Source organism: Streptomyces scabichelini (assembly GCF_011045015.1).
Classification (GTDB): domain Bacteria; phylum Actinomycetota; class Actinomycetes; order Streptomycetales; family Streptomycetaceae; genus Streptomyces; species Streptomyces scabichelini.
Map to the genome: position 1 here is coordinate 1 of NZ_JAAKZY010000015.1, position 56,077 is coordinate 56,077.

Consider the following 56,077-nt stretch of genomic DNA (forward strand, 5'->3'; position numbering starts at 1 on the left):
CATCTCCCCCCTGCTCCACCCTCGTCCCGGCACCCACGTATGTCCCCGGAGGGATCCCGTTGCCGAGCAAGTCTTCCGCGCGCATAGCCGCGCTCACTGTCGCCGCCGTCTGTTCCACCGTCTCCGCCGTTGTACTCACCGGCTCCGCCCATGCGGATGCCGTGGCCGTCCACGACATCCAGGGCAGCACCCGGACATCCCCGCTCGCGGGCCAGCAGGTCACGGACGTGACCGGTGTCGTGACCGGGGTGCGGACCTACGGTTCGTCCCGGGGCTTCTGGATCCAGGACCCGGCCGCGGACGACAACCCGGCCACCAGCGAAGGAATCTTCGTCTTCACCAGTTCCACGCCGAAGGTCGCCGTCGGGGACTCGGTGAAGGTCTCGGGCACGGTCACGGAGTTCGTGCCGGGCGGTGCCTCCTCGGGCAACCAGTCGGTCACGGAGATCACCAGGCCGACGGTGACGGTGGTGTCGAGCGGCAACGCGCTCCCGGCGGCCGCGGTCGTCAGCAGCCGTTCCGTGCCGGACGCGTACACGCCCGCGGGCGATGCGGCCGCGAACGGCTCGCTCAACGGGCTGGCCCTGCAGCCGAAGAAGTACGCCCTCGACTTCTACGAGTCCCTGGAGGGCATGAACGTCAAGATCGGCTCGTCCCGTGTGGTCACCGCGACCGACCCGTTCTCCGAGCTGTGGGTGACGGTGAAGCCGTACGAGAACCCGAACCGCCGCGGCGGCACCGTCTACGGCTCGTACTCCTCGCAGAACACCGGCCGGCTCCAGGTCCAGTCGCTGATCCCGACCGCCACCGAGCCGTTCCCGACCGCGAACGTCGGCGACACCCTGGCGGGCACCACGGAGGGCCCGCTCGACTACACCCAGTTCGGCGGCTACACGCTGACCGCCCGCACCCTCGGCACGGTCACCGACGGCGGCCTGAAGCGCGAGACGACCCGCAAGCAGGATCGCGGTGAGCTGGCGGTGGCGACGTACAACGTCGAGAACCTCGATCCGACGGACGACTCCTTCGCCGATCACGCGGCCGCGATCGTGGACAACCTGCGGTCGCCCGACATCGTGTCCCTGGAGGAGATCCAGGACAACAACGGGGCGACGAAGGACGGTACGGTCGCCGCCGACCAGACGATGCAGAAGCTGGTCGACGCGATCGGGGCGGCGGGCGGTCCGGCGTACGAGTGGCGGTCCATCGACCCCGTCGACCTCGCGGACGGCGGTGAGCCGGGCGGCAACATACGCCAGGTGTTCCTCTTCAACCCGGAGCGCGTCTCCTTCACCGACCGCGCGGGCGGCGACGCGACGACCGCCGTGGGCGTCACGAAGGCGAACGGCAAAGCGCGCCTCACGGCGTCCCCGGGCCGTATCGACCCGGCGGACGAGGCGTGGAAGAACAGCCGCAAGCCACTCGCGGGTGAGTTCGCCTTCCGCGGCAAGACGGTCTTCGTGATCGCGAACCATTTCGCGTCGAAGGGCGGTGACCAGGCGCTGCACTCCCAGTACCAGCCGCCGGTCCGCTCCTCGGAGACCCAGCGCCACCTTCAGGCGAAGTCGGTGAACGCCTTCGTCAAGGACATCCTCGCGGCACAGAGGAACGCGTCCGTCGTCACGCTCGGCGACATCAACGACTTCGAGTTCTCCGAGACCACGAAGCTCCTGGAGGACGACGGCGTCCTCTGGTCGGCCATCAAGTCCCTGCCGAAGAGCGAGCGTTACAGCTACGACTTCCAGGGCAACAGCCAGGTTCTCGACCAGATCCTGATCAGCCCGTCGATCCGCAAGGACTGCGACTTCACCTACGACAGCGTGCACATCAACGCGGAGTTCGCCGACCAGATCAGCGACCACGACCCGCAGGTGCTGCGCTTCAGGCCGTAAGTGCCGCAGCTCCCGCGCACGGACGAGCCCGGCCCCGTCGTCCGGGGGGCCGGGCTCGTCTCGTACGCCGACGTGTCCGGGCTCAGGCGAAGACGCCGTTCAGCCAGCCCTGCCAGGCGATCTCGTTGCTCTTGGCGTCGGCGCCGGCCGCGAAGTCGTGGACGCTGATGCCGACCGGGGCGCCCCAGTGGTTGCGTCCGAAGAAGCGGTAAAGGGCGTTGTCCGTGCGCAGCCCGATGAAGTACGGGTTACGGAAGTCGACCACCGCGTCCAGGCTCCGGCCGTCCGGTCCCTGGGCCCGCACCCGCGCTCCCTCCGCGGCGTCGTCCGGCAGACCGAGGGCGCGTCCTGCGGTGGTGAGGGCGTCGGGCGCCTTGGACGCCTCAGGGCCTTCGAGCGTGGTGAACGTGACGGCGCGGCCCGCGAAGTGCGTCACGTACTCACGCAGAGTGTGCAGGTAGAAGTCGGTGTGCTTGTTGGCGCCGTCGTACTGGTTGTCCCAGTCGTCGGTGAAGATGCCGCTGTGCACATAGCGCATCCAGGCGCGGCGGCCTCCGTCGCGCGGCTCGATGGTGTGGTCGAGCTGGTTGAGCGCCTGGGTCGGGACGATCTCCTGCAGGTTCTCCGCACGGACGGTGAAGTGGTGCGGCGGATCCCAGACGGTGACGGTGTGGCCCATGCCGGCGTCACCGCCCTCGCGCGGCTCGTATTCCGCGGGCCACAGCCAGCCGCCCGTGCCGCTGGTGATGGCGTCCCACACCTGCTGGGGCGTGGCATCGATCTCGAACTCGCGGGCGATCTCGAATTCCTTGGACATGGTGGGCTCCTGAGCACTACTGGTTCAGTTCCGGGGCCGGCTGGTCGTCGACCGTGGGCTTGGCTGTGGGCTTGGCTGTGGGCTTGACCGTGGGGTGGACGGCGACGACGATCCGGTGATCGCGCCCGCCCTCCGCGTCCCCGTCGTGGTACTTGCGGATGAGCGCGCCCACGCCCTGCGTGAGTTCCTCTATGAACGCGGCCCGGTCCGCCGCCGAGGCGAAGCGCACCTCGCCGTCGAGCGCGTACGTCGCCAGCCGCTTGCGGGCCTTCGCCGCACCCGTGATGAGCGAGCCGACGTCCCGGACGAGCCGGGCGCCGAGCGCGAGCAGCCAGCGGGCCGAGAGCTGGTCACGGAAGCGGTCCGGGTCGGGCTGCAGGGAGGCCAGCGCGAGCGGCGAGATGACGTACGACGCGGCGGTCGCCCGCATCAGCCGCTCGGTGACGTTGCCCTTGCGGCGCTCCCCCGCCAGCTCTACCAGGCCGTGCCGCTCCAGCGCCTTGAGGTGGTAGTTCACCTTCTGGCGCGGCAGCCCGACCTTGCCGGCCAGCATGGTGGCCGACGCGGGGCCTGCCGCCAGCTCGGCGAGCAGCTGGGCCCTCTTGGGGTCCAGGGATGCGGCGGCTGCCGCCGGGTCCTCGATCACGGTGACGTCCAACATGACTTCACCGTCTCACCGAAAACTTTTTTTGTCCAGACGGTTCGAGTTTTCGGTGAGAGGGTCCGAGAAAGGAGTCAGGTGAGGGTGAGGAGATCCGAGAAAGGCGTCACTGGGGCACGAGGCCGAGTGCGTATGAGTAGCGGCTGCCGGTGAACTTCACCCCGGGAGCCGTCCGCACGGCCTCCCACTCCGGCGCGGGCTCCGAAACCGCCAGGGCCTCGTCGTACGACTGCTCGCTCTCCCACTCGGCGTAGTTCAGGACGTGGGTGCCGTCGGTGCTCAGATGGAAGTGCGCGGCGACGAGGCCGCGGTCGTCCTCAGGAGCCGCGGACATGGCAGTGAAGACGGAGTCGACCCAGTCGCGCCGCCGCTCGGCGGCCTCTCCCTCGAAGCCCTCGAAGCCCTCGAAGCCCTCGGAGCCCTCGAAGTCGATCCGCACGGTCACGATGAGCCCGGGCGTGCGAGTGTCACCGGCCGCACGCTCGCGGCTGCGGTAGCGCCGGTACCGTCCGAGGCTCAGCCGCTCGATCCCCGGCACGGCGGTGTCGATCTCGTCGACGCGCTCCTGCCGATGGGTCTTCGCGAATGCCTCGTACGACTGCTCGTCCGCCCACTGAGAGTGATGCAGGAGCGTCGTTCCGTCGTGCCCGGTGTAGACGTAGTAACCGAGCAGGCCCTCGGTCGGCCAGGGCCTGCTCTCCCAGGTGGAGGCGATCGCCTCCACGGTCACCTTCTGCCGCTCGGGCGTCCCCACCCGCCAGGTGCTGAAGAACGGGGCTTCCACCTCGGGGCGGGTCATGTCGGGGTGCGCGTCGGTACGGCGGGTCATCACAGCCTCCAGGGATTCGGCGCTCGGTGTGAGCAGCACCCACCCTCCGACCTCAACCAAAGTTCAGGTCAAGTACGGAGGCTGGCGGAGGCTGTGATCTCCGTTCATCAGCGGAGACCGCTGAAACCGCTGAGACCGCGGAACCCGCGGTGGCTGGGCTGCTGGGTGTGGTGCCGCCGCCGCAGGATCCCCGCCGCGACCACGGCACCGGCTCCGGCGATCAGTACCGGCCGGGGATGCCGCAAGCCGGCCTGTATGACCGTGCTCGCCGCGGTGCGGACGGGCTGCGGGACGTTCTCCTGCACGACGTGCCCGGCATGAGTCGCCTTGCCCTGCACGGCGTGCCCGGCGTGTGCGGCCTTCTCCTGCGCCACGTGCCGGACCTGCGCCGCCTTCTCCTGCGCCACATGACCGGCCTGCGCCGCCTTGCCCTGCACGGTGTGCCCGGCCTCGGACGCCTTGCCCTTGAGCTCGGCGCGCCGCGCACGCGCGCGGGCCCGTACATCGGCCTTGGCCGCCAACTCCTCGACGGTGTCGCCGAGTTGTCCCCTGGTCTCCGCGATCTGCTGTCGCAACTCCTCCGGGCCCTTGGCGCCCTGGGCCGCCTTCGCGGTCCCCTCGGCTTCCGCGCCCTTCCGCTCGTTCATCGATGCGCCCTTTCCTTGATTTCGTCGACGTCGGCCCGGACGCTGTCGAGGGTCTCCTCGGGCAGGGGTGGCGCCGCGCGGCGCAGTTGCGCACGGCCGGTCAGGCCGAGGACGCCCGCGATCACGAAGAGCACGCCCGTGACGATGAGCGCCGACGCCCACACGGACAGCACCAGGGACAGCGCGGCGGCGCCCGTGCCGGCCAGCGCCATCAGGCCCACGTACGCGACGGCGCCCGCCGCGCCGAGCAGGCCGCCGCCACGTCCGGCGCGCCGCCCTTTCTGCGCCAACTCCTCCTTCGCGAGCCGCACTTCCTGCCGTACGAGTTCGGAGAGCTGTTCGGTGGCCTGTCCGACGAGATCACCCACCGAGTGGTGTTCCTCCGGCCGTCGCTGCATGGTCTCGGTCACGGCGCCCCGCCTCCTCTCGTCTCGGGACGCCCGAGTACCCCGCCGTGCCGCAGCCAAAGCGCTCCGCTGGAAATGTGGTCAGGAGCTGCGGGTCCGTCGTGGCTGGTCGCTCCCCCACTCTCGACTTCGCTCGAGCGGGGGGACCCCCATCGCGGCGGAGCCGCACATCGACACAGCCCCGCGCCCCTTACGGGGCGCTGGCGCTCAGCCCTGCCCAGTCCCGCGCTCCCCTGGTCGTCCCAGTCGGGCCAGCTGGCTCTGGAACCAGTCGAGGCGGGCCTGCAGGAGCGCGGCCTCGGCGACGAGCTCGGACACACCGAGCCCCGCGGGCAGGTCACCACCGGCAGGTCCGGCACCTCCGCCGGCCCGTACCCGCAGCCCCTCTCCGCCCAGCCGCGCGAAGGTCGCCAGGGACACGGACGGACGGCCGCGTACGCATCCGGCACAGGCAGCCGCCAGGGCCCGCCAGCCGGGCTTGCCCCACCCGGCGTCGGCCAGCGCCACGGCCCCGGATCCGCAGGTGCAGGGCCCGACCGTGGCGGTGCGGACCCGCTGCCGCGCGTACCGGAACCCGCGCTCGAAGCGGAGGTACGCGCCGAGGACCGACACTTCGAGGAGTACGGCCGCCCGGTGCTCGGCGGTGCACAGCATCGCCTCCGCATCCGTACGGTCATGCACGCAGTGGAAGCCGCAGTCGCAGAGGCGATGCGGTGCCCGGTGCCGCAGCCCGTACACACACCGGGCTTCGTCCAGCACCCCGTAGGGCAGCGCGCCGCCCAGCGACACACCGGTGAACCCGGCCCGGCTGCCGTCCTGCGACAGCATCGGGTGGGCGATCTTGAATCCGGTGGGCGGCTCCGCCGGACGTTCCTCGGGGAGCCGCCACCTCATCGCGCGACCGGAACCTCTTCGACGGCGGGCTCCAACTCCTCGATCTCCTCAGCGAGTTGAAGCTCGTCCTCTTCCACGCGCGGCTGCTCCTCCGCGACTCCGGTGGCGAGCGCCTTACCCAGCCTCATAACGCCTCCCGTGACCGATCACCAACTACCGTCCTCGCCATGGTGACTCAAACGGCGCCGAGTTCCTAGAGCGCCCGTTCGGGCATTCCGCAGCATTCCTTACGTATACCTTGTAGAAGAATTAAGTGGAGCTTCATGGTCGGGGTGCCGAGACTACGGACATGAGCACACCACTCACCCCGCCCTTCGGCCGCGCCCTCTGCGCGATGATCACGCCTTTCACCGAGGACGGACGGCTCGATCCGGACGGTGCGCAGGCGCTGGCCGAGCGGCTGGTCGCGGACGGGTGCGAGGGGCTGGTGCTGTCCGGGACGACCGGGGAGTCGCCGACCACTACGGATGCCGAGAAGGCCGCGCTCGTACGGGCCGTGGTCGAGGCGGTCGGCGGGCGGGCCGCGGTGGTGGCGGGCGTCGGGACCTCCGACACACGGCACACGATCGAGCTGGCCCAGGAGGCCGAAAAGGCGGGCGCGGACGGCCTGTTGGTGGTCTCGCCCTACTACAGCAAGCCGCCGCAGGAAGCCCTTGAGGCCCACTTCCGGGACGTCGCGGACGCGTCCGGGCTGCCGATCGCGCTGTACGACATCCCGGGCCGCACCGGCACGCGGATCGAGCCGGAGACGATGCTGCGGCTCGCCGGGCATCCGCGGATCGTGGCGGTCAAGGACTGTGCGTACGACCTGCTCGGCACCCAGAAGGTGCTGGCCCGCACGGATCTCGCGTACTACACGGGCTGCGAGGAGTTCACGCTCCCGCTGTACGCGGTGGGCGGCGCCGGATACATCAGCACCGTCGCCAATGCCGCTCCCCGCCAACTCCGGGGAATCCTGGACGCGTTCGACGCCGGAGACACCGCCGAGGCCGCCCGGCGGCAGCGACGGGCCATCCCTCTCACCGAGCTGATGATGGCGTCCGGCCTGCCCGGCACGGTCACGGCGAAGGCCCTGCTCGGTGCGCTCGGCCTGCCCGCGGGCCCGGTCCGCGCACCGCTGCGGCCCGCCGGCCGCGAGACGGCCGACGGGCTGCTGGCCGCGTACGAGCGGCTCGTGGCCGCCTGATCAGTGTTCGACGAGGATCAGCGTTCGGTGAAGATCGGCGTCCATTGTCCGGGCGCGCCGTCGCTCCCCTTGAGAGCTCCACTCAGGCGTACGAGTTTGTCGCTGCCGATCGTGGCGAGGACGAGCCGGTTGTGGTGCTCGTTCTCGCCCGGTTCGCTGTACCAGAGGATGAGCCGCTTGTTGTCGACCCAGGCGAGCGGCTGGTATCCCGGCACTTTGGCGATCCGCTCGCCGGTGTAGGCGTCAAGGACGGCGCCGCCGTCGTTCGCGACGAGTTTGCCGTTCGGGGACACTCCCGCGTCGATGTACCACTGCGTGTACCGCTCGTTCGCGGGCCGGTCGACCTTGTTGCCCTCGAAGTCGTAGTACTGCATGTCGGGTTCCCTGGTGAGCCCGGAGTAGACCCGCTTGCCGTCGTGGCTGAAGGCGAAGTCCTGACGGGCGTTGCTGTCGTCCACCTCCGGGACCTCGCTCCACGATCCCTTGCCGGAGGCCACGTCGATGACGTAGAAGCCGGTTCGCGGCTGGTCCTGCGACTGGTCGTAGTCGTTGTTCTTGCCGTCGCCGTCGCTGTCGTAGTCCACCTTGTACCGCAGGTCGGGATTCGCCTTGTACGTCGTCGCGACGAGCTTGTCTCCGTCAGGAGAGAACTCGACGCCCGCGACGCCGCGGTCCACCGGGATCCAGCGCTCGACCTCGCCGGTGCGCAGGTTGAGCAGGCCGATCCGCTTGGTGGGCAGGTCGTTCTCCAGGACGGCGGCGGTCCGCATGCCGGGGGCGATGTCGATGAAGGACCACTTGGACGCCTTCTCGTACTTGCCTGTCTTCTGGTCGAGCAGCCGGTACTCGCGGACGGCGACGGCACGGTCGTCCGTCTGCTCGACGTTCTTCCGGGTGTAGTACGCGGCCAGCGCGACGTCTCCTGCCGCGATCATGTCGCGCGGGGGCGACTGGTCGGGGTGGGCGATGATGTCGCTCTCGTTCCTCTCGGTCGCGAGCCGATCGCCGTCCTTGCCCGACTCCAGCATCGGCACCGCCACCGCGACGGCGACCACGGCGGCGGTGGCCGCGGCGACGGACGCGAGGGTACGGGTACGGCGGCGTCGCCGGACCGTCAGCACCCGGTCGGCGAACCCCGGGCCCAGCGGCGGCTGTTGGGTGGCCTGCTCCCGCAGGGAGTCACGCACCAGTTCGTCGACGTTCACGGGCGTACCTCCACGGGCGAGAAGTCACGGGACGGGCTTTCTTCGGCGTCGGCGAGTCCGAGTGCGGCCAGTTCGGGTGCGAGGGCGCGCAGCCGGGCGAGGGAGCGGTGCGTGGTGGAGCGCACGGTCCCGACGGAGCAGCCGAGGATCCGGGCCACATCGGCCTCCGGCAGATCCTCGAAGTACCGCAGCACGAGGACTGTCCGCTGCCGCGGGGTCAGCCGTGCCAGCGCCCCGCGCATGACGATCCGCAGCTCGGCGGCGGAGGCGGCGTCACCGCCGCCCGTCCCCTCGGGCGGCTCGGCGACCGTCAGCTCCCGTCTTCGCCACTTCAGCCGCCACCGGCTCACCTGCTGCCGGTACAGGATCCGCCGTACGTACGCCTCCGGCTCGTCGATCCGCTGCCACCGGCCCGCGGCCTTGATCAGCGCGTTCTGCAGAAGATCCTCGGCGGCGTGCCGGTCGCCGCCACTGAGCAGGACGGCGGTTTTCAGCAACGCCGACGACCGGTTCTCCACGAACTCCCGGAAGCGCTCCTGCCCTTGGGCATCCATCGTCACCTTCTCTTTCCCGGCGGGCCTCCCCCGCTTGGCATTCCTTGTGACGCGCGCGGTCATCTCCCGCTATGCCTGCACCACAAAGAAAGTTCCCCGCGCCGCCCCATAGGGGCGCGGGGAACTGCGCGACCAGCCACGGACAACCCGCAGCTTCAAACGGCCCTGCCAGACGAGCTGGTGCAGAACTAGTTGTGGCTGTGCAAGATGTCGTTCAGCCCACCCCACACCGCATTGTTCGGCCGAGCCTCCACCGTGCCGCTGACCGAGTTGCGGCGGAAGAGGATGTTCGAGGCACCGGAGAGCTCGCGGGCCTTGACGATCTGGCCGTCGGGCATCGTGACGCGGGTGCCGGCGGTGACGTACAGGCCCGCCTCGACCACGCACTCGTCGCCGAGCGCGATCCCGACGCCCGCCTCGGCACCGACGAGGCAGCGCTCGCCGATGGTGATCCGGACGTTGCCGCCACCGGAGAGGGTGCCCATGGTGGAGGCGCCGCCGCCGATGTCCGAACCGTTGCCGACCACGACCCCGGCGGAGATACGGCCCTCGACCATCGAGGTGCCGAGCGTGCCCGCGTTGAAGTTCACGAAGCCCTCGTGCATGACCGTGGTGCCCTCGGCCAGGTGTGCGCCGAGGCGGACCCGGTCGGCGTCGGCGATGCGTACGCCCTTGGGGGCCACGTAGTCCGTCATGCGCGGGAACTTGTCGACGGACGTCACGGCCAGGTGGAGGCCCTCGGCGCGGGCGTTCAGGCGGACCTTCTCCACGTCGTCCACCGCGACCGGGCCGATCGAGGTCCAGGCGACGTTGGCGAGGTGCGCGAAGATGCCGTCCAGGCTCTGGCCGTGCGGCTTCACGAGGCGGTGCGAGAGCAGGTGGAGGCGCAGGTACACGTCGTGCGCGTCGATCGGCTTCTCGTCGAGCGAGGCGATGACCGTACGGACCGCGACCACCTCGACGCCCCGGCGGGCATCCGGGCCGGTCGCCGCGGTCGCGCCGCCGCCGAGCAGCTCCGCGGCCCGCTCGGCGGACAGCCGCTCCGTACCGGACGGACCCGGCTCGGCGACGAGCTCGGGCGCGGGGAACCAGGTGTCGAGAACGGTGCCGTCGGCGGCGACCGTGGCGAGGCCGGCGGCGACAGCGCCGGTGGTGCGAGAAGCAGTCGTGTCGGTCATGAGGGAAACCTAACCGGCCGGGGGCGCGAGGGGCCAACCGGTGCGCCGGGCATCTCACGTGCCGGGCGCACCGCTCCGCTCAGCTGTGGCTCAGGTCAGCTGTGGCTCAGGGCCGCTCACCCTTCTTGTCGACGAGCCCCATGGCGAGCCGGGCGCCGCCCAGGATGAACCGGTCCTGGCCCCCGCCGCCGGTCCGCTCGACGGAGCGGTAACCGCTGGCGAGGTATGTCGTCGGGTCGAGCAGCGTCTGGCCCGAGCCCGCCCTGGCGCCCTTCAGATAGAGCGCGATCGCGTCGCGTCCCGCCACGTCCTGAACCTGGGCGGCCCGCACGCCGGGGATCGTCGCCATGGCCCGGTACACCTTGGCGAGCCCTTCGGGGTCGATCACATACGCCCGGCTGATGATCGCGCCGAGCGCCCGGTACTCGTGCTGCGTACGGGTCTCGCCCGGATCGGTGGCGTAGAAGAAGGCGCGTGCCTCGGCGCGTACCCGCTTCGGATCGTCGGGCAGGCTCCTGAGGAACGCGTACTGCTCGCGCGGCGAGTGGTCGTCGCCCGCCTTGCCGTCCTCCATGGACGGATCGGCGTACTTGATCCAGTCCTCGCTCGTGCGGGGCCCCGGCTGCTCGTCGTCCGTCGTGTTCGTCTCGACGGACTTGAGGTAGACCCACTGGCCGTCGCGCGGACTGGCGGGGGCACGCGCCGCGATGATTTCCGCTGCCTCGTTCAGCAGGTCCTTCGCGCTGCCCAGCTCCAGCGTGTAGCCCGGCTGCGACCCCGGTTGCGTACGTCCGTCATCGCCGACCACCTGCGTGCCGATCACCGCGGCTGCCGTGATCGCCGCCGCGGCCCCGACCGCGGCGAGCCGCCAGTCGGCGCGCAGCCGGCGGCCGCGGCCGCCGCGCAGTGCCTCGCTCAGCAGCCGGTCGCGTCCTTCGACGAGCCGTGTGCGGTGCGGGGTGGGGGCGTCGGCCCGCAGTTCACGGACCGCTGTCATCTCGTCCATCGGTCAGGCCACCTCCGTGGTGTCGAGTGTGAACGCGGGGTCGGCGCCGAGTGCCGAACGGACCTTGCGGCGGGCGCGGTTGAGCCGGGAGCGGACGGTGCCGACGGGGATGCCGAGGGCCTCGGAGACCTCGACGTACGTCAGCTCCGCCCAGGCCACGAGCAGCAGTACGTGTCTGTCGCCGGCGGACAGCGAGGCCAGCGCCCCGGCGAGCGGGCCCTGTGCCGCCACCCGGCTGTCGGAGTCCTCGACCCATGACGCGGCGACGGGATCGTGTCCGGTGCGGGCCAGCGCCCTGAGGGCCCGCACTTCGGCGCGGCGCTGCTTGCCGATGACGTTGCCCGCGATGCCGTACAGCCAGGGACGGGCGTTGGGGCGCGTCAGGTCGTAGCGGGCGCGGATGCGGAACGCCGTGAGGAAGGTGTCCGCGGTGATGTCGTCGGCCGCGCCGTCCCCCAGGCGCCGGGTCACATACCGGTGGATGTCGGGGGCGTACTGGTCGTAGAGGCGCGCGAACAGCTCCGGGTGCTCCAGCGACTGGGCAACGACCTCCGCATCGTCCCGCGCCCCTTCGCTCTGCGCCCGTTCGTCCTGCGCCTCCGGTGGCGGTGGTGGTCCCGTCACAAGGCCTCCCCGTGCTTCGTCGTGCCGAGCTTGTCACCCCTGTTCCCCGGTGGGCCGAGGAAGGTTCACGGCTCACACGCACCGCACAGAGAAAAAACACTGAGAAAACCGCACAGAGAAGGCTCAGGGGATCAGGGGATCACACGGGCCAGCATCTCCCGGGCGTACTCCTCGTCGTACGCCCTCCCCGTCAGCAACACCTCGAGACAGATCCCGTCCACCAGCGCGACCAGGGCCCGTGCGGTGGCCGGATCCGTGCGGCGGCTGATGCGTTCGGCGAGGTCCTGACCGCACTCGGCGGCGACGGAGCGCAGCGCGGGGCGGCGCAGGGCGGCGAGATAGAGCTCGTACTCGAGCACCACCGCCGTACGGTCGCCCGCGAGCCACTCGCCCACCAGGCCGGCGAGGTCACCGGCCAGATCGCTGCCGGTGTCCTCGAGGCCGCCCCGCGCGGCGATCACCTTGGCGAAGCCCTCGTTCGCCTGCCGCAGCGCGGCGACCATCAGTTCGTCGAGGGTCTTGAAGTGGTACGTCGTGGAGCCCAGCGGCACATCGGCCTCGGCCGCGACGGAGCGATGGCTCAGCCCTCCAATGCCCTTGGCCTCCACGACCCGGATGGCCGCGTCGATGATGCGCTGGCGCCTGTCGGGGTCGTAACGCCGGGCCATCAGCGGACTCCTATGACCGCACGGCCGCCCATCAGTGCGCCCCGCCCAGGTTCAGCACCACGACCCCAACGATGATCAGGGCGATCCCGGCCGCCTTCGCGGTGGTCAGCCCCTCCCCGAGGAAAACCATGCCGATCGCAGCGATGGCCGCGGTGCCGGCTCCGGCCCAGATCGCGTACGCCGTGCCGACCGACACGGTTTTCAGCGTCTGCGCGAGCAGCACGAAGGAGACGACGTATCCGATGAGCGTCAGCAGGGAGGGCCACAGTTTGCTGAGGCCGTCGCTGTACTTTATGGCGGTCGTCGCGGCGACCTCGGCCGCGATGGCTCCGGTGAGCAATGCGTATCCCATGCGTACGAGCGTACACATCGATACGTACACCCGTACACAAAGAATGCGCCACAGTCAGGTCAGCCCCCCGAGCGCGAGCAGCCGCTTCGGACGACGGCGTTGTACGGATCCGCGCAAGGGCCGCTCCCGTTTGCGCGTATTCCGCTGTAGAACAGGCCAGTTACCGCTGGTTACGGTGCAGCCATGAGCAGAGGAGCCGCACATCGCAACAGGCCCTGGACGCGTGCACTGGCCGCCGGAGCGCTCGCCGTGGGAGCGCTGACCGCGGCACCGGCCGCGGACGGAGCGCCGGCCCGTACCGAGGAACCCGTGGCCTCCACGTCCCCGGTCACCGGCGTCACCGAGACCGAGGTCTCCGTACGGATCCCGCTGCCGGCCTCGGTCGGCAGCCACCCGGCGCGCTGCGACTGGCTGTCGTATCTGCGCTACCGGTCCTCGGGCGGGCCGTCGAAGTCCGCCGACGCGGACCGGATTCTGATCGCCCAGCCGGGCATTCTGGAGGGCGCGGGCGCCTTCGACAGCGTGGCACGCAACACGGTGGAGGCGGCCGCCGAGAAGGGCGAGCACATCGAGTTCTGGGCGCTGGACCGGCGCTCCAACTGCCTTGAGGACAACACCGGGATCGGAGCTGGCAGCGCCACGAAGGCCGTTGACTACTACTACGGAGGCAAGCAGGTCGACGGGCGCACCTTCGACGGCTTTCTGACGAGTGACCAGGTGGGCTGGCTCGCCGAGCTCGGTCTGGAACAGACCGTCCGTGACCAGTACGACCTGCTCGCCGCCGAACTGCCCGACCAGCGGCTGCGCAAGGAGAAGGTGCTGTGCGGCGGCCACTCGCTCGGCGGCGTACTCACCGGCGTCTTCGCCACCTGGGACTTCGACGGGAACAGCGCGACGAAGGCCGACGCGGGCTTCAACCAGTGCGGGGGCTACTTCGCCCTGGACACCACGATCTCCACCTCACTGGACGACCTGAACGGCACGTCGCCCGGCTCCGGCTCGGGCTCCGGCTCCGGCTCCGGCTCCGGCGGGAACGGCCCCGGCGAGAGCCTGCTGCCGGGTCTGGTCCCGGACACGAGCATCGGCTACGGCGCCGTGCAGGCCGGGTTGCGCACCGGCGTCCTGCCCCGCTTCCTCGCCCTCCCCGCAGTGCTCAACCCCGAGACGATGAACCTGCTCGCGCTCAGCGGCCTGGCCGCCCGCAACGCGCCCGAGGCCGAATCCGCACTGCTCGACACGGTCCCGTCGAACCCCAACATCGAGACGACAGGCCGCCTCCTGTTCTCCAAGAACGGGGACGTCTTCCTCACCGGCAGGCCGTCCATCCGCGACTTCCGGCTCACCAACGCGGCCGTGCTCGGCACCTTCATGGACGACAACTCGGCATCGCTCGCCTTCATCCAGACGAGCGTGGGCTTCTTCGACAGTGCCGACGGCGGCAGGATCGTGGACAAGAACTTCCCGGCCTCGAACGAAGCCCCGGCTCAACCAGCCCTGTTCGGTACGGAGTTGAAGGCGATCCCGGACGAGCCCGGCGGCCCGCTCTACACCTGGCGGAACTACGACCGGGTGGGTGCGGCGGACGACCCGGGGTACCGCTCGTCCACCGGCAGGCCGTTCACCACGGCCGCCAAGGAGGTCACGGACATCGGGGAGCTGGCCCGCAGTCTCTCCGAACAGCCGCTGGACTTCACCGAGGACTACTTCCCGACCAGGCTGGTCACGGACATCCAGCTGATCGACGATCCACAGCTCCAGGGCAAACTGGTGCACCGCGACGGGCTCACCGCGAATCCCACGGTCACCTTTGTCGCGGGCGACGGCATTCTGGCGGATCACATTCCCTCGGACAGGAATCCCGTGGTCCTGCCGGGTTACCAGCACCTGGACGTGCTCACAGCCGCGCCGGTTCAGAACAACGGGAAGCGCGAGGAGATCTCCGTACGCCTGTCGCAGTTCGCTCGCTAGCGCTGCACAACTCGAGCACTGAAACCGCTCTCCGAAAGGCCTGCTCAGAAGCCACCGGGTCCACTACTGTTTCACCGTCGCGCACCGGAGCTTTCCGGCCACAGCCGTTCGTTCCGTGTGCCCGCGGCCTCCGCTTCCTCTCGTGTTCCTCTGGTTCCGAGGGCACATGACCAATCCGCGTTCGCCCCCGGGCGACGCAGGGGGAACAGCGCATGCCAGAAAGCAAGCCCGGACCCGCTCCGGAGCAGCCACCCAAGGTATGGGAGACCGGCGAGGGTCTGGACGGAGGCCGCGTACCCGGGACGCGCCGCCTCTATCTGGCCGGCGCACTCGCCCTGGCGGTTCTGGCCGCCACGGTGACCGCGATCTCCATACTCGACCGGAGTGGTGACGACTCATCACAGGGGCCGCAGAACACGTCCGCCGCCGAGCCGATCGTTCCTGAGGTCAACCCGACTGTCCCCACCACGGAGCCCAGTGGGAAGAGCGGCCTTTCCTCACCGGAGCCGGAACCCACCGACGCCGCCTCGGACGCCTCGAAGGGTTCCGGCTCCCCCGAGGCCCAGCAGCACGGCTCCGAGCCCCGCCCCGAGCCGTCGAAGCCCGCCTCCAGCAGCAAGCCACCCGCCAAGGCGCCGTCCACCTCGCGGAAGTCGGTCCAGGCGGTCAACTACCCCGATCGCTATTGGCACTTCAGCGACGGCGCCGGCCGTCTCGACCGGGTGAGCTCGCGCAGCTCCGCCGAGACCCGGCGGGAATCCACCTTCACGCTCGTCTCCGGCCTCGCGGACTCCGACTGCGTTTCCTTCTCCACCGGCGACGGCGGCTATCTCCGCCACATCAACTTCCGCCTCCGCGCGGACCGCGACGACGGCTCGGCGCTCTTCGAGAAGGACGCCACCTTCTGCCCGCGCCCGTCGTCGTACTCCGGCGCGGTGATGCTGGAGGCGGTCAACTACCCCGGCCGCTTCCTGCGCCACCGGGACTTCCAGCTTCGCCTGGATCCGTACGAGTACAGCGGCCTCTACCAGGCCGACTCGGCGTTTCGCCTGGTGGACGGCTTGGGCTGACCGCGCCCTCTACCTCGTCAAACATGTGGGGCCCCGGCAGCTGCCGGGGCCCCACACACGTATACGCGAACTATGCGAACTCAGACGTTGAACCCGAGCGCCCGAAGCTGCTCACGTCCGTCGTCCGTGATCTTGTCGGGGCCCCACGGCGGCATCCAGACCCAGTTGATCCGGAGCTCGCTGACGAGGCCGTCCGTGGCGGACTTGGCCTGGTCCTCGATGACGTCCGTCAGCGGACAGGCCGCCGACGTCAGGGTCATGTCGAGCGTCGCGATGTTCGCGTCGTCGATGTGGATGCCGTAGATCAAGCCGAGGTTGACGACGTCGATGCCCAACTCGGGGTCGACCACGTCGTACAGCGCCTCACGGACCTCTTCCTCCGAGGCCGGCTTCATCTCAATGGTCTCGCTCATGCCGTTTTCCTTTCGGCGTCGGCCTCGCCCAGGGCCTGGGCCGTCGCGTCCTTCCACGCCATCCAGCTCAGCAGGGCGCACTTCACACGGGCGGGGTACTTGGAGACCCCGGCGAACGCGACCGCGTCCTCCAGAACCTCCTCCATGGCGTCGTCCGGCTCGATGCGGCCCTTGGACTGCATCAGCTCCAGGAAGGTCTCCTGGATCTTCTGCGCCTCGGCGAGCTGCTTGCCGACGAGCAGTTCGTTCAGTACGGAGGCCGAGGCCTGGCTGATCGAGCAGCCCTGGCCTTCGTAGCTGACATCCGCGATCAGCGAGCCTTCGTACTTCACGCGTAGCGTGATCTCGTCACCGCACGTCGGGTTGACGTGGTGCACCTCGGCGTCGCCATCCCGCAGACCGCGCCCGTGCGGGTGCTTGTAGTGGTCCAGGATGACTTCCTGGTACATCGAATCCAGCTTCACGTCCGAGCCAGCTCCCTCAGCCGAAGAAGTTCCGTACGTAGTCCAGGCCTTCCACGAGTGCGTCGATCTCACCCGGCGTGGAGTACAGATAGAACGACGCTCGCGTGGTCGCAGGAATTCCGTACCTGAGGCAGACGGGCCGGGCGCAGTGGTGGCCGACCCGGACCGCGATGCCCTGCTCGTCGAGGACCTGGCCCACGTCGTGGGGGTGGATGTCGCCGAGCGTGAAGGAGATCGCCGCGCCGCGCTCCTCGGCCGTCGTGGGGCCGATGATCCGCAGGTCGGGGACCTCCGACAGGCGCTTGACCGCATACTCCGTCAGCGCGTGCTCGTGGGCCGCGACGTTCTCCATGCCGATGGCGCTCAGGTAGTCGATCGCCGCGCCGAGGCCGACCGCCTGCGCGATCGGCGGCGTACCGGCCTCGAACTTGTGCGGCGCCGGCGCGTACGTCGACGAGTGCATCGACACCGTCTCGATCATCTCGCCGCCGCCGAGGAACGGAGGCAGGTCCTCCAGGAGCTCCTGGCGGCCCCAGAGGACGCCGATGCCCGTCGGACCGCACATCTTGTGGCCGGTGAAGGCCACGAAGTCGGCCTGGAGCGCCTGGACGTCCAGCGGCATATGAGGTGCCGCCTGCGAGGCGTCGATCAGGACCAGGGCGCCGACCTCCTGGGCGCGGCGGACTATCGCCTCGACCGGGTTGAAGGTGCCCAGGATGTTGGAGACCAGCACGAAGGAGACGATCTTCGTCTTCTCGGTGATGACCTCGTTGATGTCCGAGAGGTCGAGGCGGCCGTCGTCGGTCAGGCCGAACCACTTCAGCTTCGCGCCCGTGCGCTGCGACAGCAGCTGCCACGGGACGATGTTGGAGTGGTGCTCCATCTCCGTGATGACGATCTCGGTCTCGTGGTCCACGCGGTAGGGCTCGTCGGCCCAGCCCAGCATGTTGGCCACGAGGTTGAGCGATTCCGAGGCGTTCTTGGTGAAGATCACCTCGTCGCGGCTCGGCGCGTTGATGAACGTGGCGACCTTGTCGCGCGCGCCCTCGTACAGCGCCGTGGCCTCCTCGGCGAGCACATGCACACCGCGATGGACGTTGGCGTTGTGGCGCTCGTAGTACTGACTCAGGGCGTCCAGTACCTGGCGCGGCTTCTGCGAGGTCGCCGCGTTGTCCAGGTACACGAGCTTCTTGTCGTCGTGGACCAGCCGGTCCAGGACGGGGAAGTCCTTGCGGATCGCCTCGGTGTCGAGGAGGCCCGGCAGCTGTGTCACGCTGATACGCCACCCTTCGTGTAGGCCTCGTAGCCCTCTTCCTCCAGCTTGTCGGCGAGCTCGGCGCCGCCGGACTCCGCGATGCGGCCTGCGGAGAAGACGTGGACGTAGTCGGGCTTGATGTAGCGCAGGATGCGCGTGTAGTGCGTGATGAGCAGCGTGCCCACCTCGCCGGTCCCGCGGACGCGGTTGACGCCCTCGGAGACGACCCGGAGCGCGTCCACGTCGAGGCCGGAGTCGGTCTCGTCGAGGATCGCGATCTTCGGCTTGAGGAGCTCCAGCTGAAGGATCTCGTGGCGCTTCTTCTCACCGCCGGAGAAGCCCTCGTTCACGTTGCGCTCGGCGAAGGCCGGGTCCATGTTGAGACGCTCCATGGTCTCCTTGACCTCCTTCACCCACGTACGCAGCTTGGGGGCCTCGCCGCGGATCGCGGTGGCGGAGGTGCGCAGGAAGTTGGAGACCGAGACGCCGGGGACCTCGACCGGGTACTGCATCGCCAGGAACAGGCCCGCGCGGGCGCGCTCGTCGACGGACATCTCCAGGACGTCCTCGCCGTCGAGGGTGACGGTGCCCTCGGTGATCGTGTACTTGGGGTGACCCGCGAGCGAGTAGGCGAGAGTCGACTTGCCGGAGCCGTTCGGGCCCATGATGGCGTGCGTCTCGCCCTGCTTCACGGTCAGGTCGACACCTTTGAGGATCTCCTTCGTGGAGTTGTCGGCCTCGACGGTGACGTGCAGGTCTCGGATTTCAAGCGTTGCCATGGGTTGCCTCAGGACTCCTGGGTGAGGGAGACGAGCACGTCGTCCCCTTCGATCTTTACGGGGTATACGGGAATGGGGCGCGTCGCGGGAAGGGCGTCGGGCTTCCCGGAGCGGAGGTCGAAACGCGAGCCGTGCAGCCAGCACTCGATGTGGCAGTCGTCCACCTCGCCCTCCGACAGCGAGACGTTCGCGTGCGAGCAGATGTCGTGGACCGCGAACACTTCGCCCTCGGTCTGCACGATGGACATCGGCGTGCCGTCGAGTTCCACCCGCTTCGGGGTGTCCTCCTCCAGCTCGCCCAGCCCGCAGGCGCGTACGAACGCGGTGGCCATCAGACCGACGCCTCCAGCTCCTCGTCGATCTTCACGAGCAGCCGCTCCTCGATGTCGTCGACACCGATCTGCTGGACCAGCTCGGCGAAGAAGCCTCGGACGACGAGCCGACGGGCCTCGTCGGCGGGGATGCCGCGGGCCATCAGGTAGAAGAGCTGCTCGTCGTCGAAGCGGCCGGTGGCGCTGGCGTGCCCCGCGCCGACGATCTCGCCGGTCTCGATCTCGAGGTTCGGTACGGAGTCGACCCGGGCGCCGTCGGTCAGCACCAGGTTCCGGTTCATCTCGTACGTGTCCGTGCCCTCGGCCTTGGCCTCGATGAGGACGTCGCCGATCCACACCGCGTGCGCGTCGTCGCCCTGGAGCGCGCCCTTGTAGGCGACGTTCGACTTGCAGTGCGGGGTGTTGTGGTCGACGAGGAGGCGGTGCTCCTGGTGCTGCCCGGCGTCGGTGAAGTACAGGCCGAAGAGCTCGGCCTCGCCGCCGGGGCCGGCGTACTGGACGCGCGGGTGGAGGCGTACGAGATCGCCGCCGAAGGTGACCACGAACGACTTGAAGGTGGCGTCGCGGCCGATCAGCGCATTGTGCTGGCCCACGTGGACTGCCTTGTCGTCCCAGTCCTGGACGGACACGACGGTCAGCTTGGCGCCGTCGCCCAGGATGTAGTCGACGTTGGCCGCGAGCACGGCGTCACCGGTGTGGTCGATGACGACGACGGCCTCGGCGAAGGCTCCGAGCTCGATCACCTGGTGACCGTAGGCCACCCCGCCCTCGCCGTGCACGGCGATACGGATCGGCTCGGCGAGCACCGTCTCCTTCGGGACGGTGACGACACCGGCCTTCTCGAAGGCGGAGTACGCCTGGGCGGCGACGCGGTCCACCGGGGTGCCCGCCTTGCCGATCCGGGCGTCGTCACGGCCGACGGTCTCGACGGTGACGCCCTCGGGGGCGTCCACGTCGACCTTCACACCGTCGCCGGTCGCGACCGCCGTGCCGTCGTGCAGCCCGCGCAGCCGCTCCAGCGGCGTGAACCGCCACTCCTCCTCGCGGCCGTGCGGGACCGGGAAGTCCGCCACGTCGAAGGACGGGGGCGCGCTCATGCGCGTGGCGACGGTCGACTCGGCGGCCACCGCGATCTGGCCGGCCGTGGTGGACCCCACGGGGATGTTCTGAGCCTCAGCCATGGCTGTCGGTCTGCTCTCTTCCTACGTAATGAGTCTTCGGGCTGCTGGTTGGGGGGCGGATCGGCCGCCCCCCTAGACGTCTAGACGTCGGTCCGGAGGTCGGTCAGCCGACCGCACCTTCCATCTGCAGCTCGATCAGCCGGTTGAGCTCAAGCGCGTACTCCATGGGCAGCTCCTTGGCGATCGGCTCGACGAAGCCGCGCACGATCATGGCCATCGCCTCGAACTCGGAGAGACCGCGGCTCATCAGGTAGAAGAGCTGGTCCTCGGAGACCTTGGAGACGGTCGCCTCGTGCCCCATGGACACGTCGTCCTCGCGGACGTCCACGTACGGGTACGTGTCGGAGCGCGAGATGGTGTCGACGAGCAGCGCGTCGCACAGCACGTTGGACTTGGAGCCGTGGGCGCCCTCGCCGATCTCCACCAGACCACGGTAGGAGGTACGGCCGCCACCGCGCGCGACGGACTTCGACACGATGTTGGACGAGGTGTTCGGCGCCATGTGGACCATCTTGGAGCCGGCGTCCTGGTGCTGCCCCTCGCCCGCGAAGGCGATGGACAGGGTCTCGCCCTTGGCGTGCTCGCCCATCAGGTAGACGGCGGGGTACTTCATCGTCACCTTGGAGCCGATGTTGCCGTCGATCCACTCCATGGTCGCGCCCTCGTACGCCACGGCGCGCTTGGTGACCAGGTTGTAGACGTTGTTCGACCAGTTCTGGATGGTCGTGTAGCGGCAGCGGGCGTTCTTCTTGACGATGATCTCGACGACCGCGCTGTGCAGAGAGTCGCTCTTGTAGATCGGCGCGGTGCAGCCCTCGACGTAGTGCACGTAGGCGCCCTCGTCGACGATGATCAGCGTCCGCTCGAACTGGCCCATGTTCTCCGTGTTGATGCGGAAGTAGGCCTGGAGCGGGATCTCGACGTGCACGCCCTTCGGCACGTAGATGAAGGAGCCGCCGGACCACACGGCGGAGTTCAGCGAGGCGAACTTGTTGTCACCGACCGGGATGACGGTCCCGAAGTACTCCTTGAAGAGCTCCGGGTGCTCCTTCAGGGCCGTGTCGGTGTCCAGGAAGATGACGCCCTGCTCCTCCAGGTCCTCGCGGATCTGGTGGTAGACGACCTCGGACTCGTACTGGGCCGCGACACCGGCGACGAGGCGCTGCTTCTCCGCCTCCGGGATGCCGAGCTTGTCGTACGTGTTCTTGATGTCCTCGGGCAGGTCCTCCCAGGACTCCGCCTGCTTCTCCGTGGAGCGTACGAAGTACTTGATGTTGTCGAAGTCGATGCCCGACAGGTCCGAGCCCCAGTTCGGCATGGGCTTCTTCTCGAACAGGCGCAGGCCCTTGAGACGGAGCTTGGTCATCCACTCCGGCTCGTTCTTCTTCGTGGAGATGTCGCGGACGACGTCCTCGTTGATGCCTCGCTTCGCAGAGGCACCGGCCACGTCGGAGTCGGCCCAGCCGTATTCGTACGTGCCCAGGCCCTCGAGCTCAGGATGGGCAGTCTCCGTGGGGAGAGTCATGCGGGGTTCCTCCCGGCCGTGCTTGCAGATGCGTTGTCAGTGGTCTGGTGTGTTGCCTTGGGGATGAACGTCGTGCAGACGCCGTCGCCGTGGGCGATGGTGGCCAGCCGCTGGACATGCGTCCCGAGCAGCTGGGAAAAGATCTCGGTCTCCGCCTCGCACAGCTGCGGGAACTGCTCGGCGACATGGGCGACCGGGCAGTGGTGCTGGCACAACTGCTCGCCCTTCTGCGGAAGGGGTGCACTGCGCGCCGCAGCAGCGTACCCGTCGGCACTCAGCGCCTTGGCCAGCGCCTGGGTCCGCTCCTCGGGGGCGGCTGCCTCGATGGCCTTGCGGTACGCCCCGGCCTGTGCGGCGAGCCGGGCACGGGCGAAGGCGGCGACGGCCTCGTCCCCGCCCTCGCGCTCCGCGATCCAGCGCAGCGCGTCGGCAGCGAGCTTGTCGTACGACTGGTCGAAGGCGTCCCGGCCGCAGTCCGTCAGCGCGAAGACCTTGGCGGGCCGGCCGCGCGTACGCGCTCCGTAGACCCGCTTCTCACGCGGCTCCACGACGTCGTCGGCGACCAGGGCGTCCAGATGCCGGCGTACGGCCGCATGGGTGAGGCCGAGACGGCCGGCCAGGTCGGCCACGGTCGACGGGCCGTGATCCAGGATGGACCGCGCTACCCGGTTGCGCGTGGAGCGCTCCCCGGTCGCGAGTTCCTCCTGCGGGACCTGGCCTACGTTTTTCACAACACCATTGTTGCGTAATTCCTCAGAGACTGACAAGCCGCGTCCGAGCGGTGGATGGTGCCGTGCATCACTTAGGTAAACCTAAGCTGACCTGCGGGAACGATCTTTGATCGATCAGTCGCCGTTCCGGCCCTGCTGCCCCGCCCTCCGGAGGGCACTCCACCGTCCCTAGACTCAGTACCCATGCGAAGCGACCCCGTCGTCCAGGTCCAGGCCCTGGTGAAGCGGTACCGCACCAAGACCGCGGTGGACGGCCTCGACCTGGTGGCCGGGGCAGGGATCACCGCCGTACTCGGTCCCAATGGAGCGGGCAAGACGACCACGGTCGAGACCTGCGAGGGGTACCGGAAGCCGGACTCGGGGACGGTACGGGTACTGGGACTCGACCCCGTGCGCGAGGCCGCGGCCCTGCGGCCACGGATAGGCGTGATGCTCCAGTCCGGCGGCGTCTACTCCGGCGCCCGCGCCGACGAGATGCTCCGCCACGTGGCCAAGCTGCACGCACACCCGCTGGACGTGGACGCGCTGATCGAGCGCCTGGGTCTGGGCAGTTGCGGCCGTACGACCTACCGGCGCCTGTCCGGAGGCCAGCAGCAGCGGCTCGCGCTCGCGATGGCCGTGGTCGGCCGGCCCGAACTGGTCTTCCTGGACGAGCCGACCGCGGGCCTCGACCCGCAGGCGCGCCGGGCGACCTGGGACCTCGTACGCGATCTCCGTGCGGACGGTGTCTCGGTCATCCTGACCACGCACTACATGGACGAGGCCGAGCAGCTGGCCGACGACGTGGCGATCATCGACGCGGGCCGGGTCATCGCCCAGGGCTCCCCCGAGGCGCTGTGCCGCGGCGGCGCCGAGAACACGCTCCGCTTCAGCGGCCGTCCCGGCCTCGACATAGGTTCCCTGCTCAAGGCCCTGCCGCCGGACTGCACGGCCGCCGAGCTGACACCGGGCGCGTACCGGGTGGGCGGCAAGATCGATCCGCAGCTGCTCGCCACCGTCACCTCCTGGTGCGCCCAGCACGGAGTGATGCCGGAGAAGATCTCGGTGGAGCGGCACACGCTGGAAGACGTTTTCTTGGAGCTCACTGGCAAGGAGTTGCGTTCATGAGTGGGGCTCGTCTGCGATCCGGCCGGGGGTCCGGGGGTTGGCCCCCGGGAAGACACAGCCTCGAGCTGACCGGCAAGGAGCTGCGTTCGTGACCACCGCCGGTACGTACACCCCGAGGCCCGGGGCCGCCCCGCTGACCCGCATGATCGCGGCGCAGGCGGCGCTCGAGACGAAGATGCTGCTGCGCAACGGTGAGCAGCTGCTGCTGACGGTCGTCATCCCGACTCTGCTGCTCGTGCTGTTCAGCTCGGTCGACGTCGTCGACACGGGCGAGGGCGAGGCGATCGACTTCCTGGCGCCCGGCATCCTCGCGCTCGCGGTGATGTCGACGGCGTTCACGGGCCAGGCCATCGCGACGGGCTTCGAGCGGCGGTACGGCGTCCTGAAGCGGCTCGCCACCTCGCCGCTGCCGCGCTGGGGGCTGATGGCGGCGAAGACGCTCTCCGTGCTGGTCACGGAGATCCTCCAGGTGATCCTGGTGACGGTGATCGCGTTCGCCCTCGGCTGGTCGCCGCACGGCAACCCGCTCGCCGTCCTGCTTCTGCTCGTCCTTGGCACCGCCGCCTTCTCGGGCCTCGGCCTGCTGATGGCGGGCACGCTGAAGGCGGAGGCGACGCTGGCCGCCGCGAACCTGGTCTTCCTGCTGCTGCTCGTGGGCGGCGGAGTCGTCGTCCCGCTCGACAAGTTCCCGGACACGGCCCAGTCCCTGCTCGGTCTGCTGCCGATCTCGGCCCTCTCGGACGGGCTGAGGGACGTGCTCCAGCACGGCGCCGGAATGCCGTGGGGCAACCTCGGAATCCTGGCCGCCTGGGGCGTCGTCGGCCTCGCGGCCGCCGCCCGTTTCTTCCGCTGGGAGTAGGTCGGAGCGGACGCCTCCCCCCTCGTGAAGGCGTGCACAAGCGGCCGCCTACCATGGTGCCCGTGCCGAATCTGACCCGCGCCGACGCCGTCCAGGCCGCGCGCAACCCGCTCGCCTTCATCGCCGAACGCTGGACCCCGACGCCCCGGACGGTTCAGCGAGCGGCCCTCGCCGCGCTCGTCATGGCGGTGGTCATCGTCGTCACCGGCGGCGCCGTGCGGCTGACCGGCTCGGGTCTTGGCTGCCCGACCTGGCCCAAGTGCACCGACGACTCGCTGACCAACACGAGCGCCATGGGCATCCACGGCGTCATCGAGTTCGGCAACCGCATGCTGACGTACGTCCTGTGCGCCGCCGTCGGCTGGGCGATCATCGCCGCGCGCTCGCAGAAGCCGTACCGGCGCGGCCTCACACGGCTGGGCTGGGCGCAGTTCTGGATCGTCATGGGCAACGCGGTACTCGGCGGCATCGTCGTCCTCGTGGGCCTCAACCCGTACACGGTCGCCGCCCACTTCCTGCTCTCCACCGCCCTGATCGCCGTCGCCACGGTCATGTGGCAGCGCACACGGGAGGGCGACTCCGCACCGCGTCCGCTGGTCGGCAAGTCCGTGCAGCAGCTCGTGTGGGCCCTGGTCGCCGTCACTGTCCTGCTGATCGCGGTGGGCACCGTGGTCACCGGTGCGGGCCCGCACGCCGGTGACTCGAGTGACGTCGAGCGCATGCCAGTGAACTGGGAGGACGTCAGCAAGCTGCACGCCGTGCTGGCCTGGATCGTGGTGACGCTGACCTTCGCCCTGTGGTTCGTCCTCAGGGCCGTCGACGCCCCCAAGGATCCCCTGCGCCGCACCCGCGATCTCTTCCTGATCCTCCTGTCCCAGGGCGCGCTGGGCTACATCCAGTACTTCACGGACCTCCCCGAGATCCTGGTCGGCGCCCACATGCTGGGCTCCTGCCTGGTGTGGATCGCGACACTCCGCGTCCTGCTGTCCCTGCGGGAGCGGCAGGACGTCGTGGACGTTCCCGGACCATCGACGCAACGGGTCGCCACGCGCGCGTGAGCACGCAGCGCACCGCCACGCGCGCGTGCGTCACGCGTGGGCACGTACGAGTGCGTCGATCGCCGGGCCGAGATAGCCCCTGGTCAGCTCGCTCCTGCGAGCGGTCCACTCCTCGCTCGGCGCCGCCCAGGCACCCTCGTACCGCCGTCGCCTGACGTCCTCGACCACCTCGACGGGCGCGCCGAGCTCGGGCAGCAGCTCCAGTGCCTCCCGTTTCGTGATCAGCCGGCCGTCCTTCAGGGTGACCGCGGCACGGGCGTACGTGACCAGCCCGAGGTCCACCCAGATGTCCTGCGTCCAGTTGGCGGCACGGTCGACTTCGCGCCGCCAGAAGTCACGCTGATCGCGCACCACGAAGGCGGCGAGTTCGCTGTCCGGCACCGGTGGCAGCAGGCTCCTGGGCGGCTCGCCGTGCAGGACCAGCCCGAAGGTGTGCAGCTCACGCCGGGTCACCGGGGTGACCGGCCGCTTGAACAGTTGCTCGTGCGCCCAGGTGAGGTGCCGCCGCTCCGCACCGCCCGCCGTGTCGGGCGTCACATAGCTGCAGTGCAGCTTGTCGACGAGCGGCTCGGCACGCAGGCGGGCGTGCAGCCGCGCCACCCGCCAGACGGTCCTTGCCGTGACCGGGCCCTCCAGGACCGCGATCAGGTCCAGATCGCTGCGCCCCTCCTGGTAGTCGCCCCCGCCGAGCGATCCGTGCGCCCATACGGCGACGGGGGCCAGGTCGCGCAGTTCGGTGAGGAAGCGGGCGAGGAGCCGGTCGGTCGCGTCGCTGCGTGTCATGCACACAGTCTGCGCGCCGCTGGGGCAGCTCACTCCAGCCCGTGCATCACTTCAGCCGGTGCATCACTCCAGCCCGTACACCCGCCGAGCGTTCCCCGCCGCGATCAGTCCCGCCACGCGCTGCGCGTCCGCCAGCGACCACGCCCCCTCGGCCACCCAGGTGCCGAGCACCCGGGCCAGCGACTCGCGGAAGAGCCGGGCCCCGACGACATGGAGTTCGGGCAGGCCGTGGGCGCCGGAGGAGAAGAGGAGCTTGCCGAAGGGCGCGAGTTCGAGGATCTCGGAGAGCACGGCGGAGGCGCGGGCACCTGTGCGCACGAGGGCGGCGCCCAGGTCGGCGTACACATGCGGGAAGACCCCGGAGAGATGCGCCGCGTGGCGGTGGTACGGGTAGCCGTGCAGCAGGACGAGGTCGGTGCCGAGGCCGGCCGTGGCGCGCGCGAAGTCGGTGAGCAGGACGGGGTCGGTGCGGTCGATGCGAAGGCCGGGTTCGCCGAGTCCGGCGTGGAGCTGGAGCGGCAGGCCCGAGGCGACGGCGATCCAGAGGAGATGCCGCAGCAGGACCGGGTCGGACAGGGCGCCGCCGACGCGACGTCCGGCGAGCCAGCGGCCCGCGGCGCCCCGCACCTCACCCGGTCCTGGAGGTTCGGGCGCGAGCGCCAGACCGTGCCGTACGCCGGCCACCGACGTGAACGCCACGGCGTTCGCGGCCGCCCCGTGCACCGACTCGGCGAGGTTGGCGAGAAACGACTCGACGGTGCCGGAGGTGTCGGCGACCTGTTCGGCGAGCAGCTCCAGGCGGACGATCTCGTGGGCGTCGGCGGCCCCGGCCGAGGCCATCTCGCCCGGACCGGTCAGGTCGCCGGGCAGACCGGTGTCGACCAGGTAGGTCGTGATCCCGCTCCCCCGCAGCAGCCTGCGGCCCGCATCCAGTACGCCCAGCTCACGGCGTCGCGCGAGATAGCGGGCGGGCGGACAGTGCGGCTCCAGGCCGAGGAGAGGGGGACACCAGCGGCGTACGGCGAAACCGGTCTGGGTGTCGAAGAAGGTGGTGCCCGCGGCGGGCGCGCCCTCTCCCCGCGCGAGATGGGCCTCGAACGTGCCGAGACCCAGCTCCGTCCGCAGCACACCATGGCAGTACTGGTCCACCAGCGACGGCGTTTCGATCATCGGGACTCCCCGGCGAGTGGGCCCTGCCTTTACAGGTCCTAACGGGTGAGCCGGGGGTGGGGTGCTGGTTGCGGTCGCGGGAAGTACGAAAACTGCCGGTTGCCGACTGCCGGTTGCTCGCCGTCAGTCGTTGCTTGGGCCCCCGAGCTGGATCCCCGCCATCCTCGTCCACTCGTACCGGCCCGTCTTCACCTTCGCCGCGAAGTCGCCGTCGAAGGACTCGTGGACGGTGATGCCGGACTTCTGGGCCGCCTGCTCGGCCATCGCGTGGGTCGGGGCCACGAGGTCGCCCCATTCGCCGTCCTCGCCGACGAGGACGATCCGGGCGCCACGCTGCCCCAGGTACGCGATCTGACCCTCGGCGCCGCCGTGCGCCTTGGCGAAGGAGGAGATCTGCTGGGCGAGCCGCGCCACGCGACGCTCCGCCCTGGCGGCCTGCTTGCGGTCCGCGCCCGCTTCAACCTGCTCGGTGTCTGCCATGGTCAGGATGCTACCGACGGGTAGATCAAACGGCGACGGGTGGGGTGCGTGGCCTTGACCACGCACCCCACCCGTCGTCCGTCTGAAAGTCCTGGAAGGCGGCTACCGCGGGAAGAGGCGGCTACCGGAGGAAGGGGTCCACCGCCACCGCCACGAACAGCAGCGAGACGTACGTGATGGACCAGTGGAAGAGGCGCATCTCCTTGAGCTTCGCGCCCACGGCCCCGTCCTTCGCGCGGGCCTGCAGACCGTGCGCCTCCCAGAGCCAGAAGCCGCCGGTGACCAGGGCGACGGCCGTGTAGAACCAGCCGGTGTAGCCGAGCGGCGTCAGCAACAGGGAGACGGCGACCATCGCCCAGCTGTAGAGGACGATCTGCCGCGCGACGACCTTGTTGGAGGCGATGACCGGCAGCATGGGCACGCCCACGCGCGCGTAGTCCTCTTTCACCCTCATCGACAGCGGCCAGTAGTGCGGCGGCGTCCAGAAGAACATGACGAGGAAGAGGATGACCGGGGCCCACGAAAGGGAGTTCGTGACGGAGGACCAGCCGATGAGGACGGGCAGACAGCCGGCGATGCCGCCCCAGACGATGTTCTGGGACGTACGGCGCTTGAGGATCATCGTGTAGACGACGACGTAGAAGAGGAGGGCTCCCAGCGACAGCCAGGCGGACAGCCAGTTGACGGTCAGACCGAACAGCAGGGTCGAGACCACGGCCAGCGTGATGCCGAAGGCGAGGCACTCGCGGGGGCTGACCATGCCGGTGACCAGCGGACGCTGCGAGGTGCGCTCCATGAGCGCGTCGATGTCACGGTCGATGTACATGTTCAGCGCGTTGGCGCCGCCCGCGGAGAGGTAGCCGCCGACGCAGGTGAGGAGCACCAGCTTCAGGTCGGGTACGCCCTGCTGGGCGAGGAACATCACCGGAACGGTGGTGATCAGCAGCAGTTCGATGATCCGCGGCTTGGTGAGAGCGACGAACGCCTTGACCCGGGCCCCGAACGGCCGGTGCTTCGTGCTCTGACTCGTCCCGAGCACTCCCGCTGGACGGGATTCAACGGCCGTCACGCACACCCCTACAGAGACTCCCAGCGAGCCCCGAGTGTGAACTCCCGGTAAAGGCTCGCGCGTACCACGCCACTGTAGACGTTGCCCAGACCCCGCTCTTCGCGGGGGTCGGGTCGTGTTCGACGGGGCCCCGGGAAGGGTTGAGCGCCCCTTGGTTGAGCAGTCGGATGACGGAGTGCGTATTCACGTTCATTCACCGGCCGAATGCGGAACGTGCCGGTCAGGAGGCAGGAGCAGGACACTCCCGGCACTCTGGAACGACTCGAAAAAATGCGCGTTCCTCCGGGGGTAGGCTCGACAAGGGCCGGTGGGCGCGAGTGTGCACCGGCATTCGACATGTGGAACATGTGGAGAGGAGCCCTGACTCAGGGTGAGCACCAAGCCGACCACCACAGACCTCGAGTGGACCGAACGGGACCAGCGAGCAGTCGACACGGCCCGCATCCTGGCCGCCGATGCCGTACAGAAGGTCGGCAACGGCCATCCGGGTACGGCGATGAGCCTGGCACCCGCCGCGTACACCCTCTTCCAGAAGGTGATGCGGCACGACCCGGCGGACGCCGACTGGACGGGACGCGACCGTTTCGTCCTGTCCGCCGGTCATTCGTCCCTGACCCTCTACATCCAGCTCTACCTCGCCGGGTTCGGCCTGGAGCTGGACGATCTGAAGGCCTTCAGGACGTGGGGGTCGCAGACCCCGGGCCACCCCGAGTACGGGCACACGGTGGGCGTGGAGACGACGACGGGACCGCTCGGCCAGGGCGTCGCCAACGCGGTGGGCATGGCGATGGCCGCCCGCTACGAGCGCGGTCTGTTCGACCCGGAGGCCGCCCCGGGTACCTCCCCGTTCGACCACTACATCTACGCCATCGCCGGTGACGGCTGCCTCCAGGAAGGCATCTCCGCCGAGGCGTCGTCGCTGGCGGGCCACCAGAAGCTGGGCAACCTGGTCCTCCTGTGGGACGACAACCACATCTCGATCGAGGGCGACACCGAGACGGCCGTCTCCGAGGACACGGCTCTGCGGTACGAGGCGTACGGCTGGCATGTGCAGCGCGTGCAGCCCAAGGAGAACGGCGACCTCGACCCGGCCGCGCTGTACGAGGCGATCCAGAAGGCCAAGGCCGTCACCGACAAGCCGTCCTTCATCGCGATGCGCTCGATCATCGCCTGGCCGGCCCCGAACGCGCAGAACACCGAGGCCGCGCACGGCTCGGCGCTCGGCGACGACGAGGTCGCGGCCACCAAGCGCGTCCTCGGCTTCGACCCGGAGAAGACCTTCGAGGTCGCCGACGAGGTCATCGCGCACACCCGCGCGCTCAGCGACCGCGGCCGTGAGGCCCGCGCCGAGTGGGAGAAGTCGCTCGCCGCGTGGCGCACCGCCAATCCGCAGCGGGCGGCCGAGTTCGACCGCATCAACGCGGGCGAGCTGCCCGAGGGCTGGGAGTCGCACCTCCCCGTCTTCGAGCCGGGCAAGGGCGTCGCCACGCGTGCCGCCTCCGGCAAGGTCCTCCAGGCGCTCGGCGCGGTCATCCCCGAACTGTGGGGCGGCTCTGCCGACTTGGCGGGCTCCAACAACACCACGATCGACAAGACGAGTTCGTTCCTGCCGGCGGACAACCCGCTCGCGGAGGCCGACCCGTACGGCCGCACGATCCACTTCGGTATCCGCGAGCACTCGATGGCCGCGGAGATGAACGGCATCGCGCTGCACGGCAACACCCGTATCTACGGCGGCACGTTCCTCGTGTTCTCCGACTACATGCGCAACGCGGTGCGCCTCTCCGCGCTCATGCACCTGCCGGTGACGTACGTGTGGACACACGACTCCATCGGCCTCGGCGAGGACGGCCCCACCCACCAGCCGGTCGAGCACCTCGCCTCGCTGCGTGCCATCCCGGGCCTCAACGTCGTCCGTCCCGCGGACGCGAACGAGACCGCGATCGCCTGGCGCGAGATCCTCAGGCGCCACACCAAGGTGTTCGGCAAGGGCGCCCCGCACGGCCTCGCGCTGACCCGCCAGGGCGTGCCGACGTACGAGTCGAACGAGGATGCGGCGAAGGGCGGTTACGTGCTCTTCGACGCGGAGGGTGGCGAGCCGGAGGCCATCCTCATCGCCACCGGCTCCGAGGTGCACGTCGCCGTCGAGGCGCGCGAGCAGCTTCAGGCGGCCGGGGTGCCGACGCGGGTGGTGTCCATGCCGTCCGTGGAGTGGTTCGAGGAGCAGGACCAGGGGTACCGGGAGAGCGTCCTGCCGCCGTCCGTCAAGGCGCGTGTCGCGGTCGAGGCCGGGATCGGTCTGACGTGGCACCGTTACGTCGGGGACTCCGGCCGCATCGTTTCCCTGGAGCACTTCGGTGCTTCGGCCGACGGCAAGGTCCTCTTCCGCGAGTTCGGCTTCACTGCCGAGAACGTCGCATCCGCCGCCCGGGAATCGATCGCCGCAGCCCAGCGCTGACGCTGGCATACGACACATAGGAGATGCATTTTCCATGACAGACGCACTGAAGCGCCTCTCCGAAGAAGGCGTCGCGATCTGGCTGGACGACCTGTCGCGCAAGCGGATCACGTCCGGCAACCTCGCCGAACTGATCGACCAGCAGCACCTCGTGGGCGTCACCACCAACCCGACGATCTTCCAGAAGGCGATCAGTGGAGGCGACGGGTACGAGCAGCAGCTCTCCGACCTCGCCGCCCGCAAGGTCACCGTCGAGGAAGCAGTCCGCATGATCACGACGGCGGACGTCCGTGACGCCGCCGACGTCCTGCGTCCGGTCTTCGACGCCACCGGCGGCCAGGACGGCCGGGTCTCGATCGAGGTCGACCCTCGGCTGGCGCACAACACCAAGGCGACCGTCGCGGAGGCCAAGCAGCTCGCCTGGCTGGTGGACCGCCCGAACACGCTCATCAAGATCCCCGCCACCCGGGCGGGCCTGCCGGCGATCACCGAGACGATCGGTCTCGGCATCAGTGTGAACGTCACGCTGATCTTCTCGCTGGAGCGTTACCGCGAGGTCATGGACGCCTACCTGGCCGGCCTGGAGAAGGCCAAGGAGCGCGGCCTCGACCTGTCCACGATCCACTCCGTGGCCTCCTTCTTCGTGTCGCGGGTGGACACGGAGATCGACAAGCGCATCGACGCGCTGGGCACCGACGAGGCCAAGGCCGCGCGCGGCAAGGCGGCCGTCGCCAACGCGCGGCTCGCCTATGAGGCGTACGAGGAGGTCTTCTCCTCGACCCGCTGGCTGGAGCTGGACAAGGCGCAGGCCAACAAGCAGCGTCCGCTGTGGGCCTCGACCGGCGTCAAGGACAAGGCGTACAAGGACACGATGTACGTCGACGACCTGGTCGCGCCGAACACGGTGAACACCATGCCGGAGGCCACCCTGGAGGCCACCGAGGACCACGGCTCCATCACCGGCAACACCATCGCCGGTACGTACGAGCAGGCTCGCGCCGACCTCGACGCGCTCGAGAAGCTCGGGATCTCGTACGACGATGTGGTCCAGCTTCTGGAGGACGAGGGCGTCGAGAAGTTCGAGGCGTCCTGGAACGACCTGCTCAAGTCGACCGAGGCGGAGCTCAAGCGCCTCGCCCCCTCGGAGGGCTGAAATCTTGGCACCTTTTTCCGGCACCGGAGCGAATCCGCTTCGTGACGCCGCAGACCGACGGCTCCCGCGTATCGCGGGGCCGTCGGGCCTCGTCATTTTCGGCGTCACGGGCGATTTGTCCCGTAAGAAGCTGATGCCCGCTGTTTACGATCTCGCCAACCGCGGCCTGCTGCCACCGGGTTTCTCTCTCGTCGGCTTCGCCCGCCGCGAGTGGCAGGACGAGGACTTCACGCAGGAGGTCCACGACGCGGTCAAGGAACACGCCCGTACGCCCTTCCGTGAGGAGGTCTGGCAGCAGCTCATCCAGGGGATGCGCTTCGTGCCGGGCAACTTCGACGACGACGACGCCTTCGAGAACCTGAAGGCCACGATCGAGGACCTCGACAAGGCGCAGGGCACGGGCGGCAACTTCGCCTTCTATCTCTCCGTACCGCCGAAGTTCTTCCCCAAGGTCGTGCAGCAGCTGAAGAAGCACGGCCTGGCCGACCAGAAGGGCGGCTCCTGGCGGCGCGCGGTCATCGAGAAGCCGTTCGGCCACGATCTTGCCTCGGCCGAGGAGCTCAACACGACCGTCGAGGAGGTCTTCGCCCCTGACCAGGTCTTCCGTATCGACCACTATCTGGGCAAGGAGACCGTCCAGAACATCCTGGCGCTGCGCTTCGCGAACCAGATGTTCGAGCCGATCTGGACCCGTTCGTTCGTCGACCACGTACAGATCACGATGGCCGAGGACATCGGCATCGGCGGCCGCGCCGGCTACTACGACGGCATCGGCGCCGCCCGCGACGTCATCCAGAACCATCTGCTCCAACTGCTCGCGCTGACCGCGATGGAGGAGCCCGCCTCCTTCGACGCGGACGCGCTGGCCGCGGAGAAGACCAAGGTGCTGGGCGCGGTGAAGCTGCCCAAGGACCTCGGCCGCGACACGGTGTTCGCGCAGTACGCGGCGGGCTGGCAGGGCGGCGAGAAGGTCATCGGCTATCTCGAAGAAGACGGCATCGACCCGAAGTCGAAGACCGACACGTACGCGGCCGTCAAGCTGGAGGTGGACAACCGGCGTTGGGCGGGTGTCCCCTTCTACCTGCGCACGGGCAAGCGCCTCGGCCGTCGCGTCACGGAGATCGCGGTCGTCTTCCAGCGCGCCCCGCACTCCCCCTTCGACCACACGGCGACGGAGGAACTCGGCCAGAACGCGCTGGTCATCCGCGTCCAGCCGGACGAGGGCGTCACGGTCCGCTTTGGCTCCAAGGTGCCCGGCACCTCCATGGAGGTGCGGGACGTGTCGATGGACTTCGCGTACGGGGAGTCCTTCACGGAGTCCAGCCCGGAGGCGTACGAGCGGCTGATCCTCGATGTCCTGCTCGGCGACGCGAACCTCTTCCCGCGCACCGAGGAGGTCGAGCTGTCCTGGAAGATCCTCGACCCGATCGAGGAGTACTGGGACAAGCACGGCAGGCCCGCGCAGTACCCGTCGGGCACCTGGGGCCCGGCCGAGGCGGACGAGATGCTCGAACGAGATGGACGGAGCTGGCGCCGGCCATGAAAATCGACCTTACGGACACCACGGCCAGCAAGATCAACAAGGCGCTCGTGCAGGGCCGCAGGGCCATCGGCACACCCGCCGTCGGCATGGTCCTCACCCTCGTCATCGTCACCGACGAGGAGAACGCCTACGACGCGCTGAAGGCCGCCAGCGAGGCGTCCCGCGAGCATCCCTCGCGCACCCTCGTGGTCATCAAGCGCATCTCGCGCTCGCCCCGCGACCGCACGACCTCTCGGCTCGACGCCGAGGTGCGGGTCGGCGCGGACGCGGGCACCGGCGAGACGGTGATACTGCGGCTGTACGGCGAGGTGGTCGACCACGCTCAGTCGGTGGTCCTTCCCCTGCTGCTGCCGGACGCGCCCGTCGTCGCCTGGTGGCCGGTGAACGCGCCGCTCGACCCGGCCCAGGACCCACTGGGGGCCCTGGCACAGCGACGCGTCACGGACACGTACGCCGCCGAGCAGCCCGTACGGGAACTCGGCGCCCGCGCCGACGCCTACACCCCCGGCGACACGGACCTGTCGTGGACCCGCATCACGCCCTGGCGTTCGATGCTGGCCGCGGCCCTGGACCAGGTCACCTGCGAGGTCACCTCGGTCGAGGTGGAGGGCGAGGAGTTCAACCCGAGCTGCGAGCTGCTCGCCATGTGGCTCGCGGACCGGCTCGACGTACCGGTCAAGCGCTCGCTGTCCTCCGGGCCCGGTCTCACGTCCGTCCGGATGGACACGAACTGCGGTCCGATCGTCCTGGACCGGGCCAACGGTTCGCTGGCGACGCTGTCCATCCAGGGCCAGCCCGACCGGGCGGTGGCGCTGAACCGCCGCGACACGGCCGAGCTGATCGCGGAGGAACTGCGGCGCCTTGACCCGGACGACACGTATGCGTCGGCGCTGCGGTTCGGGGTGCATCGGCTGGGGGGTGCCAGGTCCGGTTACGCCGGTCCGTCGGCCGGTCCGGCCGGTTCGGTCGCGGGGAGTCCCGCGGGCGGGGCGTCGGAAGGTGGCGCTTCCGGGGACGGTGCCTCCGGGGCCGCGGCTTCCCAGGCGTCGGGCTCCCGGGCCGCGGCCTTCAGGGCCGGGGTCTCCGGAGCCGGGGGTTCCCGGGCCGAAGGTTCGCAGACGGAGACTTCCGAAGCGAGGGGCGCCGGGAACGGCGGTTCCGAGACGGAGGCTCCTGAGGCCGGCGGTGCGTCCACAGCGGCGGCGGCACCACCGGCCGAGGCGCCCGTCGAGGCCCCCGGAAACACCGGGAACGCCGGGAACGAGGCTCCCGGGAACGAGGCCGCCAAGGCTCCGGTCACCACTGCCACCCCTGCCACCCTGGCCAAGAGGGCGGCGGCCAAGTGAGTACGGCACCGCAGCTCGTCGTCCACCACGACAAGGAGCTGATGGCCCAGGCCGCCGCGGCCCGGCTGATCACGAAGATCGTGGACGCGCAGGCGTCCCGGGGCTATGCCTCGGTCGTGCTCACGGGCGGGCGCAACGGCAACGGCCTCCTCGCGGCCCTGAGTTCGGCCCCCGCGCGGGATGCCATCGACTGGGGCCGCCTGGACCTGTGGTGGGGTGACGAGCGGTTCCTGCCCGAGAGTGACCCGGACCGCAATGTCACCCAGGCCCGTGCGGCGCTCCTCGACTCGGTACCGCTGGATCCCAGCCGCGTGCACGCCATGCCCGCGTCGGACGGCCCGTACGGCAATAACGCCGACGCGGCAGCAGAGGCGTACGCCGCCGAACTGGCCAAGGCCTCGGGCCCCGAGAACCATGGCGCGGTCCCCACGTTCGACGTCCTCATGCTGGGCGTCGGCCCGGACACGCACGTGGCCTCGCTCTTCCCGGAGCTGCCGGCGGTCCGTGAGACGGAACGCACGGTGGTCGGCGTACACGGTGCGCCGAAACCCCCGCCGACCCGTATCTCCCTGACCCTGCCCGCGATCCGGTCGGCCCGTGAGGTCTGGCTGCTGGCCGCGGGCGAGGACAAGGCGAGGGCCGCGGCCATCGCCCTCTCGGGAGCGGGCGAGATCCAGGCCCCGGCGGCGGGCGCGTACGGACGCTCGCGCACACTGTGGCTGCTGGACGCGGCAGCGGCATCCCAACTGCCCCGCTCGCTGTATCCGCCGGCGTCACCCTGAACCCCGCGCCCCTGAAGGAGGCCGCAGGCCTTCCTTCAGGGGCGCGGGGAACTGCGCGACCAGCCACAACGAACCCGCAGCTTCAAACGGGTCATCCCAGCGGAGCGCTCACGCGTCGGTAGGCACTGCCATCTCGCTCACGCACGAGCAACCCACTCTCCACGCAGTAGCGACGCAGCGCCGACGTGTCGTCGTGCACGGTCCGGAACGCCTCGTTGACCTCACGCTCCGAGTAGCTGCGTTCGGTCTCGAAGAGCGTCCCGGTCAGATGGGTGAGCAGCTCACGGCGTACCGCGGGTCGAACCGGAATCGCTGTCAGCCGCCCTTGCGCGAAGAACCCCACAAGGCGGCGCGGGACACCGGGGTGCGCTTCCTCCGCGGACCGGACGCGTCGGAACACGGCGGGATCGGCCCGCAGGGACCCGTCCGGCGTCCGCTCGACGAGCCCCGTGGCGATCAGACGCCCGAGATGCTTGCGCACCAGGGCGGAATCCTGCTCGCGCGGGGGCAGTTGGTCCAGCACGATGCGGGCGTACAGCCTCTGGCGTTCGGGATCCGCGAGTGCGGCGAGCAGCTGGTCCATGACGTCCTCCCGGCGGGTGACAGCGCCGGAGCAGTGTCACCCGCCGGGCGGGAACCGCGCATCCGATTAACGGCCGCGGCCCCGAGCCGCCCCTGCCTGCGGCCCCTGGCTCAACGCCCGCGCAGCTCCCGGTACTTGGCCACGAGCGCCTTCGTCGACTCGTCAAGCCCCGGCACTTCGGCGCCTTCGGTCAGCGCGGGCTCGACTCGCTTGGCCAGCACCTTGCCCAGTTCGACGCCCCACTGGTCGAAGGAGTCGATGTTCCAGACGGCTCCCTGCACGAACACCTTGTGCTCGTAGAGGGCGATCAACTGGCCGAGCACCGACGGGGTCAGCTCGCGCGCGAGGATCGTGGTCGTCGGGTGGTTGCCCTTGAACGTCTTGTGCGGCACCAGTTCCTCGGGCGCGCCCTCGGCACGCACCTCGTCCGGCGTCTTCCCGAAGGCCAGGGCCTGCGTCTGCGCGAAGAAGTTGGCCATCAGCAGGTCGTGCTGGGCCACAAGCCCCGGCAGCAGGTCCGCGACCGGCTCGACGAACCCGATGAAGTCGGCCGGGATCAACTTCGTGCCCTGGTGGATCAGTTGGTAGTACGCGTGCTGCCCGTTGGTCCCCGGCGTGCCCCACACGACCGGCCCGGTCTGCCACTCCACGGGAACGCCGTCCCGGCCCACGTACTTGCCGTTGGACTCCATGTCCAACTGCTGCAAGTACGCCGTGAACTTGGACAGATAGTGCGAGTACGGCAGCACCGCATGCGACTGCGCGTCATGGAAGTTGCCGTACCAGATGCCCAACAGGCCGAGCAGCAGCGGCACATTGGACTCGGCGGGCGCGGTCCGGAAGTGCTCGTCGACCAGCCGGAAACCGTCCAGCATCTCCCGGAACCGGTCAGGACCGATCGCGATCATCAGCGACAGACCGATCGCGGAGTCGTACGAGTAGCGGCCGCCGACCCAGTCCCAGAACTCGAACATGTTGGCCGGGTCGATGCCGAAGTCCGACACCTTCTCGGTGTTCGTCGACAAGGCCACAAAGTGCTTGGCGACCGCATCCTGGTCGGCCTTCAGCTCGGTCAGCAGCCAGTTGCGCGCCGAGGTCGCGTTGGTGATCGTCTCGATGGTGGTGAAGGTCTTCGAGGCGATGATGAACAGCGTCTCGGCCGGGTCCAGGTCCCGTACCGCCTCGTGTAGATCGGCCCCGTCCACGTTCGACACGAAACGGACCGCCAGTTCGCGGTCGGTGAAGGCGCGCAGCGCCTCGTACGCCATCGCCGGGCCCAGGTCGGAACCGCCGATGCCGATGTTGACCACAGTGCGGATGCGCCGGCCGGTGTGGCCCGTCCACTCGCCGGAACGGACCTGTTCGGCGAAGGCGCTCATCTTGTCGAGCACCGCGTGCACTCCCGGCACGACGTTCTCACCGTCGACCTCGATCACCGCGTCGCGCGGCGCGCGCAGCGCGGTGTGCAGTACGGCGCGGTCCTCGGTCGTGTTGATCTTCTCGCCGCGGAACATGGCGTCGCGCAGTCCGAACACGTCGGTCGCGGCGGCCAGTTCACGCAGCAGCCGCAGCGTCTCGTCGGTGACCAGATGCTTGGAGTAGTCGACGTGCAGATCGCCGACCTGAAGCGTGTATCCGGCGCCGCGCCCCGGGTCCGCGGCGAACAGCTCGCGCAACTGCACCTCGCCGAGTTCCTCGCGGTGCTTGGTCAGAGCGGTCCACTCGGGCTTCTGATTGAGCCGGGTACGGCTATCTGCGTTCATCTCGGGCTTCAGCCTTCTCTCGTACTGTCCTGCTGCGTACCTTGCCCCGCTGCCGGTCCCAACTTAATTGATCAGGACTTGACGTGAGCTGTCGTCCCACCGTCGTCCGGCACAACAACAGATACGTCCGGCTTGAGCGCAGGTATCAGGGCGATGACAGTGAGCACGAAGAACGCAGCCACCGGCGGCGCGCAGCGGTGACCGACGCGGTCAGCAGCGGTTCGTCGGTGAGCGCGGCGGCGAGCACAGATAACGCGGGCGCCGCCCGGGCCCACGAAGCAGATCCGGCCGGACACCACTCGGTATCCGGCCATGGGGGTCCCCCTGCTCGAGCGAGACCGGGAGCCAGAGGGCTCAACTCCTAGATTTCGCCCCGCAGTTTGGCGAGCGCCTCAGCGAGGATCGCCTCGCCGTCCTCATCGCTGCGCCGCTCCCGTACGTACGCGAGGTGCGTCTTGTACGGCTCGGTGCGCGGCGGGTCCGGTGGGTTCTCCCGGTCCTGTCCAGCCGGAAAGCCGCAGCGCGGGCAGTCCCAGGTTTCGGGAACCTGCGCGTCGCTGGCGAAGCTCGGCTGCGTCTCGTGCCCGTTGGAGCACCAGAAGGAGATGCGCAGCCGCGGCGCGGACTCGCCACGCTCGGCCTCGCCCATCGGCCCCGCCCCGACCCGGCTTCCTCGGATCGCGTTGCCACTTGCCACGGTCGTAACTCCCTGCGTGATGGTGCCGCGAAGCGAGCCGGCGTGCCGCTTCGCTGCGAGCGCCTCAGTCTACGTAAGGCCCAACGCGCGTCCAGTGATTGGAGTTACACCCCACCCCGAGACGCAAGCCCCATGATAGGCCGCGCCTGCGGGCGCGTACCGGACATGGGGCCTTTGCGTGCGATGTGCTGTCGTACCGACGTCAGTCGCTGATCAGTTGGTGACCTTCATCAGGATGCCGAGCACGACAATGCACGCAAACCACAGCAGACCGACCACGACGGTGATGCGGTCGAGGTTGCGTTCGGCGACCGAGGAGCCGCCGACGGACGACTGCATGCCGCCACCGAACATGTCGGACAGGCCGCCGCCCTTCCCCTTGTGCATCAGCACCAGCAGCATCAACAGCAAGCTGAAGACGATCAGGGCGATCGAGAACCCCATAACCACGGCTGGACCAACTTCCTCGGACTTGTACGGACGACGGGGGCCGGAGCTTCACAAGAAGCCGCCCGGCCCCCGCAAGGGTACGACGTATCGCCGCTACCGCATACTTACTGGTCGCGGAACCGGACGATCTTGACGAACTCGTCGGCGTCCAGCGAAGCGCCGCCGACCAGCGCGCCGTCGATGTCGGGCTTCGCCATGATCTCGGCGACGTTCCCGGACTTCACGGAACCGCCGTACTGGATACGGACCTGGTCGGCCAGCTCCTGCGAGTACAGCTCGGCGAGCTTGCCACGGATCGCCGCGCAGACCTCCTGGGCGTCGTCGGCGCCGCAGACCTTGCCGGTGCCGATGGCCCAGACAGGCTCGTACGCGACCACGATGGACTCGACCTGCTCGGCCGGTACGTCCTTGAGGGCGCCCTCGACCTGGGCGAGCGTGTGCGTGACGTGGTTGCCCGCCTCGCGGACCTCCAGCTCCTCGCCCACGCACAGGATCGGCGTGAGGCCGTGCTTGAAGGCGGCCTTGACCTTGGCGTTGCAGAGCTCGTCGGTCTCGTTGTGGTACTGCCGGCGCTCGGAGTGGCCGATCGCCACGTACGTGCACTTCAGCTTGGCCAGCATCGAGCCGGAGATCTCGCCGGTGTAGGCGCCGGAGTCGTGCGCCGAGATGTCCTGGGCGCCGTACTTGATCTTGAGTTTGTCGCCGTCGACCAGCGTCTGCACGGAGCGCAGGTCGGTGAAGGGCGGCAGGACGGCGACCTCGACGGCCTCGTAGTCCTTGTCGGCCAGGGCGAAGGCGAGCTTCTGGACGTGCGCGATGGCCTCGAGGTGGTTGAGGTTCATCTTCCAGTTGCCCGCCATCAGCGGCGTGCGCGCGGTCATGTGGGTCAGTCCTCCAGTGCGGCGAGGCCGGGGAGCGTCTTGCCCTCGAGGTATTCGAGGGAGGCGCCGCCGCCGGTCGAAATGTGGCCGAATGCCGTCTCGTCGAAGCCCAGGATGCGGACGGCCGCGGCGGAGTCGCCGCCGCCGACGACCGTGAAGGCCGGGGAGTCGAGAAGGGCCTGGGCGACCGACTTGGTGCCCTCGGCGTAGTCGGGGTGCTCGAAGACGCCCATGGGACCGTTCCAGAAGACGGTGGCGGCGTCGGCGAGCTTCGAGGCGTACAGCTTGCGGGACTCAGGGCCGATGTCGAGGCCCATCTGGTCGGCCGGGATGGCGTCCGCGGCGACGGTGGTGGGATTGGCCGGCGCCTTGGTCTTCAGGTCCGGGAACTCGGACCCGACCAGCGCGTCGACGGGCAGGACCAGCTCGACACCAGACTTCTCGGCGCGCTCGATGTACTCGATGACGACCGGGATCTGGTCCTCCTGGAGGAGAGAGCTGCCGATCTCGTACCCCTTGGCCTTGAGGAAGGTGTACGCCATGCCGCCGCCGATCAGCAGCCGGTCGGCCTTGCCCAGGAGCTGGTCGATGACGGCGAGCTTGTCGGAGACCTTGGCGCCGCCGAGCGCGACGACATAGGGGCGCTTGACGTCCTCGGTGAGCTTCTTCAGGACGCCGACTTCGGTGGCGATGAGGTGGCCGGCGTAGTGCGGAAGGCGTGCCGGAAGGTCGTACACGGAGGCGTGCTTGCGGTGCACCGCGCCGAAACCGTCGCCTACGTAGGCATCGGCCAGGGCCGCCAGCTGGTCCGCGAACTCGCCGCGCTCGGTGTCGTCCTTCGACGTCTCACCGGCGTTGAAGCGCAGGTTCTCGATGACCGCGACCTGGCCGGGCTGCAGGCCGTTCACGGCGTCGTGGGCGGCGGGGCCGACGGTGTCCTGGGCGAACGCGACGGGCGCGCCGAGGAGTTCACCGAGCCGTTCGGCGGCGGGCAGCAGCGAGAACACCGGGTCCGGGGCGCCCTTGGGGCGGCCCAGGTGCGAGGCGACGACCACCTTGGCGCCCGCCTCCGCGAGGGCCCTGACGGTGGGCAGCACGGCGCGGATGCGGCCGTCGTCGGTGATGCGGCCGTCGGCCAGCGGCACGTTCAGGTCGGCGCGCACGAAGACCCGCTTGCCGTCCACGCCTTCGGAGAGGAGTTCGTCGATCGTCTTCATAAAGGGACTCCTGGAGAGCTCTGTTGTCCTGGAGGGCTGATCGATCAGCACGTGACACAGGGCTCGGGCAGCACTTCTTTGCGCTGCCCGAGCCCTGTGCTCACATCGAGGTGCCTGCTCTGGGACTCAGAGCTGGCCGCCGACGAAGACCGTGAGGTCCACGAGGCGGTTGGAGTAGCCCCACTCGTTGTCGTACCAGCCGAGGATCTTCACCGACTTGCCCTCCTGGACCATGGTCAGGGAGGCGTCGAAGGTGCAGGAGGCCGGGTCGCCGACGATGTCCGAGGAGACGATCTCGTCCTCGGTGTAGAAGAGGTAGCCCTTGAGGTCGCCGCCGTCCGCGGCCTTCTTGAACGCGGCGTTGACCTCGTCCTTGGTGACCTCGCGCTGGAGCTCCACGACCAGGTCGGTGGCCGAGCCCGTCGGGACCGGGACGCGCATCGCGATGCCGTCGAGCTTGCCCTTGAGCTGCGGGAGGACCAGGGCGGTGGCCTTCGCGGCGCCGGTGGTGGTCGGAATGATGTTCTCGGCGGCGGCGCGGGCGCGGCGCAGGTCCTTGTGCGGGAAGTCAAGGATGCGCTGGTCGTTCGTGTACGCGTGCACCGTCGTCATCAGGCCCTTGACGATGCCGAAGTTCTCGTCGAGAACCTTGGCCATCGGCGCCACACAGTTGGTGGTGCAGGAGGCGTTCGAGATGACGTGGTGGTTCGCCGCGTCGTACTTGTCCTGGTTGACGCCCATCACGATGGTGATGTCCTCGTCCTTGGCCGGAGCCGAGATGAGGACCTTCTTGGCGCCGCCGGCGATGTGCTTCTCGGCGTCGGCCTTCTTCGTGAAGATGCCGGTCGACTCGATGACGATGTCGACGCCCAGCTCGCCCCAGGGGATGTCGGCGGGGTTACGCTCGGAGAGGACCTTGATCGTCTTGCCGTCGACGGTGATGGTGTCCTCGGTGTGGGACACCTCGGCCTTCAGACGGCCGAGGATGGTGTCGTACTTCAGCAAGTGGGCCGTGGTCGCGGTGTCACCCAGGTCGTTGACAGCCACGATCTCGATGTCTGCACCCTGCTCCAGCAGCGCGCGGAAGTAGTTACGACCGATGCGGCCAAAGCCGTTGATGCCTACGCGGATCGTCACGAACCGATCTCCTCGTTGGTACGCCGGCTTTCGACGCCGGCGAGTTGTATGGGATGTCCCCGACCGCCTACGACCCTACCTCCCTGAGGCCCACGGAGTGACATCGAGAGGGCCCATACACGGCACGGCGGTCCGTACCCACCAGTAGGGGTACGGACCGCCCGGGCACCGAGGCCCGAAGAGAGGACTGACTTCGTATTGTCAGCCCTTCCTGTCAGCCGTTCCTGTCAGCCCTTCAGTGCTGCCAGCGCCTTGCCGAGCAGAGCCGTGCGGTCGGCCGCCGCGGTGACGTGCTCCAGGCCGAAGCCGAGCAGCACGGTGTCACGCGTGGTGACCGCTGCGTACGTCTTGAAGAGCTCGCCGGTACGTCCCCAGTCCCGGGCGACCGCGGGGCTGCCCGCGGGCGGACCGGGCACGTTCCAGGCCCCGAGCGACGACTCGAAGCCCTCGGTCTCGCCTGCCGTGCCGCCGATCACTACGGAGGCGTTGTCGGCGAGGACGCCACGGCCTGCGGCGGAGCCGTCGCTGATATAGCTCAACGAGATCTCCACCGCCTTTCCGGCGTACGCGGAGAGATCGAAGTTGACCTCCTGCCAGCCCTCGGAGTTCCCGGTGAGGCTGTTCCAGGAACCGCTCGTGCCGGTCGGCGTGCAGCCGGCCGGGCCCCGGGTCAGATAGCGCTTGAGGGCGGGGTGCTGCTGGATGAAGTACCCGGCCTCGCACTCGGCGGGCACCGCGGTGCTGGTGGCGCCGCCCTTCTCCGGGAGTGTGGTCCAGTCGTCGGCCCCGGCCGTGTGCGCTTCGAGCACCGCGTGGTCGTAGCCCGGCTCGGTCTCCCACAGGAGCCGCGTGCGCAGGGCGGGCGCGTCCGCCGCGCTCACTCCGGTGAGGTCGATGGTGCGGGTCAGGCGGTTCCAGGCCAGGTCGGAGTGGGTGACGGCCGCCATGTACGCGCCTTCGTAGGGGCCGTACGGGTTGACGCTCCCGGGGTACTGGCCCGCTCCCGCACTCGCGAACTGCGGGTACTTGTCCGCGGGCAGGGTGTCGGAGGTGACGGCGTACGCTCCGGCCGCGTTCAGCGGATTGCCGGGCGCGTCACCGAGCGCGCCGGCGGCGCCCGTCAGCTTTCCGGAACCGTCGAACGCCTTGGCGCCCGGAGTCGTCGTGCGCGAGAAGGCGCCGAGGTAGTACTGGCTGAAGTCGTTCGTCGTGGCGCCCGGCAGGGCGACGGTTCCGCCCGCCTGCTCGCCCGCCTCGACCAGCTTGCCGCCCTCGTTGAGGTAGGCACGCAGCTGCAGCTGAGTGGCGGAGCCGGGGCGGTCGGCGCCCGTGTAGTGGACGACCGTCCTGAAGTGGCCGAGGACCCCGAGCGCGTCCGGTGCGCCCTGTGTGGCGACGTCCCAGACCAGCGGCTTGCGGCCGTTGGCCTTCAAGGCGTCGACGTAGGTCTGGGCCTGGGTGGCGGCGGCGCCCTCCTCGGCGACCACCAGCGTGTCGGCGCGCGGCCGTTCGGCGACCGTGTACGTGAAGTGCTCGCTGGAGGTGGGCTTTCCCCTCCGGGTCTCGCCGGTGAACCAGACCTCGACCTTGTCGCCCGGCTCGCCGTCCTGGACCTGCGCCCGGTACTCGTCGAAGTGGAGGTTGTCCTCGCCTCCGAAGGTCTCGCCGCCGTCCCAGGCCTTGAGTGCCTGGTCGTGCGTACGGCCGCCGTTGACGCGGTACTTGAGCTCCTTGTCGCGTACGGACTTGCGGGCGACGACGGAGATCTCCTGGTCGGCGCCGCGCGAGTACGACGTCGTGAAGGTGGCCGGGGTGAAGTCCGGGGCGTCGATGCCGACCGGGGACTTGGGCTGGTCGGGCCGGGCGGCGGCCTCGCCTACGGAGAGCGCGAACGGGATGTTCTTCTCGAACTCCTGCCGGATCAGCTTCTCGTCGTCCGGGAAGGTGAAGATCGACTCGCAGTCCGCCGCGTTCCAGGCGTCGTTCGGGTCGACGTTCGACGCGGTCTGGCAGGTCGACATCTCGGGGGTGAACATCGAGAGGCCGTTGACGTTGGACGCGTGACCGTCAGCCTCGCCGTTGGTCGTGTAGAGCTCGGAGGAGACCTGCGGGCGGTAGCCGGGGATCGCCGGCTTCTCGGGCGTTCCGGCGAGGGACTTGTAGACCACGTCGTCGGGGCTCGGCGTCGCCACCTGCCAGCCGACTCCGTAGAGGATCAGTTCGGCGGCGGAGTGGTAGTTGATGCCGTACTCGAAGCCGATGCGCTTCTGGAACGAGTCCAGGGCCTTGGTCTCGGGCTCGGAGCCCGGGCTCGCGCCGCGGTAGGTCTGGCTCGTGGGGTACGGGGACGAACCCTCGTTGTCATAGCCCCACTTGTAGGCGAAGTTGCGGTTGAGGTCGACGCCGTCGCCGGTGGTCCAGGCGCCGTCGCCGTTGACGTCCCGCATGTTCTTGCGCCACTGACGGTCGCCCTCGGGCTTGAACGTCCAGTCGTAGCCGTCGGGGTTGGCGGAGAGGACGAACCACAGCTCGGTGGAGTCCACGAGCTTGGTGATCCGCTGGTCCTTGCCGTAGTTGTCGAGGTAGTGGTGCATCAGGCGCCGGTTCATCTCCGGCGTGATCCACTCACGGGCGTGCTGGTTGGACATGTACAGCACGGAGGGCTTGGCGCCGTCCTTGGTCTTCTTGGCGCCCTTGGTGAGCTTGAGGGCCAGGATGTCCTGTCCCTGGACGGACTTGCCGATGGAGACGACCTTGGTGAGGGACGGATGCTTCTGCCCCGTCCTGACGATCTCCTCCTTGAGGTTGCCCTTTCCGCTGTACGGCCGGTAGACACCGTCCCCCGCGGCCGCCACACGCGCGCGTGCCTTGGCCGAGAGCTTGTGCTCGGTGAGGTCGACGCCCTTCTTCTCCAGTTGCCCGGCCTGCTTGTCGGTGAGGTACACCTCGACCGTGGCCGTGCCCTTCTCGGGTGCCTGCTCCCCCAGTTCGTGTCCGTCCTGGCCGGCCGCGAGAAGCAGGGGTAACTGTTCCTTCGTGACGTCGGCACGGAAGATCTTGACCTCGTCCGCGCCCGGGTCGGGTTGCGCACTGGCGTCGTCCGCCTGCGCCATGGGCGCCAGCCCCGCCCCGCCCAGCAACAGCGCACCGACAGCGAGGATCGATCTCGCTCTTCGTCTCATGAGCCCCCCTTGCAGTAGTTCGCCACAGCAGCGAACAGGTGCCAGGCTCATGACACTTCAGGGTCGAGTCAAGAGCGCCTTAAGGCCAGACAAGAGGGCTCAAAGGCAGACGAACGCCGGTGCCGACGATCCCATGTGGGCGTCAGCACCGGCGCTTTGAGTCAAAGGATCCCATTGGTCCCGTTGGTCCCGTACGGCCATATCGGCCCGCGGGAGTCAGCCCACGAGGTTGTCGGCCAGTTCCTCGGAGAGGGTGGACTCCGTCCCCGGGATGCCCAGGTCCTGGGCCTTCTTGTCGGCCATGGCGAGCAGTCTGCGGATACGGCCGGCGACGGCGTCCTTGGTCAGCGGCGGGTCGGCGAGCGCGCCCAACTCCTCCAGGGAGGCCTGCTTGTGCTCCATGCGCAGCCGTCCGGCAGCGGCGAGGTGCTCCGGGACCTCGTCGCCGAGGATCTCCAGAGCGCGCTGTACGCGGGCTCCCGCGGCGACGGCGGCGCGGGCCGAGCGGCGCAGATTGGCGTCGTCGAAGTTGGCGAGGCGGTTGGCGGTGGCGCGCACTTCGCGCCGCATGCGCCGCTCCTCCCAGGCGAGCACGGACTCGTGGGCGCCGAGGCGGGTCAGCAGGGCGCCGATCGCGTCACCGTCGCGGACGACGACCCGGTCGACGCCGCGCACCTCGCGGGCCTTGCTGGCGATCTGGAGTCTGCGGGCCGCGCCGACCAGCGCGAGCGCCGCCTCGGGGCCGGGGCAGGTCACCTCCAGGGAGGACGACCGGCCCGGTTCGGTCAGCGAGCCGTGCGCCAGGAACGCTCCGCGCCAGGCGGCCTCGGCGTCGCAGGTGGCCCCCGAGACCACCTGCGGAGGCAGCCCCCGGATCGGACGTCCACGGCCGTCGACGAGCCCCGTCTGGCGGGCCAGCTGGTCGCCGCCCGCGACGACGCGGACGACATAGCGCGAGCCGCGGCGCAGGCCGCCGGGAGCCATCACGATCAGCTCGGAGCTGTGGCCGAAGATCTCCAGGATGTCCCGTTTGAGGCGGCGCGCCGCCATCGCGGTGTCCAGCTCCGCCTCGATCACGATTCGGCCGCTCACCAGGTGGAGGCCGCCGGCGAACCGCAGGATGGCGGATACCTCCGCCTTTCTGCAGCAGGTCCGGGTGACGGGGAGCCGGGAGATCTCGTCCTTCACCGCTGCCGTCATCGCCATGGGCCGATCCTTCCATGCATCCGAAAAATACGGTCGTACGCGGCGGCCAACAGCTCCGGGTCGTGCCTTGGAGACCCATCGGTCCGGGCCACCGGCGCCAGCTCGACCGCGGCCCCGAACCGCTGGGCGGCTTCGGTGAGTAAATCGCGGTCGGGCACGGCGGCCTCGTCGGCCAGTACCACGTCCAGGGCGAGTTTAGGGGCGTGTCGTCCCAAAACCTCCAAATGACGCTGCGGGGAGAAGCCTTCGGTTTCTCCGGGCTGCGGGGCGAGGTTCAGGGAGAGCACCCGGCGCGCCTTCGTCTCGGTGAGGGCGTCGAGCAGCTCGGGCACGAGCAGGTGCGGGATCACCGAGGAGAACCAGGAGCCGGGGCCGAGGACCACCCAGTCCGCGTCGAGGACCGCCGCGACGGCCTCGGGGACGGCGGGCGGGTCGTGCGGCACGAGGTGCACGGACTGCACCTCGCCGGTTGTGAGGGCGACGGTGGCCTGGCCGCGTACCGTTTCGATGTCGTCGGGCCGCTCCGCGTCGTGCCCCTTGACCAGGGCCTGGAGCTCCAGGGGTACGGCGGACATGGGCAGCACGCGCCCCTGGGCGCCCAGGAGCTTGCCGACCAGGTCAAGGGCCTGGACATGATCGCCGAGCTGCTCCCAGAGGGCGACGATCAGCAGGTTGCCGACCGCGTGTTCGTGCAGGTCGCCCTGGGACTGGAAGCGGTGCTGGATGACACGGGCCCAGGTCTGGCCCCAGTCGTCGTCGCCGCACAGGGCCGCGAGGGCCTTGCGCAGATCGCCGGGCGGGAGCACGCCCAGCTCGTCCCGGAGGCGGCCGCTGGAGCCGCCGTCGTCGGCGACCGTGACGACCGCGGTGAGGTCGCCGGTGATGCGGCGCAGGGCGGCGAGCGAGGCGGACAGGCCCATGCCGCCGCCGAGCGCGACGACCTTGGGCTGCGCGCCGCGGCGGCGCGGCTTGCCCCCGCGCGCCTCGGAGGGCTTGCCGCCGCGGCCTTCGGGACCGATCCGGCGCAGCCTGCTCAGCCGCAGAGTACGACCCGTCATTCGCGGCCCATGTCCCGGTGGACGACGACCGTCTCCACTCCCTCGGACACCAGGCGGGCGGCGAGCTTCTCCGACATCGCGACGGAGCGGTGCTTGCCGCCGGTGCAGCCGACGGCGATCGTCACGTAACGCTTGCCCTCGCGGCGGTAGCCGGCCTGCACGAGGCGCAGCAGCTCGGCGTACCGGTCGAGGAACTCCTTGGCGCCGGGCTGGTTGAAGACGTACGCCGCGACCTCCTCGTTGAGGCCGGTGTACTGGCGCAGCTCAGGGACCCAGTGCGGGTTGGGCAGGAAGCGCATGTCCACGACCAGGTCGGCGTCGACCGGCAGGCCGTACTTGAAGCCGAAGGACATGACCGTGGCCCGCAGCTCGGGCTCCTCCTCGCCGGCGAACTGGGCGTCCATCTTGGCGCGCAGCTCGTGCACGTTCAGGCTGGAGGTGTCGATCACCAGGTCGGCGTCGCCGCGCAGCTCGCGCAGCAGCTCACGCTCGGCGGCGATGCCGTCGACGATGCGGCCGTCGCCCTGGAGGGGGTGCGGACGGCGTACGGATTCGAAGCGGCGCACCAGGGCGTCGTCGGAGGACTCCAGGAAGACGATCCGCCGGGTGACGTGCTTGGCCTCCAGGTCGGCGAGGGATTCGCGGAGGTTGTCGAAGAAACGGCGGCCCCGTACGTCGACGACGACCGCGATCCTGGCGACGTTGCCCTGGGAGCGGGCGCCGAGCTCCACCATGGTGGGGATCAGCGCGGGCGGCAGGTTGTCGACGACGAACCAGCCGAGGTCCTCCAGACACTTGGCTGCGGTGGACCGGCCCGCGCCGGACATGCCGGAGATGATCACCAGCTCGGGGATGGCCGCCTCGGGGACCCCGGCTGTTTCGATGCCCGTACTCACCTGTTCTCCGTCTTGCTGACCTGCTTCGGGCAGCGAGTGCTCTGCGCTCGCTTCCTTCTGCGGTTTCTCGTGTTCCGCCGTGTGCTCTGTTACCTGTTCCGCTGTGCGCTCTGTGTCGTGCGCGTCCTGCTCGTTCATGGCTCCTGCCCCCGTCGCTCGTCCGAGGCGCCCGCGGATACGGGCTCCCCCGCGGAACCCGCCGTCGTTTCGGGTCCTGCGTCTGCTACCTGTTCCTCGTCTTCAATGATCTCTCCAGTCGCCGTGTTCACGGCGGGGGCGGCCGGGGTCGCCTGGGCAAGGGCCACGGCGATCACCTCGGCCGTCTTGCGGCCTATGCCGGGAACCTCGCAGATCTGCTCGATCGTCGCGGACCGAAGCTTCTTCAGCGAACCGAAATGCTTGATCAGCGCCTGTTTGCGCGTCTCGCCGAGGCCCGGCACGTCGTCCAGCGGGCTCGCCTTGAAGCGCCTGGCCCGCTTCGTGCGCTGGTAGGTGATCGCGAAGCGGTGCGCCTCGTCGCGTACACGCTGAAGAAGATAGAGCCCCTCGCTGGTGCGCGGGAGCACCACCGGGTCGTCGTCGCCGGGCAGCCAGACCTCTTCGAGGCGTTTGGCGAGACCGCAGACGACGATGTCGTCGATGCCGAGCTCGTCGAGGGCCTTCTGGGCGGCCGCGACCTGCGGCTGCCCGCCGTCGACGACGACGAGCTGCGGCGGGTACGCGAACCGCTTGGGCCGCCCGTCGTCCTCGGTGAGCGTGTTCTCCCCGTCCGCCCACTCGCCGGTCTTCTCCTTCTCGGCGAGGTAGCGCTTGAAGCGGCGGGTGATCACCTCGTGCATGGAGCGGACGTCGTCCTGGCCCGCGAAGCCCTTGATCTGGAAGCGGCGGTACTCGCTCTTGCGCTGAAGGCCGTCCTCGAAGACCACCATGGAGGCCACGACGTCGTCTCCCTGGAGATGCGAGATGTCGTAGCACTCGATCCGCAGGGGCGCGCTGTCCAGGTCGAGGGCCTCGGCGATCTCCTCCAGGGCGCGCGAGCGGGTGGTCAGGTCGGAGGCGCGCTTCGTCTTGTGCAGCCCGAGCGCCTGGAGCGCGTTGCGCTGCACGGTCTCCATGAGGGCCTTCTTGTCGCCGCGCTGCGGGATGCGCAGCGAGACATTGGACCCCCGGCGCGTGGTGAGCCACTCCTGCACGGGCTCCACCGGGTCGGGCAGCGCCGGGACGAGCACCTCCTTGGGTACGGAGTCGCCGGTCTCCTCGCCGTACAGCTGCTGGAGGGCGTGCTCGACGAGATCGCCGGTGGTGACGGCCTCCACCTTGTCCGTCACCCAGCCGCGCTGACCGCGCACGCGTCCGCCCCGTACGTGGAAGATCTGCACGGCGGCTTCCAGCTCGTCCTCGGCGACCGCCATCAGGTCGGCGTCCGTCGCGTCGGCCAGCACGACCGCGTTCTTCTCCATGGCCTTCTTGAGGGCCCCTATGTCGTCGCGGAGGCGGGCCGCCCGCTCGTACTCCATCTCCTCGGCCGCGTCCGTCATCTGCCGTTCCAGACGACGGATGTACGTCCCCGTGCGGCCGGCCATGAAGTCGCAGAACTCCTCGGCGAGTTCGCGATGGTCCTCGGCGGAGACCCGCTCGACGCAGGGGGCCGAGCACTTGCCGATGTAGCCGAGCAGGCAGGGACGGCCGGTGCGCTCGGCGTTCTTGAAGACGCCGGCGGAGCAGGTGCGGACGGGGAAGACGCGCAGCAGGAGGTCCACGGTGTCGCGGATCGCCCACGCGTGCCCGTACGGGCCGAAGTACCGCACGCCCTTGCGCTTCTGGCCGCGCATCACCTGCACGCGCGGGAACCGCTCGTTCATCGTGACCGCGAGGTACGGGTAGCTCTTGTCGTCGCGGTACTTGACGTTGAACCGGGGGTCGTACTCCTTGATCCAGGAGTACTCCAGCTGCAGCGCCTCGACCTCCGTGGACACCACCGTCCACTCCACCGACGCGGCCGTCGTGACCATGGTGCGCGTACGCGGATGGAGGCCTGCCAGGTCCTGGAAGTAGCTGGCCAGGCGCTGGCGCAGGCTCTTCGCCTTTCCTACGTAGATCACCCGGCGGTGCTCGTCGCGGAACTTGTAGACCCCCGGCGAGTCGGGGATCTGCCCCGGCTTGGGGCGGTAGCTGGAGGGGTCGGCCATGTCTCACACCCTACTGGCGAGGTGTGACAGCGCGGCGGCCCTGTGGACGGAGCCGCAGTGCCCCCTGTGGATGGGCACGCTGTGGCTCTGTGGACGGGAACGTTGTGGCCCCTGAACGGGGTCAGCGCGACTCCAGAAACGTGAGGACGGCGAGGACGCGACGGTGGTCGTCGGCAGCCTCCGGCAGGCGCAGTTTGCCCAGGATGCTTCGGACGTGCTTCTCGACGGTGCCCTCGGTCACCCACAGCCGGCGGCCGATGCCGGCGTTGGAGCGGCCCTCCGCCATGAGGGCCAGGACCTCGCGCTCCCGGGCACTGAGGACGGCCAGGGGATCGTCCCGGCGCTGGGCTGTGACCAGTTCCCGCACCAGGGAGGGATCGACGACCGAGCCGCCCTTGCTGATCCGGTCCAGGGCCTCGATGAACTCGTCCACGACCGTGACCCGGCTCTTGAGGAGATAGCCGATCCGGCGACCGCCGGCCAGCAACTCCAGGGCGTCCTCGACCTCCACGAACGCGGACAGGACGAGGATGCCGAGCGAGGGGTGGCGCTCACGGATCGTGCGGGCCGCCTTCAGGCCCTCGGTGGAGTGGTTCGGGGGCATCCTTATGTCGACGATGACCAGATCCGGACGGCGTTCCTCGACCAGCTCGAGGAGCCGGCCCGCGTCGCCCGCCTGGCCCGCCACCTCGTATCCGAGTCGTTCGCAGAGGCTGGCCAGACCCTCCCTGAGCAGGACGTCGTCGTCCGCGAGGACGACCCTCCCGCGCGCGGGCCGCTGTGCTGCGTCCATGGTCGCTCCCCCGTCCGCTTGCCCGACCGGTGTGGTGCGCCTCCAACAGCCTGCCTGACATGGCCACTTACGGCTAGCAGGAAGGACACGATGGCGGCGGACCGGAAACCCCCTTTGGGGGCTGGCCCTGACGACACGGGGGCCGCGCGGGGCCGATGCTCGTACCAGTGCAGATGCGGTGGACCGGCCGGCCCGGGCGAGGGGCGGCGATCGACGGACGAAGGGCTGCGGGCGATGCGACGGATGCGGATCGAGAAACCACGGCGGTCGGTCCGCGTCCGCGCATACGCGGACGAGGAGCGGTACGGCGACGGTGTGCTGTCCGGCCTCGATCCGCGGGACCTCGACGTCGTACGCGCCAAGCGCCTCCAGTCGGCACGACACGGCGGGACTCCCCGCCCCTGAAGCCGGACGGTTGCCTCACCGTCCGCACAGACCGCCCGGAGCGTACGCAGTGACCGAGTCCAGGACTCCCCCTCGTTGGACCCCTGCCGCGTACGCTCCGGGCGTCACATGTCCGGCGACGGCCCTCCGCCCGCGTCCGGGGACAGCTCCGGCAGCGGCAGCCGTACGGTCATCGTGGTGCCGTCGTCCGGCGGGCTGCTGATGGTCAGTCTGCCGCCGATCGCCTCGACCCGGTCGGTGAGCCCGATCAGTCCGGAGCCACCGCGGGGCTCCGCTCCCCCGACCCCGTCGTCCCGTACGACGACCTCCAGGACGTCGTCGTACGTCCGCGCCCGCACCTCGACCACGGTGGCGCGCGCGTGCTTGGCGGCGTTGGTGAGGCATTCGGAGATCACGTAGTAGACGGCCACTTCGGTCTGCTCCGGCAGGCGGGTTCGCGGCAGTTGCAGGTCGAGCTCCACGGGGACGGCGGAGCGCCGGGCCAGGGCGCGCAGGGCGGGGCCCAGGCCGCCCTTGGAGAGGATGGCCGGGTGGATGCCCCGGGAGATCTGCAGGACATCCTCGAAGACGTCGTCCAGACCCTTGCCGATGTGGGCCAACTGCTCGACCAGCTCGGCCGGTTGGTCCGCCGCCATGGACTCGGCCATCCGCAGATCCAGTTGGAGCGAGACCAGTCGCTGCTGGACGCCGTCGTGCAGATCGCGCTCGATACGGCGGCGGGACGCGTCCGAGGCGGCCACCACGCGCGCGCGTGAAGCGGCCAGTTGGTCGCGGCTGTCGGCGTTGGCGATGGCGGTGGCGATGAGTTCGGTGAAGTCGGCGAGGCGCGACTCGGTCCCCGTAGGCAGCGGTTCCGGGCGCGACGAGGAGGCGACGACGGCACCCCACAGGCGGTCGTCGACGACGATGGGCGCCCCTACGGAGCGGCCGACGCGGGCCGCCCGCTGTGTCCGGGCCACCTCCCCCGCCGCCTCCTCGCCCCCCGTCGCGGGCGCATGGGCGGAGCCCAGTACGGTGGCGGCGCCGTCGGCCTCGTACCGCAGGACCGCCGCGGAAGTGGTGCTGAGCAGTCGCCCCACCTCCTGCGCGACGGCCGTGAAGACCTGGTCCGGCGGGACGCCGCGGGCCACCAGGGTGGCGACGTTGCGCAGGGCGGCCTGTTCGCGGGTGGCGCGGCGGCTCTCGGTGACGTCCCGCGCGGTGGCGTAGATCAGTCCCTCGTCGGTCACCGGGCGGGCGATCCACTGAAGCCAGCACTCGGTGCCGTCGCCGCGCACATACCGGTTCTCGAACTGACGGTGCTCGACGCCTGCCGCCAGCCGGTCGAGGGCGGCCAGCGAGCGTTCCCGGTCTTCCGGGTGGATGAAGTCGGTCCATGGCTTGGAGAGCAGTGTTTCGGCGGAGTACCCCAAGATGCGCTCGAAGGCCGGGTTGACGCGCTTGAAGTAGCCGTCCAGGCCCGCGATGCACAGCAGGTCCAGGGAGAGGTTGAAGATGCTCTCCAGCTCCCGTTCGGCCTTGTGGCGCCGCCCGTGGGCCGCGGCGAAGGACGCCATGGTGCCGTTCATGCCGCTCAGCAGCTGCGCCCAGGTCCCGTCGAAGGCGGCGACGTCGGCGCGGTGGCCGAGCCGGTTGTCGTCGATCGCCGTGTTCATGGTGCGGATCTCGGCGGCGAACCGCTCGCTGCTCACATGGAGTTCGCGGAAGGTGTCGGCGACGTCGCCGATCTCGTCGCGTCCCGTGTAGCGGATGTCGTGCGACAGGTCTCCGGCCGTGAGGGCGTTGGCGCCTTCGGAGACCTCGTCGAGCGGGCGGGTGATCGAGCGGCGGAGGGCCAGGGCGAGGACGGTGACGGCGAGAAGCATCACTACGGAGAGGGCCAGTTCGCCTTCGCCACGGTTCTTGACGGCTTGCAGGTCGTGGTCGGCGTCGGTGGTCAGTTCGTCCATGGTCGCGTCCGCGATGTCGCGCAGGGCGGCGAGGCGGTCGCTGGACGCGGTCAGCCAGCGCTCCAGGGAAGGGAGTTTCGCGGTGTCGCCGTAGGTCAGGGCCTCGCGCGTGGCGCGGACGGTGCGGCCCGCGGGCTGGAGCAGCACACCGGACAGCCGGGCCTGGAGCCGCCCCGACACGTTCCGCCGGAAGGTTTCGAGCTGGGCGGTCTCCAGTACCTGCCAGCGGCCGACGGTGGCGACCCGGGCGTCCGCGGGCGCGGCCGCGAGGAGTCCGGCCAGCTCGACGCGTTCGCGCTCGGCGGCCTCGATGGCCTCCAGGGCGCCCACGTAAGCGTCGGCGGACCGGCCGGCGTCCCGGGAGGGGCGGCTGGAGTCGAGATCGTGGATGGTCTTCAGCAGGCCGTCGATGATGCTCGCGTAGCTCCGCTCGATCCCGGGTCCGGTGAGCGAGCCGCTGCCCGCCTCCAGTCTGGCCGCGCGGAGTTGGCGGCGCGTCGCGTCGAGTCGGCCGGGGATGTCGAGGTGTCCGGTCCGGTCGGCGGCACGGGCGTTCGCGGCGGTGAGTGCCCGGTCCGTCGCGCGCCGGGCCGCGGTTCGTTCGTCGGTCACGCCCGGCCGGTCCGGACGTATCTCAGCGAGGACCGTCGTAAAGCGCTCGCGGGCCAGGGCCTCGGTGAGCGCGGCGGTGTCGAACGAGACGCGCGTGGCGGCCCTGAAGTCCCGCAGAGTGCGGGCCTCCTGCCACTGGGCCATGGCCGAGAAGACCGTGAAGGCGAGCAGTCCGGAGACCGGCAGCAGGACCAGCAGCATGAGCTTGGTGCCGACGCGCAGTCGGGCCAGCAGCGGGACTCTGGCACCCGCCTCGCCGGTTCTGCCGGTCCTCCTCGTACCTCTGCCGACGGCTTTCATGGCCCGGCCGACGGATAGCCCTGGTGGTCGGCCAGATCCTTGTCGATCCGGCGGACCGCATCGTCCAGGGCGGCCTTGACCGGGGCACGGTCGACCATGATCTTCACGAACGCCCGCGCGAAGGCCCCGGTGACCGCCGGATAGGCCGGGGTCTGCGGCCGCGGCCGGGCCACACCGCTCTTCAGCTGCTCGATGAACAGCCGCTCGGCACCGCCCTCGGCGAACCGGGGCGAGAGCTCGACGGCACTGTCCGTCGCCGGAATCGCTCCGTTGGCCTGACTCATGCGGCGCACCTCCTGAGGCCGCAGGAGGT

The 56,077-nt window shown here is 69.6% G+C and carries 54 protein-coding genes (1 of these 54 cut by a window edge); 13 read left to right on the forward strand and 41 right to left on the reverse strand.

The window, feature by feature from the left end:
* Window positions 1-59 precede the first annotated feature (59 nt).
* Window positions 60-1,892: an endonuclease/exonuclease/phosphatase family protein gene (locus tag G5C60_RS07045; protein WP_165255773.1), complete on the forward strand. Its 1,833-nt coding sequence runs from the start codon at window positions 60-62 to the stop codon at window positions 1,890-1,892.
* 82 nt (window positions 1,893-1,974) lie between these two features.
* On the opposite strand, the gene G5C60_RS07050 is transcribed toward G5C60_RS07045, so the two are convergent.
* From G5C60_RS07050 to G5C60_RS53015, 7 genes are all read right to left on the reverse strand, one after another.
* Window positions 1,975-2,709 (reverse strand): SRPBCC family protein, encoded by a 735-nt coding sequence (locus tag G5C60_RS07050; RefSeq protein WP_165255775.1) that lies wholly within the window; start codon window positions 2,707-2,709, stop codon window positions 1,975-1,977.
* 16 nt (window positions 2,710-2,725) lie between these two features.
* A complete protein-coding gene (locus G5C60_RS07055) occupies window positions 2,726-3,370 on the reverse strand; it encodes an ArsR/SmtB family transcription factor (protein ID WP_165255777.1) in 645 nt (214 codons plus the stop codon).
* Between the two features lie 106 nt (window positions 3,371-3,476).
* A complete protein-coding gene (locus G5C60_RS07060) occupies window positions 3,477-4,199 on the reverse strand; it encodes an antibiotic biosynthesis monooxygenase (protein ID WP_165255779.1) in 723 nt (240 codons plus the stop codon).
* A gap of 107 nt (window positions 4,200-4,306) precedes the next feature.
* Complete coding sequence (locus G5C60_RS07065; RefSeq protein WP_165255782.1) at window positions 4,307-4,846, reverse strand: DUF3618 domain-containing protein; 540 nt, start codon at window positions 4,844-4,846, stop codon at window positions 4,307-4,309.
* Window positions 4,843-5,256 (reverse strand): phage holin family protein, encoded by a 414-nt coding sequence (locus G5C60_RS07070; protein ID WP_420907348.1) that lies wholly within the window; start codon window positions 5,254-5,256, stop codon window positions 4,843-4,845. The genes G5C60_RS07065 and G5C60_RS07070 overlap by 4 nt, the downstream gene beginning before the upstream one ends.
* Before the next feature lie 204 nt (window positions 5,257-5,460).
* Entirely contained in the window at window positions 5,461-6,147 is a 687-nt protein-coding gene (locus G5C60_RS07075; protein ID WP_165255784.1) for a hypothetical protein, read from the reverse strand.
* Complete coding sequence (locus G5C60_RS53015; protein ID WP_277611110.1) at window positions 6,144-6,275, reverse strand: hypothetical protein; 132 nt, start codon at window positions 6,273-6,275, stop codon at window positions 6,144-6,146. The genes G5C60_RS07075 and G5C60_RS53015 overlap by 4 nt, the downstream gene beginning before the upstream one ends.
* 161 nt (window positions 6,276-6,436) lie before the next feature.
* Between G5C60_RS53015 and dapA the strand changes: the two genes are divergently transcribed.
* Window positions 6,437-7,333: a 4-hydroxy-tetrahydrodipicolinate synthase gene (gene dapA, locus G5C60_RS07080; protein ID WP_165255786.1), complete on the forward strand. Its 897-nt coding sequence runs from the start codon at window positions 6,437-6,439 to the stop codon at window positions 7,331-7,333.
* 17 nt (window positions 7,334-7,350) lie between these two features.
* Here dapA and G5C60_RS07085 read toward each other — a convergent pair whose 3' ends face one another.
* The 7 genes from G5C60_RS07085 to G5C60_RS07115 all read right to left on the reverse strand — a co-directional run bounded on the left by G5C60_RS07085 (window position 7,351) and on the right by G5C60_RS07115 (window position 12,920).
* Entirely contained in the window at window positions 7,351-8,538 is a 1,188-nt protein-coding gene (locus tag G5C60_RS07085) for an SMP-30/gluconolactonase/LRE family protein (RefSeq protein WP_165255788.1), read from the reverse strand.
* Entirely contained in the window at window positions 8,535-9,092 is a 558-nt protein-coding gene (locus tag G5C60_RS07090; protein WP_165255791.1) for a SigE family RNA polymerase sigma factor, read from the reverse strand. The genes G5C60_RS07085 and G5C60_RS07090 overlap by 4 nt, the downstream gene beginning before the upstream one ends.
* Window positions 9,093-9,280: 188 nt before the next feature.
* Window positions 9,281-10,270 carry a 2,3,4,5-tetrahydropyridine-2,6-dicarboxylate N-succinyltransferase gene (gene dapD, locus G5C60_RS07095; protein WP_165255793.1) on the reverse strand — a complete coding sequence of 330 codons (990 nt, stop codon included), beginning with the start codon at window positions 10,268-10,270 and terminating at the stop codon, window positions 9,281-9,283.
* A gap of 106 nt (window positions 10,271-10,376) precedes the next feature.
* A complete protein-coding gene (locus G5C60_RS07100; protein WP_165255796.1) occupies window positions 10,377-11,276 on the reverse strand; it encodes a CU044_5270 family protein in 900 nt (299 codons plus the stop codon).
* A gap of 3 nt (window positions 11,277-11,279) precedes the next feature.
* On the reverse strand, window positions 11,280-11,900 hold the full coding sequence (locus tag G5C60_RS07105) for a sigma-70 family RNA polymerase sigma factor (RefSeq protein ID WP_165255798.1): 621 nt from the start codon (window positions 11,898-11,900) through the stop codon (window positions 11,280-11,282).
* 131 nt (window positions 11,901-12,031) lie between these two features.
* Window positions 12,032-12,568: a TetR/AcrR family transcriptional regulator gene (locus tag G5C60_RS07110; RefSeq protein WP_165255800.1), complete on the reverse strand. Its 537-nt coding sequence runs from the start codon at window positions 12,566-12,568 to the stop codon at window positions 12,032-12,034.
* A 31-nt stretch (window positions 12,569-12,599) separates the two neighbouring features.
* Window positions 12,600-12,920 carry a DMT family transporter gene (locus G5C60_RS07115; RefSeq protein WP_165255802.1) on the reverse strand — a complete coding sequence of 107 codons (321 nt, stop codon included), beginning with the start codon at window positions 12,918-12,920 and terminating at the stop codon, window positions 12,600-12,602.
* A 183-nt stretch (window positions 12,921-13,103) separates the two neighbouring features.
* Here G5C60_RS07115 and G5C60_RS07120 point away from each other — a divergent pair, with 183 nt between their 5' ends.
* Together G5C60_RS07120 and G5C60_RS07125 are read left to right on the forward strand one after the other, a co-directional pair.
* A complete protein-coding gene (locus tag G5C60_RS07120) occupies window positions 13,104-14,888 on the forward strand; it encodes a hypothetical protein (protein WP_206439185.1) in 1,785 nt (594 codons plus the stop codon).
* Between the two features lie 212 nt (window positions 14,889-15,100).
* Window positions 15,101-15,958 carry an AbfB domain-containing protein gene (locus G5C60_RS07125; protein ID WP_165255805.1) on the forward strand — a complete coding sequence of 286 codons (858 nt, stop codon included), beginning with the start codon at window positions 15,101-15,103 and terminating at the stop codon, window positions 15,956-15,958.
* An 80-nt stretch (window positions 15,959-16,038) separates the two neighbouring features.
* Here the strand turns inward: G5C60_RS07125 and G5C60_RS07130 are convergent, their stop codons facing one another.
* The 8 genes from G5C60_RS07130 to G5C60_RS07165 all read right to left on the reverse strand — a co-directional run bounded on the left by G5C60_RS07130 (window position 16,039) and on the right by G5C60_RS07165 (window position 22,638).
* Entirely contained in the window at window positions 16,039-16,371 is a 333-nt protein-coding gene (locus G5C60_RS07130) for a metal-sulfur cluster assembly factor (protein ID WP_033317897.1), read from the reverse strand.
* Window positions 16,368-16,835: a Fe-S cluster assembly sulfur transfer protein SufU gene (gene sufU / locus G5C60_RS07135; RefSeq protein WP_165255807.1), complete on the reverse strand. Its 468-nt coding sequence runs from the start codon at window positions 16,833-16,835 to the stop codon at window positions 16,368-16,370. The genes G5C60_RS07130 and sufU overlap by 4 nt, the downstream gene beginning before the upstream one ends.
* A 16-nt stretch (window positions 16,836-16,851) precedes the next feature.
* The gene (locus tag G5C60_RS07140) at window positions 16,852-18,108 is read right to left on the reverse strand and encodes a SufS family cysteine desulfurase (protein ID WP_165255809.1); all 1,257 of its coding nucleotides are present in this window, start codon (window positions 18,106-18,108) and stop codon (window positions 16,852-16,854) included.
* Entirely contained in the window at window positions 18,105-18,869 is a 765-nt protein-coding gene (sufC, locus tag G5C60_RS07145; RefSeq protein WP_165255811.1) for a Fe-S cluster assembly ATPase SufC, read from the reverse strand. The genes G5C60_RS07140 and sufC overlap by 4 nt, the downstream gene beginning before the upstream one ends.
* An 8-nt stretch (window positions 18,870-18,877) precedes the next feature.
* Window positions 18,878-19,201 (reverse strand): non-heme iron oxygenase ferredoxin subunit, encoded by a 324-nt coding sequence (locus tag G5C60_RS07150; RefSeq protein WP_165255814.1) that lies wholly within the window; start codon window positions 19,199-19,201, stop codon window positions 18,878-18,880.
* Window positions 19,201-20,382, reverse strand: a complete 1,182-nt coding sequence (gene sufD / locus G5C60_RS07155; protein WP_165255816.1) for a Fe-S cluster assembly protein SufD — start codon at window positions 20,380-20,382, stop codon at window positions 19,201-19,203. The genes G5C60_RS07150 and sufD overlap by 1 nt, the downstream gene beginning before the upstream one ends.
* Before the next feature lie 103 nt (window positions 20,383-20,485).
* A complete protein-coding gene (sufB, locus tag G5C60_RS07160; RefSeq protein ID WP_165255819.1) occupies window positions 20,486-21,907 on the reverse strand; it encodes a Fe-S cluster assembly protein SufB in 1,422 nt (473 codons plus the stop codon).
* Window positions 21,904-22,638, reverse strand: a complete 735-nt coding sequence (locus G5C60_RS07165) for a winged helix-turn-helix transcriptional regulator (protein WP_165255822.1) — start codon at window positions 22,636-22,638, stop codon at window positions 21,904-21,906. The genes sufB and G5C60_RS07165 overlap by 4 nt, the downstream gene beginning before the upstream one ends.
* Before the next feature lie 183 nt (window positions 22,639-22,821).
* On the opposite strand from G5C60_RS07165, the gene G5C60_RS07170 reads away from it, so the two are divergent.
* From G5C60_RS07170 to G5C60_RS07180, 3 genes are all read left to right on the forward strand, one after another.
* Window positions 22,822-23,745 (forward strand): ABC transporter ATP-binding protein, encoded by a 924-nt coding sequence (locus tag G5C60_RS07170; RefSeq protein ID WP_165255824.1) that lies wholly within the window; start codon window positions 22,822-22,824, stop codon window positions 23,743-23,745.
* Window positions 23,746-23,887: 142 nt separating this feature from the next.
* Entirely contained in the window at window positions 23,888-24,604 is a 717-nt protein-coding gene (locus G5C60_RS07175) for an ABC transporter permease (protein WP_165255970.1), read from the forward strand.
* Window positions 24,605-24,657: 53 nt separating this feature from the next.
* Window positions 24,658-25,662 (forward strand): COX15/CtaA family protein, encoded by a 1,005-nt coding sequence (locus G5C60_RS07180; RefSeq protein WP_165255826.1) that lies wholly within the window; start codon window positions 24,658-24,660, stop codon window positions 25,660-25,662.
* A gap of 30 nt (window positions 25,663-25,692) precedes the next feature.
* Here the strand turns inward: G5C60_RS07180 and G5C60_RS07185 are convergent, their stop codons facing one another.
* The 4 genes from G5C60_RS07185 to G5C60_RS07200 all read right to left on the reverse strand — a co-directional run bounded on the left by G5C60_RS07185 (window position 25,693) and on the right by G5C60_RS07200 (window position 29,170).
* Entirely contained in the window at window positions 25,693-26,445 is a 753-nt protein-coding gene (locus G5C60_RS07185; RefSeq protein WP_165255828.1) for a nucleotidyltransferase domain-containing protein, read from the reverse strand.
* 63 nt (window positions 26,446-26,508) lie between these two features.
* Window positions 26,509-27,615 carry an amidohydrolase family protein gene (locus tag G5C60_RS07190; RefSeq protein WP_165255830.1) on the reverse strand — a complete coding sequence of 369 codons (1,107 nt, stop codon included), beginning with the start codon at window positions 27,613-27,615 and terminating at the stop codon, window positions 26,509-26,511.
* 123 nt (window positions 27,616-27,738) lie between these two features.
* Complete coding sequence (locus G5C60_RS07195; RefSeq protein WP_165255832.1) at window positions 27,739-28,095, reverse strand: hypothetical protein; 357 nt, start codon at window positions 28,093-28,095, stop codon at window positions 27,739-27,741.
* Between the two features lie 121 nt (window positions 28,096-28,216).
* On the reverse strand, window positions 28,217-29,170 hold the full coding sequence (locus G5C60_RS07200) for a heme o synthase (protein ID WP_165255834.1): 954 nt from the start codon (window positions 29,168-29,170) through the stop codon (window positions 28,217-28,219).
* A 364-nt stretch (window positions 29,171-29,534) separates the two neighbouring features.
* Between G5C60_RS07200 and tkt the strand changes: the two genes are divergently transcribed.
* From tkt to pgl, 5 genes are read left to right on the forward strand one after another with little or no spacing between them, the layout of a single operon-like run.
* A complete protein-coding gene (tkt, locus tag G5C60_RS07205; RefSeq protein WP_165255836.1) occupies window positions 29,535-31,622 on the forward strand; it encodes a transketolase in 2,088 nt (695 codons plus the stop codon).
* A 34-nt stretch (window positions 31,623-31,656) separates the two neighbouring features.
* Window positions 31,657-32,775, forward strand: a complete 1,119-nt coding sequence (gene tal, locus G5C60_RS07210) for a transaldolase (RefSeq protein WP_165255838.1) — start codon at window positions 31,657-31,659, stop codon at window positions 32,773-32,775.
* Window positions 32,776-32,779: 4 nt separating this feature from the next.
* Window positions 32,780-34,318, forward strand: a complete 1,539-nt coding sequence (gene zwf / locus G5C60_RS07215; protein WP_165255840.1) for a glucose-6-phosphate dehydrogenase — start codon at window positions 32,780-32,782, stop codon at window positions 34,316-34,318.
* Window positions 34,315-35,664 carry a glucose-6-phosphate dehydrogenase assembly protein OpcA gene (opcA, locus tag G5C60_RS07220; protein WP_241266567.1) on the forward strand — a complete coding sequence of 450 codons (1,350 nt, stop codon included), beginning with the start codon at window positions 34,315-34,317 and terminating at the stop codon, window positions 35,662-35,664. Before zwf ends, opcA begins: the two co-directional genes overlap by 4 nt.
* Complete coding sequence (gene pgl, locus G5C60_RS07225) at window positions 35,661-36,446, forward strand: 6-phosphogluconolactonase (RefSeq protein ID WP_165255842.1); 786 nt, start codon at window positions 35,661-35,663, stop codon at window positions 36,444-36,446. Before opcA ends, pgl begins: the two co-directional genes overlap by 4 nt.
* Before the next feature lie 91 nt (window positions 36,447-36,537).
* Here the strand turns inward: pgl and G5C60_RS51625 are convergent, their stop codons facing one another.
* The 13 genes from G5C60_RS51625 to G5C60_RS07290 form a co-directional block, all read right to left on the reverse strand.
* Window positions 36,538-36,789 (reverse strand): DUF2087 domain-containing protein, encoded by a 252-nt coding sequence (locus G5C60_RS51625; protein ID WP_338145724.1) that lies wholly within the window; start codon window positions 36,787-36,789, stop codon window positions 36,538-36,540.
* A gap of 350 nt (window positions 36,790-37,139) precedes the next feature.
* On the reverse strand, window positions 37,140-38,792 hold the full coding sequence (gene pgi, locus G5C60_RS07235) for a glucose-6-phosphate isomerase (protein ID WP_165255846.1): 1,653 nt from the start codon (window positions 38,790-38,792) through the stop codon (window positions 37,140-37,142).
* A gap of 361 nt (window positions 38,793-39,153) precedes the next feature.
* Window positions 39,154-39,489: an RNA polymerase-binding protein RbpA gene (locus G5C60_RS07240; protein WP_165255848.1), complete on the reverse strand. Its 336-nt coding sequence runs from the start codon at window positions 39,487-39,489 to the stop codon at window positions 39,154-39,156.
* Between the two features lie 213 nt (window positions 39,490-39,702).
* Window positions 39,703-39,933 carry a preprotein translocase subunit SecG gene (gene secG / locus G5C60_RS07245; RefSeq protein ID WP_004002137.1) on the reverse strand — a complete coding sequence of 77 codons (231 nt, stop codon included), beginning with the start codon at window positions 39,931-39,933 and terminating at the stop codon, window positions 39,703-39,705.
* Between the two features lie 110 nt (window positions 39,934-40,043).
* Entirely contained in the window at window positions 40,044-40,820 is a 777-nt protein-coding gene (gene tpiA, locus G5C60_RS07250; protein ID WP_165255850.1) for a triose-phosphate isomerase, read from the reverse strand.
* A gap of 5 nt (window positions 40,821-40,825) precedes the next feature.
* Window positions 40,826-42,037: a phosphoglycerate kinase gene (locus G5C60_RS07255; RefSeq protein WP_165255853.1), complete on the reverse strand. Its 1,212-nt coding sequence runs from the start codon at window positions 42,035-42,037 to the stop codon at window positions 40,826-40,828.
* A 126-nt stretch (window positions 42,038-42,163) separates the two neighbouring features.
* The gene (gene gap, locus G5C60_RS07260) at window positions 42,164-43,174 is read right to left on the reverse strand and encodes a type I glyceraldehyde-3-phosphate dehydrogenase (RefSeq protein ID WP_165255855.1); all 1,011 of its coding nucleotides are present in this window, start codon (window positions 43,172-43,174) and stop codon (window positions 42,164-42,166) included.
* 227 nt (window positions 43,175-43,401) lie between these two features.
* A complete protein-coding gene (locus tag G5C60_RS07265; protein ID WP_165255857.1) occupies window positions 43,402-46,356 on the reverse strand; it encodes a M14 family metallopeptidase in 2,955 nt (984 codons plus the stop codon).
* 216 nt (window positions 46,357-46,572) lie between these two features.
* On the reverse strand, window positions 46,573-47,562 hold the full coding sequence (gene whiA, locus G5C60_RS07270) for a DNA-binding protein WhiA (protein ID WP_165255860.1): 990 nt from the start codon (window positions 47,560-47,562) through the stop codon (window positions 46,573-46,575).
* Window positions 47,553-48,620 carry a gluconeogenesis factor YvcK family protein gene (locus G5C60_RS07275; RefSeq protein ID WP_165255863.1) on the reverse strand — a complete coding sequence of 356 codons (1,068 nt, stop codon included), beginning with the start codon at window positions 48,618-48,620 and terminating at the stop codon, window positions 47,553-47,555. The genes whiA and G5C60_RS07275 overlap by 10 nt, the downstream gene beginning before the upstream one ends.
* Window positions 48,617-49,654 (reverse strand): RNase adapter RapZ, encoded by a 1,038-nt coding sequence (rapZ, locus tag G5C60_RS07280; RefSeq protein ID WP_165255865.1) that lies wholly within the window; start codon window positions 49,652-49,654, stop codon window positions 48,617-48,619. The genes G5C60_RS07275 and rapZ overlap by 4 nt, the downstream gene beginning before the upstream one ends.
* Window positions 49,651-51,705: an excinuclease ABC subunit UvrC gene (gene uvrC / locus G5C60_RS07285; protein ID WP_165255868.1), complete on the reverse strand. Its 2,055-nt coding sequence runs from the start codon at window positions 51,703-51,705 to the stop codon at window positions 49,651-49,653. The genes rapZ and uvrC overlap by 4 nt, the downstream gene beginning before the upstream one ends.
* Window positions 51,706-51,826: 121 nt before the next feature.
* Entirely contained in the window at window positions 51,827-52,498 is a 672-nt protein-coding gene (locus G5C60_RS07290; RefSeq protein ID WP_165255871.1) for a response regulator transcription factor, read from the reverse strand.
* Window positions 52,499-52,732: 234 nt separating this feature from the next.
* Between G5C60_RS07290 and G5C60_RS07295 the strand changes: the two genes are divergently transcribed.
* Complete coding sequence (locus G5C60_RS07295; RefSeq protein ID WP_165255874.1) at window positions 52,733-52,903, forward strand: hypothetical protein; 171 nt, start codon at window positions 52,733-52,735, stop codon at window positions 52,901-52,903.
* Between the two features lie 104 nt (window positions 52,904-53,007).
* On the opposite strand, the gene G5C60_RS07300 is transcribed toward G5C60_RS07295, so the two are convergent.
* Window positions 53,008-55,764: a PAS domain S-box protein gene (locus G5C60_RS07300; protein ID WP_241266568.1), complete on the reverse strand. Its 2,757-nt coding sequence runs from the start codon at window positions 55,762-55,764 to the stop codon at window positions 53,008-53,010.
* Window positions 55,761-56,077, reverse strand: partial view of a sugar ABC transporter substrate-binding protein gene (locus G5C60_RS07305; protein WP_241266569.1) — the 3' portion only. The gene runs 1,054 nt beyond the window's last position; only the last 317 of its 1,371 coding nucleotides appear in the window; its start codon lies off the right edge, out of view — the gene reads right to left on this strand; its stop codon occupies window positions 55,761-55,763. Before G5C60_RS07305 ends, G5C60_RS07300 begins: the two co-directional genes overlap by 4 nt.

What these genes read in the sequence shown, in the direction of transcription:
- G5C60_RS07175 (WP_165255970.1), top strand. Translation starts at nt 23,888, where the DNA reads ATGATCGCGGCGCAGGCGGCGCTCGAGACGAAGATGCTGCTGCGCAAC.
- secG (WP_004002137.1), bottom strand. Translation starts at nt 39,933, where the DNA reads ATGGGGTTCTCGATCGCCCTGATCGTCTTCAGCTTGCTGTTGATGCTG.
- tpiA (WP_165255850.1), bottom strand. Translation starts at nt 40,820, where the DNA reads ATGACCGCGCGCACGCCGCTGATGGCGGGCAACTGGAAGATGAACCTC.
- G5C60_RS07290 (WP_165255871.1), bottom strand. Translation starts at nt 52,498, where the DNA reads ATGGACGCAGCACAGCGGCCCGCGCGCGGGAGGGTCGTCCTCGCGGAC.
- G5C60_RS07090 (WP_165255791.1), bottom strand. Translation starts at nt 9,092, where the DNA reads ATGGATGCCCAAGGGCAGGAGCGCTTCCGGGAGTTCGTGGAGAACCGG.
- G5C60_RS07275 (WP_165255863.1), bottom strand. Translation starts at nt 48,620, where the DNA reads ATGACGGGTCGTACTCTGCGGCTGAGCAGGCTGCGCCGGATCGGTCCC.
- whiA (WP_165255860.1), bottom strand. Translation starts at nt 47,562, where the DNA reads ATGGCGATGACGGCAGCGGTGAAGGACGAGATCTCCCGGCTCCCCGTC.
- G5C60_RS07115 (WP_165255802.1), bottom strand. Translation starts at nt 12,920, where the DNA reads ATGGGATACGCATTGCTCACCGGAGCCATCGCGGCCGAGGTCGCCGCG.
- G5C60_RS07300 (WP_241266568.1), bottom strand. Translation starts at nt 55,764, where the DNA reads ATGAAAGCCGTCGGCAGAGGTACGAGGAGGACCGGCAGAACCGGCGAG.
- G5C60_RS07255 (WP_165255853.1), bottom strand. Translation starts at nt 42,037, where the DNA reads ATGAAGACGATCGACGAACTCCTCTCCGAAGGCGTGGACGGCAAGCGG.
- G5C60_RS07065 (WP_165255782.1), bottom strand. Translation starts at nt 4,846, where the DNA reads ATGAACGAGCGGAAGGGCGCGGAAGCCGAGGGGACCGCGAAGGCGGCC.
- G5C60_RS07050 (WP_165255775.1), bottom strand. Translation starts at nt 2,709, where the DNA reads ATGTCCAAGGAATTCGAGATCGCCCGCGAGTTCGAGATCGATGCCACG.
- G5C60_RS07125 (WP_165255805.1), top strand. Translation starts at nt 15,101, where the DNA reads ATGCCAGAAAGCAAGCCCGGACCCGCTCCGGAGCAGCCACCCAAGGTA.
- G5C60_RS07130 (WP_033317897.1), bottom strand. Translation starts at nt 16,371, where the DNA reads ATGAGCGAGACCATTGAGATGAAGCCGGCCTCGGAGGAAGAGGTCCGT.
- G5C60_RS07100 (WP_165255796.1), bottom strand. Translation starts at nt 11,276, where the DNA reads ATGGACGAGATGACAGCGGTCCGTGAACTGCGGGCCGACGCCCCCACC.
- G5C60_RS07180 (WP_165255826.1), top strand. Translation starts at nt 24,658, where the DNA reads ATGGTGCCCGTGCCGAATCTGACCCGCGCCGACGCCGTCCAGGCCGCG.
- G5C60_RS07110 (WP_165255800.1), bottom strand. Translation starts at nt 12,568, where the DNA reads ATGGCCCGGCGTTACGACCCCGACAGGCGCCAGCGCATCATCGACGCG.
- G5C60_RS07185 (WP_165255828.1), bottom strand. Translation starts at nt 26,445, where the DNA reads ATGACACGCAGCGACGCGACCGACCGGCTCCTCGCCCGCTTCCTCACC.
- uvrC (WP_165255868.1), bottom strand. Translation starts at nt 51,705, where the DNA reads ATGGCCGACCCCTCCAGCTACCGCCCCAAGCCGGGGCAGATCCCCGAC.
- G5C60_RS07170 (WP_165255824.1), top strand. Translation starts at nt 22,822, where the DNA reads ATGCGAAGCGACCCCGTCGTCCAGGTCCAGGCCCTGGTGAAGCGGTAC.
- dapD (WP_165255793.1), bottom strand. Translation starts at nt 10,270, where the DNA reads ATGACCGACACGACTGCTTCTCGCACCACCGGCGCTGTCGCCGCCGGC.
- G5C60_RS07265 (WP_165255857.1), bottom strand. Translation starts at nt 46,356, where the DNA reads ATGAGACGAAGAGCGAGATCGATCCTCGCTGTCGGTGCGCTGTTGCTG.
- G5C60_RS07195 (WP_165255832.1), bottom strand. Translation starts at nt 28,095, where the DNA reads ATGGCAGACACCGAGCAGGTTGAAGCGGGCGCGGACCGCAAGCAGGCC.
- rapZ (WP_165255865.1), bottom strand. Translation starts at nt 49,654, where the DNA reads ATGAACGAGCAGGACGCGCACGACACAGAGCGCACAGCGGAACAGGTA.
- G5C60_RS07075 (WP_165255784.1), bottom strand. Translation starts at nt 6,147, where the DNA reads ATGAGGTGGCGGCTCCCCGAGGAACGTCCGGCGGAGCCGCCCACCGGA.
- G5C60_RS07060 (WP_165255779.1), bottom strand. Translation starts at nt 4,199, where the DNA reads ATGACCCGCCGTACCGACGCGCACCCCGACATGACCCGCCCCGAGGTG.
- G5C60_RS07295 (WP_165255874.1), top strand. Translation starts at nt 52,733, where the DNA reads ATGCGACGGATGCGGATCGAGAAACCACGGCGGTCGGTCCGCGTCCGC.
- sufB (WP_165255819.1), bottom strand. Translation starts at nt 21,907, where the DNA reads ATGACTCTCCCCACGGAGACTGCCCATCCTGAGCTCGAGGGCCTGGGC.
- G5C60_RS07190 (WP_165255830.1), bottom strand. Translation starts at nt 27,615, where the DNA reads ATGATCGAAACGCCGTCGCTGGTGGACCAGTACTGCCATGGTGTGCTG.
- dapA (WP_165255786.1), top strand. Translation starts at nt 6,437, where the DNA reads ATGAGCACACCACTCACCCCGCCCTTCGGCCGCGCCCTCTGCGCGATG.
- tal (WP_165255838.1), top strand. Translation starts at nt 31,657, where the DNA reads ATGACAGACGCACTGAAGCGCCTCTCCGAAGAAGGCGTCGCGATCTGG.
- pgi (WP_165255846.1), bottom strand. Translation starts at nt 38,792, where the DNA reads ATGAACGCAGATAGCCGTACCCGGCTCAATCAGAAGCCCGAGTGGACC.
- opcA (WP_241266567.1), top strand. Translation starts at nt 34,315, where the DNA reads ATGAAAATCGACCTTACGGACACCACGGCCAGCAAGATCAACAAGGCG.
- G5C60_RS53015 (WP_277611110.1), bottom strand. Translation starts at nt 6,275, where the DNA reads ATGAGGCTGGGTAAGGCGCTCGCCACCGGAGTCGCGGAGGAGCAGCCG.
- G5C60_RS07120 (WP_206439185.1), top strand. Translation starts at nt 13,104, where the DNA reads ATGAGCAGAGGAGCCGCACATCGCAACAGGCCCTGGACGCGTGCACTG.
- G5C60_RS07150 (WP_165255814.1), bottom strand. Translation starts at nt 19,201, where the DNA reads ATGGCCACCGCGTTCGTACGCGCCTGCGGGCTGGGCGAGCTGGAGGAG.
- sufD (WP_165255816.1), bottom strand. Translation starts at nt 20,382, where the DNA reads ATGGCTGAGGCTCAGAACATCCCCGTGGGGTCCACCACGGCCGGCCAG.
- sufC (WP_165255811.1), bottom strand. Translation starts at nt 18,869, where the DNA reads ATGGCAACGCTTGAAATCCGAGACCTGCACGTCACCGTCGAGGCCGAC.
- G5C60_RS07055 (WP_165255777.1), bottom strand. Translation starts at nt 3,370, where the DNA reads ATGTTGGACGTCACCGTGATCGAGGACCCGGCGGCAGCCGCCGCATCC.